Annotated in this window: 38 protein-coding genes and 17 pseudogenes (1 of these 55 running past the window's edge); 18 read left to right on the forward strand and 37 right to left on the reverse strand. The window is 57.8% G+C overall.

Annotated features, from left to right (window positions below):
- Positions 1-120: 120 nt before the first annotated feature.
- The 14 genes and pseudogenes from AABE10_RS29395 to AABE10_RS29460 all read right to left on the reverse strand — a co-directional run.
- Positions 121-702, reverse strand: a pseudogene (locus AABE10_RS29395) (helix-turn-helix domain-containing protein); the annotation flags it as partial.
- Between the two features lie 66 nt (positions 703-768).
- The gene (locus AABE10_RS29400; RefSeq protein ID WP_342936708.1) at positions 769-2190 is read right to left on the reverse strand and encodes an NAD(P)/FAD-dependent oxidoreductase; all 1422 of its coding nucleotides are present in this window, start codon (positions 2188-2190) and stop codon (positions 769-771) included.
- Positions 2190-2546, reverse strand: coding sequence for a (2Fe-2S)-binding protein (locus AABE10_RS29405; RefSeq protein ID WP_342936709.1), 357 nt, complete (start codon positions 2544-2546; stop codon positions 2190-2192). The genes AABE10_RS29400 and AABE10_RS29405 overlap by 1 nt, the downstream gene beginning before the upstream one ends.
- On the reverse strand, positions 2527-3669 hold the full coding sequence (locus AABE10_RS29410; protein ID WP_342936710.1) for an FAD-dependent oxidoreductase: 1143 nt from the start codon (positions 3667-3669) through the stop codon (positions 2527-2529). The genes AABE10_RS29405 and AABE10_RS29410 overlap by 20 nt, the downstream gene beginning before the upstream one ends.
- Before the next feature lie 255 nt (positions 3670-3924).
- Positions 3925-4127 (reverse strand): annotated as a pseudogene (locus AABE10_RS29415) (IS3 family transposase); the annotation flags it as partial.
- 74 nt (positions 4128-4201) lie between these two features.
- On the reverse strand, positions 4202-5134 hold the full coding sequence (locus AABE10_RS29420) for a LysR substrate-binding domain-containing protein (RefSeq protein WP_342936711.1): 933 nt from the start codon (positions 5132-5134) through the stop codon (positions 4202-4204).
- A gap of 579 nt (positions 5135-5713) precedes the next feature.
- Complete coding sequence (locus tag AABE10_RS29425; RefSeq protein ID WP_342936712.1) at positions 5714-7084, reverse strand: MmgE/PrpD family protein; 1371 nt, start codon at positions 7082-7084, stop codon at positions 5714-5716.
- 233 nt (positions 7085-7317) lie between these two features.
- A complete protein-coding gene (locus AABE10_RS29430) occupies positions 7318-8040 on the reverse strand; it encodes an ABC transporter permease (protein ID WP_342936713.1) in 723 nt (240 codons plus the stop codon).
- Positions 8040-8750, reverse strand: coding sequence for an ABC transporter permease subunit (locus AABE10_RS29435; RefSeq protein WP_342936714.1), 711 nt, complete (start codon positions 8748-8750; stop codon positions 8040-8042). Before AABE10_RS29435 ends, AABE10_RS29430 begins: the two co-directional genes overlap by 1 nt.
- A gap of 55 nt (positions 8751-8805) precedes the next feature.
- Positions 8806-9657, reverse strand: a complete 852-nt coding sequence (locus AABE10_RS29440) for a transporter substrate-binding domain-containing protein (RefSeq protein ID WP_342936715.1) — start codon at positions 9655-9657, stop codon at positions 8806-8808.
- Between the two features lie 74 nt (positions 9658-9731).
- The gene (locus tag AABE10_RS29445; protein ID WP_342936716.1) at positions 9732-10598 is read right to left on the reverse strand and encodes an ABC transporter ATP-binding protein; all 867 of its coding nucleotides are present in this window, start codon (positions 10596-10598) and stop codon (positions 9732-9734) included.
- 327 nt (positions 10599-10925) lie between these two features.
- A complete protein-coding gene (locus AABE10_RS29450) occupies positions 10926-11987 on the reverse strand; it encodes an IS630 family transposase (protein WP_342936717.1) in 1062 nt (353 codons plus the stop codon).
- A gap of 106 nt (positions 11988-12093) precedes the next feature.
- A pseudogene (locus tag AABE10_RS29455) lies at positions 12094-12368 on the reverse strand (IS21 family transposase); the annotation flags it as partial.
- A gap of 235 nt (positions 12369-12603) precedes the next feature.
- The gene (locus AABE10_RS29460) at positions 12604-14004 is read right to left on the reverse strand and encodes an MmgE/PrpD family protein (RefSeq protein WP_342936718.1); all 1401 of its coding nucleotides are present in this window, start codon (positions 14002-14004) and stop codon (positions 12604-12606) included.
- 2625 nt (positions 14005-16629) lie between these two features.
- Between AABE10_RS29460 and AABE10_RS29465 the strand changes: the two are divergent.
- The 5 genes and pseudogenes from AABE10_RS29465 (at position 16630) to AABE10_RS29485 (ending at position 22400) form a co-directional block, all read left to right on the forward strand.
- A pseudogene (locus AABE10_RS29465) lies at positions 16630-17443 on the forward strand (IS5 family transposase).
- A 66-nt stretch (positions 17444-17509) separates the two neighbouring features.
- Positions 17510-18574, forward strand: a pseudogene (locus tag AABE10_RS29470) (IS701 family transposase); the annotation flags it as partial.
- Between the two features lie 301 nt (positions 18575-18875).
- Positions 18876-19376: pseudogene (locus tag AABE10_RS29475) on the forward strand (transposase); the annotation flags it as partial.
- Between the two features lie 183 nt (positions 19377-19559).
- Positions 19560-20633 (forward strand): NAD/NADP octopine/nopaline dehydrogenase family protein, encoded by a 1074-nt coding sequence (locus tag AABE10_RS29480; protein ID WP_342936719.1) that lies wholly within the window; start codon positions 19560-19562, stop codon positions 20631-20633.
- A 615-nt stretch (positions 20634-21248) separates the two neighbouring features.
- The gene (locus tag AABE10_RS29485) at positions 21249-22400 is read left to right on the forward strand and encodes a porin (RefSeq protein WP_342936720.1); all 1152 of its coding nucleotides are present in this window, start codon (positions 21249-21251) and stop codon (positions 22398-22400) included.
- 110 nt (positions 22401-22510) lie between these two features.
- Here AABE10_RS29485 and AABE10_RS29490 read toward each other — a convergent pair.
- A pseudogene (locus AABE10_RS29490) lies at positions 22511-22820 on the reverse strand (transposase); the annotation flags it as partial.
- 109 nt (positions 22821-22929) lie between these two features.
- Positions 22930-23106, reverse strand: a complete 177-nt coding sequence (locus AABE10_RS29495; RefSeq protein WP_342936721.1) for a hypothetical protein — start codon at positions 23104-23106, stop codon at positions 22930-22932.
- A gap of 368 nt (positions 23107-23474) precedes the next feature.
- On the opposite strand from AABE10_RS29495, the pseudogene AABE10_RS29500 reads away from it, so the two are divergent.
- Positions 23475-24404 (forward strand): annotated as a pseudogene (locus AABE10_RS29500) (IS5 family transposase); the annotation flags it as partial.
- Positions 24405-24443: 39 nt separating this feature from the next.
- Here the strand turns inward: AABE10_RS29500 and AABE10_RS29505 are convergent.
- A pseudogene (locus AABE10_RS29505) lies at positions 24444-24674 on the reverse strand (transposase domain-containing protein); the annotation flags it as partial.
- A 136-nt stretch (positions 24675-24810) separates the two neighbouring features.
- Here AABE10_RS29505 and AABE10_RS29510 point away from each other — a divergent pair.
- From AABE10_RS29510 to AABE10_RS29525, 4 genes and pseudogenes are all read left to right on the forward strand, one after another.
- Positions 24811-26028: a site-specific integrase gene (locus AABE10_RS29510; protein WP_342936722.1), complete on the forward strand. Its 1218-nt coding sequence runs from the start codon at positions 24811-24813 to the stop codon at positions 26026-26028.
- Between the two features lie 458 nt (positions 26029-26486).
- Positions 26487-28054 (forward strand): annotated as a pseudogene (locus tag AABE10_RS29515) (IS3 family transposase).
- Positions 28055-28150: 96 nt separating this feature from the next.
- On the forward strand, positions 28151-28819 hold the full coding sequence (locus tag AABE10_RS29520; protein ID WP_342936723.1) for a tyrosine-type recombinase/integrase: 669 nt from the start codon (positions 28151-28153) through the stop codon (positions 28817-28819).
- Positions 28803-29450 (forward strand): annotated as a pseudogene (locus AABE10_RS29525) (tyrosine-type recombinase/integrase); the annotation flags it as partial. The gene AABE10_RS29520 and the pseudogene AABE10_RS29525, both read left to right, overlap by 17 nt.
- A 168-nt stretch (positions 29451-29618) precedes the next feature.
- Here the strand turns inward: AABE10_RS29525 and AABE10_RS29530 are convergent.
- The 3 genes from AABE10_RS29530 to AABE10_RS29540 are packed head-to-tail and all read right to left on the reverse strand — an operon-like array spanning position 29619 to position 32793.
- Positions 29619-30617, reverse strand: a complete 999-nt coding sequence (locus AABE10_RS29530) for a site-specific integrase (RefSeq protein ID WP_342936724.1) — start codon at positions 30615-30617, stop codon at positions 29619-29621.
- Positions 30614-31558 carry a tyrosine-type recombinase/integrase gene (locus tag AABE10_RS29535; RefSeq protein ID WP_342936725.1) on the reverse strand — a complete coding sequence of 315 codons (945 nt, stop codon included), beginning with the start codon at positions 31556-31558 and terminating at the stop codon, positions 30614-30616. The genes AABE10_RS29530 and AABE10_RS29535 overlap by 4 nt, the downstream gene beginning before the upstream one ends.
- Entirely contained in the window at positions 31555-32793 is a 1239-nt protein-coding gene (locus AABE10_RS29540) for a site-specific integrase (RefSeq protein WP_342936726.1), read from the reverse strand. Before AABE10_RS29540 ends, AABE10_RS29535 begins: the two co-directional genes overlap by 4 nt.
- Before the next feature lie 168 nt (positions 32794-32961).
- Between AABE10_RS29540 and AABE10_RS29545 the strand changes: the two are divergent.
- Positions 32962-33168: pseudogene (locus AABE10_RS29545) on the forward strand (integrase); the annotation flags it as partial.
- Between the two features lie 450 nt (positions 33169-33618).
- Here AABE10_RS29545 and AABE10_RS29550 read toward each other — a convergent pair.
- From AABE10_RS29550 to AABE10_RS29590, 9 genes and pseudogenes are all read right to left on the reverse strand, one after another.
- Positions 33619-34839, reverse strand: coding sequence for an IS91 family transposase (locus tag AABE10_RS29550; RefSeq protein ID WP_342936727.1), 1221 nt, complete (start codon positions 34837-34839; stop codon positions 33619-33621).
- Between the two features lie 8 nt (positions 34840-34847).
- On the reverse strand, positions 34848-35336 hold the full coding sequence (locus AABE10_RS29555; RefSeq protein WP_342936791.1) for a tyrosine-type recombinase/integrase: 489 nt from the start codon (positions 35334-35336) through the stop codon (positions 34848-34850).
- A 19-nt stretch (positions 35337-35355) separates the two neighbouring features.
- Positions 35356-36348, reverse strand: coding sequence for a tyrosine-type recombinase/integrase (locus tag AABE10_RS29560; protein ID WP_342936728.1), 993 nt, complete (start codon positions 36346-36348; stop codon positions 35356-35358).
- 1 nt (position 36349) lies between these two features.
- Positions 36350-37285 (reverse strand): tyrosine-type recombinase/integrase, encoded by a 936-nt coding sequence (locus AABE10_RS29565; RefSeq protein ID WP_342936729.1) that lies wholly within the window; start codon positions 37283-37285, stop codon positions 36350-36352.
- On the reverse strand, positions 37282-38526 hold the full coding sequence (locus AABE10_RS29570; protein WP_342936730.1) for a tyrosine-type recombinase/integrase: 1245 nt from the start codon (positions 38524-38526) through the stop codon (positions 37282-37284). The genes AABE10_RS29565 and AABE10_RS29570 overlap by 4 nt, the downstream gene beginning before the upstream one ends.
- A gap of 105 nt (positions 38527-38631) precedes the next feature.
- On the reverse strand, positions 38632-39165 hold the full coding sequence (locus AABE10_RS29575; protein ID WP_342936731.1) for a tyrosine-type recombinase/integrase: 534 nt from the start codon (positions 39163-39165) through the stop codon (positions 38632-38634).
- A 201-nt stretch (positions 39166-39366) separates the two neighbouring features.
- Positions 39367-40360 (reverse strand): annotated as a pseudogene (locus AABE10_RS29580) (IS66 family transposase); the annotation flags it as partial.
- A 32-nt stretch (positions 40361-40392) separates the two neighbouring features.
- The gene (gene tnpB / locus AABE10_RS29585) at positions 40393-40695 is read right to left on the reverse strand and encodes an IS66 family insertion sequence element accessory protein TnpB (protein WP_342936732.1); all 303 of its coding nucleotides are present in this window, start codon (positions 40693-40695) and stop codon (positions 40393-40395) included.
- A complete protein-coding gene (locus tag AABE10_RS29590) occupies positions 40671-41186 on the reverse strand; it encodes a transposase (protein ID WP_342936733.1) in 516 nt (171 codons plus the stop codon). The genes tnpB and AABE10_RS29590 overlap by 25 nt, the downstream gene beginning before the upstream one ends.
- A 93-nt stretch (positions 41187-41279) precedes the next feature.
- Between AABE10_RS29590 and AABE10_RS29595 the strand changes: the two are divergent.
- Positions 41280-41692 (forward strand): annotated as a pseudogene (locus AABE10_RS29595) (IS5/IS1182 family transposase); the annotation flags it as partial.
- A gap of 257 nt (positions 41693-41949) precedes the next feature.
- On the opposite strand, the gene AABE10_RS29600 reads toward AABE10_RS29595, so the two are convergent.
- The 3 genes and pseudogenes from AABE10_RS29600 to AABE10_RS29610 all read right to left on the reverse strand — a co-directional run.
- A complete protein-coding gene (locus AABE10_RS29600; protein ID WP_342936734.1) occupies positions 41950-43083 on the reverse strand; it encodes an NAD/NADP-dependent octopine/nopaline dehydrogenase family protein in 1134 nt (377 codons plus the stop codon).
- A gap of 372 nt (positions 43084-43455) precedes the next feature.
- Positions 43456-44003, reverse strand: a pseudogene (locus AABE10_RS29605) (IS256 family transposase); the annotation flags it as partial.
- A 111-nt stretch (positions 44004-44114) separates the two neighbouring features.
- Positions 44115-44414: pseudogene (locus AABE10_RS29610) on the reverse strand (transposase); the annotation flags it as partial.
- Here AABE10_RS29610 and AABE10_RS36490 point away from each other — a divergent pair.
- From AABE10_RS36490 to AABE10_RS29640, 6 genes and pseudogenes are all read left to right on the forward strand, one after another.
- A pseudogene (locus AABE10_RS36490) lies at positions 44408-44792 on the forward strand (hypothetical protein); the annotation flags it as partial. The pseudogenes AABE10_RS29610 and AABE10_RS36490 sit on opposite strands and share 7 nt — an antisense overlap.
- A gap of 931 nt (positions 44793-45723) precedes the next feature.
- A complete protein-coding gene (locus tag AABE10_RS29620; RefSeq protein WP_342936736.1) occupies positions 45724-46608 on the forward strand; it encodes a DMT family transporter in 885 nt (294 codons plus the stop codon).
- 1860 nt (positions 46609-48468) lie between these two features.
- Entirely contained in the window at positions 48469-49194 is a 726-nt protein-coding gene (locus AABE10_RS29625; protein ID WP_342936737.1) for a hypothetical protein, read from the forward strand.
- A complete protein-coding gene (locus AABE10_RS29630) occupies positions 49194-49502 on the forward strand; it encodes a hypothetical protein (RefSeq protein WP_342936738.1) in 309 nt (102 codons plus the stop codon). Before AABE10_RS29625 ends, AABE10_RS29630 begins: the two co-directional genes overlap by 1 nt.
- Positions 49495-50253, forward strand: coding sequence for an IS21-like element helper ATPase IstB (istB, locus tag AABE10_RS29635; RefSeq protein WP_428983409.1), 759 nt, complete (start codon positions 49495-49497; stop codon positions 50251-50253). Before AABE10_RS29630 ends, istB begins: the two co-directional genes overlap by 8 nt.
- Positions 50254-50338: 85 nt before the next feature.
- A complete protein-coding gene (locus AABE10_RS29640) occupies positions 50339-50473 on the forward strand; it encodes a hypothetical protein (protein WP_342936740.1) in 135 nt (44 codons plus the stop codon).
- A 504-nt stretch (positions 50474-50977) separates the two neighbouring features.
- Here the strand turns inward: AABE10_RS29640 and AABE10_RS29645 are convergent.
- From AABE10_RS29645 to AABE10_RS29665, 5 genes are all read right to left on the reverse strand, one after another.
- Positions 50978-52030: an ABC transporter ATP-binding protein gene (locus AABE10_RS29645; protein ID WP_428983410.1), complete on the reverse strand. Its 1053-nt coding sequence runs from the start codon at positions 52028-52030 to the stop codon at positions 50978-50980.
- A complete protein-coding gene (locus AABE10_RS29650) occupies positions 52024-53946 on the reverse strand; it encodes a dipeptide/oligopeptide/nickel ABC transporter permease/ATP-binding protein (protein ID WP_342936742.1) in 1923 nt (640 codons plus the stop codon). Before AABE10_RS29650 ends, AABE10_RS29645 begins: the two co-directional genes overlap by 7 nt.
- On the reverse strand, positions 53943-54896 hold the full coding sequence (locus AABE10_RS29655; protein WP_342936743.1) for an ABC transporter permease: 954 nt from the start codon (positions 54894-54896) through the stop codon (positions 53943-53945). The genes AABE10_RS29650 and AABE10_RS29655 overlap by 4 nt, the downstream gene beginning before the upstream one ends.
- Before the next feature lie 32 nt (positions 54897-54928).
- On the reverse strand, positions 54929-56500 hold the full coding sequence (locus AABE10_RS29660; RefSeq protein ID WP_342936744.1) for an ABC transporter substrate-binding protein: 1572 nt from the start codon (positions 56498-56500) through the stop codon (positions 54929-54931).
- Between the two features lie 74 nt (positions 56501-56574).
- Positions 56575-57671, reverse strand: the 3' portion of a protein-coding gene (locus tag AABE10_RS29665; protein WP_342936745.1) for a hydantoinase B/oxoprolinase family protein. 673 nt of this gene lie beyond the right edge of the window; only the last 1097 of its 1770 coding nucleotides appear in the window; its start codon lies beyond the right edge, outside the window; it ends in the stop codon at positions 56575-56577.

Genomic DNA, 57671 nt, shown 5'->3' on the forward strand with positions numbered 1-57671 from the left:
GCCCGCCTTCGTTCTGACTCCAGGTCAGCATCAACAGGAAGGGGCCCGCGTGGGCCCCTTAATTGTTGACGGATTCGCTCAAGCTCCTGTCGTCATTTATGCGCGCTTTTAGACCGCCAACAACAGCAGCATCCGGTCTTTACGATCCAGGGCCTGAATTGCCGTCTTCTCGTCTACGCAGAACACCACCGCGTGTGCAGGCGGATTCAGATACAGACCGATCACGTCTGCCGCCTTGGTCTCGAAGTCAGGATCATTTGAGACCATGTGCGTACCGAGCCGGTGGGGCCGCACGCCGTGCTTGCGCCAGATGCGCTGGATTGTCGAGGCGCCCACATCGCCCAGAGCCGCGGCAAGCTTATAGCTGCTCCAATGCGTCGAGCCGTCCGGGGGCCGCTGCTTGAGCGTGAGATTCAGAACCCGCGCCTCCAGCTTTTCAGGCGGATGCACCGGAGCTCGCCCCGGATGGCGTGCGTACAGGCCTGCCAGCCGCTCGGCCAGAAACCGGCTCGACCAACGGCTGATGAAGCGGGAGTCACAGCGCAGCCGCTGCATGATCGCCTCACGTGTTTCGCCGTCGTCAAGCATCAGGATCAACCGCGCACGCCGCGTGTCCGCTGCGCGCACCGTTTGGCTACAAGCCGCCGAAAGCAACTGTTTGCGCTCAAGCGCCGTCAAGTTCATCTTTTCCATGCGTTTCATTGAATACCAAATTAGGTGCTTTTTCAATGACGCAATGGACTAGTGCCGGGGCACGCCTACGTGCCGTCATGATGATTCGTCAAGTGCACCGAGCTCCGCGAGCGTTATCGGCTTCAGTGGGGGCCGCACGCCTTGGAAACCAACCGCAGCGACGGAGCGACGTTGCGCAGATGCAAGCAAGTTAGCAACGGTGTAGCCGCATTGACGGCCCTGACACGGGCCCATTCCCGCGCGCGTGAATGCCTTCAGCTGGTTCGGCCCCGGCTGGCCAAGCCGCGCGGCCAACCGGATATCGGCAGCCGTTACCTCTTCGCAGCGGCAGACAATCGTCTCATCGGGCGGTGTGAAAATCTCCGTACGCGGCCGATAGACCGAATCAAGCAGAGGCCGCATCGCCAGCTCCCGTCCCAGCCGCCGACGCAGCGGCGCGGCAAGCCCGCTTGCGCGCTCTGCCGACAGAGCGCCCGAGGAAAGCGCGACGCCGATGGCAGCAAGTTCCCCGCGCGTGCATGCAGCTTTCGCGCCGCCGATGCCAGCCCCGTCGCCTGCGACATAGAGACCAGTCATACTGGTTTCACCCCACGTATCAACTTCGGGCTCGAAACAAACTTGGGCTTCGTTCCATCGATGGCTGCATCCCATCGCCTGAGTGAAGTGGATAGACGGAACGACGCCCTCATGAACCAGAAGAATGTCGGCGGCCATCTCGCCCGACAGCCCATGGTCGGTGCGATAAACGATCTGTTCAAGACGGCCGATACCGAAAGCGCGGACGCTAGTGACGTTTCGGACAATTGGGAACCCCTTCCCGCGCAGCCTTGCTGACCACAATAGTCCCTTAAGGAGATCATGCCAGCCGTCAACTGCGCCACGTATATTCGGAATGCCCCGACGGAGGCCGCCACGGGGAGTCGTGTCAAGCCAACCTGCAATCCTACCGCCGGCGTCGAGCAGTTGCGTCATGTAGAGCAGTGGCAATGGACCACTGCCGGCCATCCAGACGGGTTGATCGGGTATCTGGTGAGCGGTTTTATGCAGAATCTGCGCGGCGCCAACTGTCATTACACCCGGAAGCGTCCAACCTGGAAAAGGCATGGGCCGTTCCTGTGCGCCCGTCGCTAGCAATACATGGCGAGCGCGAATACTTTCAGCGCCATCCGCGCGGCTCAAGAAGACAATCCACTCGCCAGGACCGGCGGGTTTTCCTGGGCCAGACGCTGGCTCGATCTGCCATACACGCGTCTCCGGCAGATAGTGCGCGCCGCATTCGCGAAAGTTCTGCACCACCCTCGCGCCTGCGCTGTACGCAGTGCCTAACCCTTGATGAACACCTCGCTGGACGTTTGCCTCGACGGCGCGCCATATCTGACCGCCCGGTGCAGACTGTTCGTCCACGAGGATCGTGGTCATTCCGAGACGAGTGCCACGTATTGCGGCACTCATGCCGGCAGGTCCCGCACCCACAATCAGAATATCGAACGTTCGCATCACAAATGCACCTCGCCACCTGGAAGATCGCCACTAACGTCGTTTGAATCAGCAACCGCCTCACTGAGTTTGCGGCGACCGTGTTGACGTTCGATGCGCATCCCGTCGCGCACCATTGTCAGACAGGTCTGCGTAGACGCTACACCATCGACGACAGCAAGGCATTCGAAGCACACGCCCATCATGCAAAAAGGTCCGCGTGGACTACCGCTTCGCGGCGTGGTGCGAGCGACGGGGTTGTCCTCACGCACTAGGACTGCCGCCACGGATTCACCTCGCTCGGCTTTCACGTGCTTGCCGTCGATCGACACCGTGACCACTGCGTCCTCGGCGGGACTAGATAACTTGCGAAACATCGAAGCGCCTATGGTGGAAGAACTCGAAATTTTCTGGCAGTACGTTGCGCGCGAGAGCATCCCCAACTGGTCCCGCATGAACGGCCGCAAGGGTGATGCCGGAATGACAGAGCGCGATCCACGCACCAGGATACGTTGAAGACTGCGCGTATACCGGATGCTCGTCCGGGGTGATGATGCGCAGGCATGCCCAATGCCTGATGAGGCGAGCCATCGCAAGATCCGGCAAAATTCGCAAAGCGCGCCTTGTCATCCTGGCAGCCGTGAAGGTAGTAGTACCGAGATCCATACCCACTTCCTCATGACTTACGCCTATCATGACTGTACCGTCGCGCGTCTGCCGAATGCCACTAGCGGGCAGGCGTAGAATCGGGTCGAGCCGTTCAGTTACCAGTAACTGGCCACGCTGGGGGCGCAACGGCACGTCGAGCGCCACCATACTCCCTAGGGCTGTGGAACCAAGCCCGGCCGCAATGATCAATTGTTCCGTTTCGAAACAACGCGGACCTGTCGGGGTTTGTGCATGAACACGAAAACTGGAGTCAGGACATGGCTCGATCTTCGACACCGCGTGATTGCCAGCCAGAGCACCGCCGCGTAACCCAATGGCTTGTTGCAGCGCCTGCAACAGCTTAAGCGGATTGCAATGGCCATCAGCAACGCCAATTCCCGCCCCCACCACTTCGCGCCCGAGCCGTGTTCCAGGCAACAGCTGTTCCAATACCGACCGATCGATCATGCGCGCACATGGGTCGATCTTCGGGCTTTGGGCATTCCAGCCCGCAAGGAATTCGGCCTCCTCCTGAAAGTCCGCTTCGTTTAGGCAAAAGCGCAAGCAGCCATCGTTTTCATACTCGACATCAATGCCCGTTTCATCCTGCAACGCTGTTGCAAAGACGGGCCAAAGTGCGACGCTCTCGCGTGAGAGTTGCTGGTAGCGAGGCGCACCATATCCCTTCCCGTATGCGCCGACAAGACCGAAATTTGCTTTGGACGCGCGCGGGTCGCGGTCGCCCCCGTCGAGCACAAGCACGCGCTTTCCTCGACCCAGCATCCCATACGCCAATGCGCAGCCGACAACACCGCCGCCAACTATGACGACATCATGGTTCTCGCGTATCAAGCCCGCCTCTTTTCCTGAATGATTTGAGTTAACTGTATGATCGCCCCAGCAACGCGTCAAAGTCGAATTTAACGTGCGAGGTATTCTCAGTGGTTATAGGAAAAAGCGCGCAGCCTGGTAGGTCACAGATCTTTGTCAAAAAAATACGCGCGATTTACAGAGCTGCAGTAGCTCATCGGATCTTTCAACGAGGGGGTCGCAATCGCCGAAGGTACGGGCCGACTCCCGGACGACCAAACCAGCGTGGACGACACGCTAATCTACCTTTGTCCGCCCGGCAGCAAGCCAGTCCTCCATGAACTGGGTTGGCGACGTGAAGCCAAGCGATGAATGACGACGACTGCGGTTATGAAACACGTCCATGTATTCGAACAAGTCCGCCACGGCTTCGTGATGCGTGCTATACCTCGTACTCGCCCGTTCTTCAAGCTGTTGAAGATGGTTTCCGTCGACACGTTCAATGCAAAAAAGTATCGAGCGTAAATAAACGGCGAACGGCAGCTCCGTTAAGATGACCCACCTCAGCGTTCCGCTAGGATTGCTTTGCGATGGACTCACCGAATATCTCGACCCACGCCTCTTCAGCAATCTTTTTTGCGCATCGTTCATACTCCTGCACAAGTTCGATATTTTTCGCCGACCTCGCATGGCAGAAATGAAAGTACTCTGGAATATCTGGCTTGAATCGCCTGATATCTAAACGACCTTGCATGTCGATGACAGATAGCGGGTGTACCAATGAGATCCCGAGTCCGGCCGTAACAAATTCACACAGCGTAGGCGTGGTCTCGCTTTCTAACACGACATTGAGATCGACCCCGTAAGCGCGGATGGCGTCATTGAAAGCATTCGTCGTACGGTTATCCGCCGCATATCCGATGAACGGGATTCCCTCTACGTGCTCCGGGGTGACGAACTCGCGTCCGCTCAGGGGGTGCCCCTTCGGCATGATGCAAACCAGCGGGCTCTCCATAATAGGTGTCACCACCGAATTTGGACTACTCATCAAGCTCGTTGTGAATCCAACGTCCATCTGACGCGTGGCGACGCGATCCGACACAATGTTGGACGCTCGCATATGGATCGTCGGACGAACATCTGGACACCGGGCGAGGAACATCATCGTCACTCGCCTGATGAATGCCCCCGATAATTCTGGAAGCACTCCTATTGCAAAGTGACTCATGTCCTTTCGCTGGATGATGCCGATCGCCTCTTCAATTTGTCTCAGGCCTGCGAACACTCTATCGACCTCGCCGTACAGGCGCATGCCTTGCGCCGTCGCAGTAAGCCGGCCCTTGATTCGTTCGAACAATAGAAGACCTGTCTCCTCCTCAAGGTGGACTAGCAGTTTGCTCACGGCAGGTTGGGTCACGTGAAGAACCTCAGCTGCTCGACTCACCGTGCCCTGCTCGATGAGAGCTTTAAATGCCTCTATCTGCCGTAACTGAAGTTGTCTTTTCATGTGCCGCCGCTTTTAGAACCCCACGTCTTTAGGTCACCGGCGAGACAGCGTACTGACACCCGGCGTCGCTCCCATATCGTAACAGTACAGGACGTTTAAATTGACCAAATGCACAAATCTGGCCCTTTTAATCCATGGAGACGGCCGTCCTGCTAACGGTCAGGTCGGTCCCTGGCACCGTTGAACGCTCGCGCTAGCAGCTACTTCCGTGTGCGACCCATTGCCAGATCGTTAGACGCAGGGATAAAAGCGGCCCAGTACATCAAAGAGGCTCCGAGAAAGTAGTTCCGGACATTGGCAGCCGAAGGCGTCGCCGTCGACCGGGAGCCCAAGGTCTCGCAGTCGAACGCAGAGATCCGGCATCCGGTCGAGCACAGTCATCAGAGACGCGTGGCGCCGAATTACCCGGCCGTTTGCGCAGACCATCCGTACGCAGACAAGCCTCAGCGGAAGAGTTGGACAATGCAGATCATTCGATGAATGCAACGGTAGCCACTGCTTGCGCGGCGATGCTCCCGCAAGCCGAGACTGTCGATGACCGTAATGTTCCGAACTACGCGAGCTACATCAACACCGTTCTTAATCGAGCCGGACCTCTGACAAGCTTTCCATCAAACCGCGAATATCGCCTCGTCTAGCCTCCGAAATGGCCCTGATCACCATGTCCTGCTGCTTCGGAGTGGCAGCGAAACGCGTGGCCTGTCGAAACTTGTCCTCAAGCTTATCCCACGGAAGACCGTTATCTTTCGGGAATGTTATAGGTGAAACGAAGCACTGGTCCCCGCATGTGACTGTGACGCGCGCCGGCAGCATGCCGCTTTCGGCGTAGATCTGATCCAGCTCACGACTTAGCGAAAGTTCAACCTTGTGCGAAAGCGCAGTGACCGCGGGATCGTTTAGTACATCGCCAGTCAATGGCAGCAAGGCCTCGTGGCCGTAGTGCGCGACCAGCGCGAGGCAGTAGGGATGGCTATACTGAACGTCCATTATATCTCGGGGTTCTTGCCAGTTCGAGATGCGCAGGGCGGGCCCGTATGTTTCGACCTCGATGCTGTCGATATTTCCGGCGACTAACCGATGCTCTTTGATCAGCTCAATTAATGCGTCAAGCGCACCATGTAGATGCCTACAACAGCAATATGGTTTAAATCCCGTCGTGCGAATGTACTGGTAGGAACCGAGGCTTAGGTCGCCCGGAAAATTGTAGTAGCGCGTTGCGTCCAGGATATTGCGGGCACCATGAAAACCGTTCTGTGCCGATGCAAGCGACTCCAAGCCTGTCGCGACGGCCCACGTAATGCCTTCCTTGACATGGTTTGGCGCGGGATGCGGATTCCGGGGAGCGGGAGCGCTCGCCAACGACTGATTGGGTGCACTTTCCCCCGCAATCGCCAAAGCGTGTTCAATCACCTCGCGAGAGGACCGACGAAGCGCCGCAGCCGCTGCGACGACCGCATAAGGCGCCCACGTACCGGTACTTCCGTAGGCGCGCGCAGCGCTAATCGCTGTGCCCACTTCATAACCAATGACGATCGCATTCAATAGCTCTCCAAAAGTAGCGTTCGTCTCCCGGGCAACGGCAATGGCTGTTGGAATGACCGCAGCTCCAGGATGGCCCCGAGATGCTGGCGTGTCGTCGTCCAGGTCTAGCGCAGAGGCGGCGGCACTGTTTGCCCAAGCAGCGCCAATGACGGAACTGGTCTCTCCCGTGAACCAAATGGGAATGTCACCAGGAGGCCGGGTTTCGTGAGCCGTCTTTCGGATCGCAAGCGCCCCCGGCTGCCCAACTCCAGCGCCGACAGCACTGAGCAGATCAAGGATACATTTGAGCGCAAACTCCAGCGACTCTGCTGGGGCCTGGTTTTCCCTCGCTTGAACGATATAAGCGGAAAATTTTTGAACAATCCCGCCTTGGGGATAACGCTCAGCGTCGACTACATGATTCGTCATGGTGCCTCGATAACATCAATTGAACTTTCGAACTTGAACATTGCGACGCAGCCGGACGACCTTCAAGATCAAGCAGCGGCAATGAGAAAAAAGCTTTATAAAACGATTAATTACTCTCGCGGGGCCGGACGAAGCCGCTCGCCACGGGAGAATGTCGCCTCGTACCGTCAGGCCACTTCCACGTCGTCGAACGGCTGACGCGTTCATGGGCGGCGGACGCCGTGCCGGGATACTCAATGCATGGCCACTGCAGCGAACGATCCGACCGTGCGGTCGCGTTTTTTCGGACCAATCCGTCTTTCGATCATGAATATCACTCTGCTGATGAGAAAATTCAAGCTGAGATAGATGCAACCGGCAATTAGAAACACTTCTACCGGGCGGTAGCTGTTAGAGATAATTTGCTTGGCCACCCCTGTCACTTCGACTATGGTAATTGTCGATGCAAGTGACGTTGACTTGACCATAATCATAAGCTCGCTCCCATAAGCTGGGAGAGCTTGCCGCATTGCAATAGGGAAGACAATACGGCGGAACAAAAGGACGCTCGACATGCCAATTGACCGCGCCGCTTCAATTTGCCCCCATGGCACTGACTGGACACCACCACGAATGATTTCGCTGGTGTATGCGGCAGTGTTCAGCGACAGAGCTAAAATCGCACAAAACCACGCATCGCGAAACAGCCCCCACAGACCGAGATATTCCAAGGTGATTCTAAACTGGCCAGACCCATAATAAATCAGAAACATTTGCACTAGAAGCGGTGTGGACCGCACCACATACACATAACCAGAACCGAGAGAAGCCAAAAATCTACTAGGTGAAAGCCGAGCCAATGCAATTGGGACCGCGAGCAGAAAACCAATAAAAAGCGACACGGAAGCCAATGCCACGGTCGCGGGTACCGCCGCAATAAGCTTGGGAAACGACTCGAAAATCAACTGAAAATCCATCACCGGCTCCTTACGCCGCGGTTAGCCCACTTCTCTGCTCTCAGAAATCCTTGATTCGAGATCGAAGAAAGAAAAAGAAAAATCACGAAGGCGGCCAGATAAAAGGTGAATGGCTCTTTGAAAGAGCCAGCTCCGATGGCAGCCGTGCGCATGATCTCAATGAGCCCAACGACGGAAATGAGCGACGTATCCTTTAATGCGAGTTGCCAGACATTTCCCAGACCGGGCAACGCGAACCTGGCCGCCTGTGGGATAAGGATCCGACGAAGTAGCACCACCCGCCCCATTCCCATTGCCACTGCCGCCTCGATCTGTCCTGTCGGAATGGCTATGACCGCCGCCCGAATGACCTCTGTCGCATAGGCTCCGGCACTGATACCAATGCAGAGCACACCGACTGCGAAAACAGGCAATTCAATATAGCCTTCGAATCCGAAAACGGCATTCGCGACATACCGGAGCAACGTGCCGCCACCAAAAAATACCAGAAAAATTATTAGCAGCTCGGGAATTCCGCGTATGACCGTCGTATAGACGTCAGCTAGAAGGCGCAGCGACCTCAAGTGGGAAAGTTTCGCTGCGGCGAAAATCGAGCCAAGCAAAATTCCGACGAGAAATGAACACACCGCAACGGCAACGGTCATGAGCGTGCCACGCGCAAATTCATCAACCCACGCTGTGCTTCCCCATGCGAGCACTGAAATATCCACTTTTATTCCCCATCAAATTGAGTTCGACTATCGATAAACGACCGTATTCACTTACCTATTCCTTCGGCGAATTGTCGAAGCCGAACCACTTGATGGCAAGTCTGCGCAGGCTGCCATCCGAAATTGCTTTCCCGATCGCCTTGTCAAACATCGCACGCAGTTGATCTTCATCTTTGCGAAGTCCAACGGCCACTCGGCTGCCGAACGGCCCATTTGTCAAGCTCGGGCCAAATGTCCGCAGATTCTTACCGTCAGGCTTGTCCATCAACGGCTTGAGAAAATTGAAGGAAACCATCCCCGCATCAATTCTCCCGGCCGTCAAGTCGAGCATCATGTTATCTGTCGTGTCATATGTCGACACTCTTACGGTCGGCATGAACTTTTTCATGAATGTCTCGAAGTTACTGCCCACCTGCACCCCAACGGTTTTTCCCTTCAGAGCAGAGGTGATCTTATTGATCGCCGACTGTTCACCAGCATCAAACTTGTCCAGGTCCAGACTGGCCGGCGATATTTTGAGAGAGGCTAGATCACTCGACGATGTGGTGACGAAAACCATCGGAGTGGTGACGTACGGCCTGGAAAATGCAATAACCTTTTCTCGGGCGGGTGTGATCCCTATTGCAGCCATAATTGCATCAAACCGACCGGACGAGAGAGAAGGGATCAGGCTGTCATAGGCCTGATCGACGATTTCGCACTGCAATCCCATCCGTCGGCACAAGTCGTTAGCCACATCGATCTCAAAGCCAACCATCTTGCCGCTCGTGTCCTTGAAGGCATAAGGAGCATACGAAGCCTCGGTACCAATTGTGATTGTCCTGTACTCCTTGGACATAACAGGGTCGCAGAGCATCAATGCCGCAGACAGCATTCCAATGAACGCGCCGATTTTTAGGAACTTCATGAACATCTCCTGGACCATGTCCTATCTTCTTCGTTTTGCGAATTACCGGATTTCAACATCGCGTTTGAAGTCAGTTAAAGTACACGCGATAGAAATTCGCGACATCTCGGCGATGCTGGATTTTTGAAAACCTCTTCTGGCGTCCCTTCTTCCTCAATGCGTCCCCTTTCAAGAAAGATCATCTTGTTGGAAACATCACGAGCGAAGCCCATCTCATGAGTAACGACAACCATAGTGCGGCCCTCTTCCGCCAACTTCCTGATGACTTTCAGTACTTCTCCCACTAGCTCGGGATCGAGTGCGGAGGTCGGCTCGTCGAAAAGGAGCGCAGCCGGTTGCATCGCGAGCGCACGCGCGATGCTCACTCGCTGCTGCTGCCCGCCAGACAACTCAGATGGGTAACACGTGTGCTTGTCCGCAACGCCAACTTTCCCCAGAAAATCCATTGCCCTATCCCGCACTTCGTTTTTTGGCAGCTTCAGCACATGAACCGGCCCTTCCATCACATTTTGCAGTACGGTCATATGGGACCACAAATTGAAGCCCTGGAAGACCATACCAAGTTGCATGCGCATCTGATCAATCTTCTTATGGTCCATCCCGATGACGCGACCCGTTGCGTCGGTTCCGACGATAATCTCATGCTCCGCCACCGCAATGCGACCCTTGGTCGGGATCTCGAGGAGATTCATGCATCGCAAAAACGTGCTTTTCCCCGACCCGGAACTGCCAATCAATGAGATCACGTCGCCGCGCTCCGCCTGAAGGGACACTCCTTTCAGCACTTCGTGAACGCCGTAATTTTTGTATATGCCATCGGCTACGAGTGTCGGTGTTTTATATCGCGTCGTCCTGAACGCAGTTCCGTCCGCCTCTGCGGTTGACACTTCGTAACTACGAGCCGGCGGGAACGCCGATCGAAGTGCATTAGTCTCCTTCATTTCAACTCCTCGTGACTGAACATCGCGTGCTTGACATGTAAGATTATCGTTGTCGATATTCATTGAATGCTGTAATACCTTTCGTTATCGTGCCAACAATGCAGAGGCGAAGGCAGCGCACAAGGCGCATCCAATGGATAGAACAGGCAACCGGCCGGTCGTCCGTTCATCATGGCTTCTCTCTGTACCCAGCGATCGAAGGTAATTTTAAGAATACGGTCGGCCAAATCGAGTGTCAAAGTCGAGTTGCGGCGAGATGGTATTCCCGGGGGTTATAGCTACTTGGCGTCGCGCCGGTGCAGTTGTGGCGCGCACTAGTCCACTGCGTCATTGAAATGGCACCGGACGAATTCGCCGCGATGGATCGTCGTACTTCCATTTAATCGGCGTGGGATTCTTGTTGTGCTTGCGGATATAGCGCATCAGCTTGCGCTCCAGATCCTTTACCGTAGTGAAGATGCCTCGCGCAATCACGTCGCGCTGGATGCGCGAGAACCAGTTCTCCACCTGATTGAGCCAGGAGGTATAGGTCGGCGTGTAATGCAACCGCACGTTTTTGTGTTGCCGCAGGAACTCTTGCACGCGCGGGGTCTTGTGGCTGCTGACGTTGTCGCAGATCACATGGATCTCTTGTTTGGGCCGCTGGCTGGTAATAACGTCGTTGAGGAAGGCCACGAACTGCTCGCTGGTATGGCGCGGCGCCGTCTTGCCGATGACTTCCCCGGTTGCCGTATTGAGCGCCGCGAACAGGCTCAGCGTGCCGTTGCGCTTGTATTCGAAGCCGTGGCTCTCGGCGCGCCCGGGCGACAGCGGCAGCATCCGGTCTTTACGATCCAGGGCCTGAATTGCCGTCTTCTCGTCTACGCAGAACACCACCGCGTGTGCAGGCGGATTCAGATACAGACCGATCACGTCTGCCGCCTTGGTCTCGAAGTCAGGATCATTTGAGACCATGTGCGTACCGAGCCGGTGGGGCCGCACGCCGTGCTTGCGCCAGATGCGCTGGATTGTCGAGGCGCCCACATCGCCCAGAGCCGCGGCAAGCTTATAGCTGCTCCAATGCGTCGAGCCGTCCGGGGGCCGCTGCTTGAGCGTGAGATTCAGAACCCGCGCCTCCAGCTTTTCAGGCGGATGCACCGGAGCTCGCCCCGGATGGCGTGCGTACAGGCCTGCCAGCCGCTCGGCCAGAAACCGGCTCGACCAACGGCTGATGAAGCGGGAGTCACAGCGCAGCCGCTGCATGATCGCCTCACGTGTTTCGCCGTCGTCAAGCATCAGGATCAACCGCGCACGCCGCGTGTCCGCTGCGCGCACCGTTTGGCTACAAGCCGCCGAAAGCAACTGTTTGCGCTCAAGCGCCGTCAAGTTCATCTTTTCCATGCGTTTCATTGAATACCAAATTAGGTGCTTTTTCAATGACGCAATGGACTAGTCGGGCCGATTTGGCTCCCCAAATCCAAAAGCGCGATAGTTGGGGAACCCACAGTTCCGAATCGATCGATTTCAACACGTCATACGCTGCCAGCCGGCGTTGCAGGCTCTGGTGCGGTAACACGCGACGCAGTGGCGAGCCGACAGAATTGGCACAGACATCGAGGTCGGCAACGGCAGCAGTGCAGCCCACTCTAAGGCCAACCTTGCGCTCGGCCGCTCAGGCGTGGTGGCGTGCACGCGTGCGTTGGCGACTTCCGCAAGCCGCTGGCCGATACGCGTGTTGGCGGCATCAGCATCCGGTTTCAGCCCAGACCGATTCGGCGTGGCAGCCAGCGGTTACCTGTGAAAACACCGACGGATCGTTGCGTCAGCGCCTACCGAAAGACCCCATCTCTCCGTCTACTGTCAGGATAAACTCGACGCCGTCGCCGGCAGCCTGAACGGCAGGCCACGTGCTATCACGCCTTTCATTTGCCTCTGGAGATGGTCGCGCGCATGCCCGAAGCCTCGACACAACCATTGTCAACCGCTCAATATCCCATTGCGCTTCGGTTTTTGAAACAGCCGCTCTTTAAGCATCGGCGCGCGCTATACCATTTTCAAACGAAGCAGTCATACAGGCCTTTAACGGCTCCAAGTCAGCTTTTGAGCGCAGCTCTTCAACCGCGGCGAGCAGTTTCTCTTGCTGCGCACCAGTGGCGTAGAGCCGTGTAGCCGCAATGTACTTTGCCTTGAGTTCTTCCCAGGAGAGGGCGTCACCAGCTTCGCCGCGTGGCTCGGTAACCTGAGACACATACCGACGTCCCCCGCACACGATTGTGACGCGGGCGAGTGTTTTGGCAGGGAACTGTTTCTCAAATTCGGCGTCGACCGTTAGCGAAACTTTGTTGGCAAGCGCGCTCACTCCCTCGTAGCTTAAGCAGTCCATGGTGAGGGGCAAAAGCGACTCTCGCCCCGCGAGGGCGGCGAGGGCCACGCAATAAGGGATGCTGTACTGAACGTCTACAAGGCTGGCTGGCTCGGTCTGATTCGCGATGCGCAGCGCCCCGCTGTACGTCTCAATGTCGATCGCCTCAATCGCTTTCGCGTCGAGTTGATATTGCTCGATCAGCCTCAAGGTGGCTTCCAGGGGCGGATGAACGTGCCGGCAGCAGCAATAGAGCTTGTAGTAGGCGTTGCAGATATGCAGAGACTCCCCGAGGGGCGACATGTCGGCAAACCCATAGAATAGACCGCTGTCAAGTATATTCCGAGGACCGGTGAAGCCCCCTTCTGCGAGATCGAGCGCCAGCATCCCCGTCACTACCGACCATGGTATCCCCTCTTTGATGTCGCTGCTTTCTGGCGTTGGGAGGGACAGCGGCGGTGCACTCATGAACAACGAATTAGGCGCGCTTTCGCCTGCTATAGCCAACGCATGCTCAATGACACTACACGGAGTGCGTCGCAAGGCCGCGGCTGTTGCGACAACTGCGTAGGATGACCACGTCCCTGTCGTGCCGTACGTTGTACGGGCAGCTGCGATAGTTACACCAACCTCATAACCAATGACGATCGACGCAATCAGCTCTTCCAGTCCGGCGCCTATTTCAGCTGCAACCGCAAAGGCTACTGGAATGATCGCCGCGCCCGGGTGCCCGCGCGCGCGTCGATGCCCGTCGTCGAGATCTAGCGTCGACGCAGCCGCGCTATTCGCCCACGCGGCACCAACGACCGAACTGCCCGTTCCCGTAAACCACATCGGTATATCGCCCGATCCCAGATATTTACATGCTGTTGCGCGGATTGCGACAACGCTTGGCTCGCCAGCCCCCGCCCCCACTGCGCATAAGAGGTCGAGGATGCGCTTTAGCGCAGATTCCCTGACAAACCCGGACACCCGCTTACCGCGAGCTTCGACGACATAAGATGCAACACGATGAACCGTGCTTTGCTGCAGAGAACGCTCGTCAGCATGTGGAGGATGATTCATGACGTTCGAGAATTATGTGACCAACCAGACGTGCGGAACGCAAAGATCTATGTTCGAAATGATTACAACGCATACGACGGCCCAAGGATCCGATGGAATCCCCGTCGGCGGCACGGGTACAATGGACGGGTCGTAACTTCTTCAAGGGGACCCGAAGCTTCAAGGAGCATGCGACTACTTGCATGTCAAGATCGGGATGCCGCTTCTCGCATGTAACCCGAACACGCATCTCTGGCAACACCTACGCCAATCTGCGACACCCCTCTTCAATAACAATTGTCGCGCGGACGCTGCTGCCCACCCACCCGAAGCACACTCGCGTGACGACACATGTTAGGCGCGTCTCGTGGAAAAATCAAAGTCCATTTTTCAAAGGTCAAGATTCCAGAAGGTTATAGCCCTGCATTACCTTATCCCGAGCGCTAAACCAAATGCACGCTCTGCGCTGGTCAGCAGCATCGGCCCAGCACGAACGCCAGCGCCAGACGTTCACATGTCGTTACACGATGGCCGGGTGTAGGCGCAAAAGGAAGCCAGGCGGTCCACACGCAGAGCATCGCACTCTACGAACGGAACCCGTGTTTGCGCAGGACCGAAGCGCCTATCCACGCCCGAATGATGCACCGAGCTCGAGGTCCAGCGCGGGTGATCGCGGCGCTACAGACGCTGCTGAAACGATGAAGACAAACGGCATGGAGCAATGGGTAAGTTGAACTGCGTGAGTTGCTCGTTTGCCTAAGAACCCTTAACAAGCGCGACGCGTGTCGCCGTCCGCCGAACGTATATCGGCAACGTAGTGGATGGCAAAGCTCTTCTCTGCCTTGTCACATTCAACTACCTGAACATCGGAGAGTGAAGCCGTGACCTGCTGTACGACCAGCAGTTGCCTACCTGAACGTGCGCGACCGGTAACGGTCGGGTTCGAAGCTTCGGGGACAACGTACCCTCCTTATGGGCAACTCATCCGGGAGATCGGAAAGGAGTCGACATTGCCAGCAGCCGCGCGGTTTGGGGGCCAGGCAAGTTCCGCATGGTGCGACACGTGCTGCTGCCCGCGGCGTGTCGAACGTCAAGTAGTAAACGGCAGCAAAGCTCGTTTTTGTCTTGTCGCATTTTCACCGCTGACGTATCGCGATGGACGCTGTGACCTGTTGTGCGACCAACAGTTGCCTACCTGGACACGCGTGATTGGTAACGATCGGGTGTGAAGCTCCAGGAACAATGCACTTCGCGAAAGCCGGCCCGCTCGGCGACGGGATCAGGGGCGACGCTGCTAGCCGTGATGCGGCGTGAAGGCTAGGCAAGTTCCGTACGTGCAACATATGTGAACCGTCGAAACCCTCGTCACTTGCAACGGGCCAAAGCGGCTGGCAGGCCCAAACCAAAATGGTGTGCAGCCGGTTGTCCTCTTCATGCGTGGGGGCACGTCGTCAAAAGAGCTGCCGGGGGAGAGTCGGGCACTAACCGGACAGGCTCGGGAACATTCGGGTCGGCAAAAACGGGAACGTGGTAAGTCCAATTGTCCGTCCACGCCAGTGGTTTGGCTGCGGCAGGTGACCCGCAAGGGGATCTGTTGGACAAGTGGATACGAGAACGCGGAAAAAGCGAATGGCGGGCGATAATAGTCCGCATAGGGGTTCGAGATTTGCCCTGACCTGAAAGGGTGCAGACTTCCGCGAAGTGTGGCTGTCGCAGGCTCATATTTGAGGTTCGATGTAGGGAAGCTTGGAAGACACTGCGGTGTTGCAGTTCAGCGCCCTCGTCTCAGCCATGGGATGGACCAACGAAATGATATCTGCGAAGGTCTTGTGCAGTCTGGTGAGACCGGTATCAGCTGATGATGCTTTAGCCGTGCTTGAGCCGTTTGCGGTGAAAGTCGCTTGGGCGGTTCTTTGGGGAGGGGGCGGCAGCGATGTCGTCTCCTTACCCGCTCACAACGCAAGTGAACTGTTGCAAACCTCGTTAGCTTCAAAGAGCCAAAGCTGCTGAGAGGCTCTGACCAAAATGGTGAACGGCCGGTTACATCTCTTTGTTATGGATGCACGTCGTCGGAGTGCCGTCGTGGGATAGGCAGGTGCTAAACGGATAGGCCCGGGAGTATTCGGGTCGGTAGGGATGGGAACGCGGGAACCCCGATTCTTCGCCAACGCCCGATTCAATGGGATGCTGGCAGGTGAACCGCAAGGGACACTGCTGAGGAAGCGAGATTGAGAATGCGCAAGAAGCGAATGGTTGCCTGTAATGGGCGACATAGGGGTTCAAAATTTGCCCCAGCCTGAAAGGGTGCTGACGTGCGCGCGGTGCGGCGGTCGCTGGCCTGCATCAAAGGTTCGCGAAAGGGAAGCTTGAGAAAGACCGGTGGCACTACGGTTCAGCGCCCTTGTCCCGCGTCAGCGGGATGAATCGGCGATGCGACGTCAGCGAAGGTTGTGTTGCTGCAGGCACAACCGGCATCAGTGAGATCCTTCTTGCCGTGCTTGAGCCGTATGCGGGGAAACTCGCACGTACGGTTCTTCGGGGGCCGCGTTTCCGGAAGGGAACGTGGCTACCCTCTAATGAACGAAGGGGCTGTTAACCCTCGAAGAATGCTGTTAACCTTTTCATTGTTTCGACGACGAAAAGGACATGGCCAAGCCGATACTCGACGACGAACTTTGGGCACTCATCGAACCGTTGCTGCCCCTCCCAAACTACGGCGAATCCGTTATCCGGGGCGCAAGCCGCTCGACAATCGTGCGGTGCTCACCGGCATTCTCTTCATCTTGCAGACGGGCCTGCGTTGGGACCTGCTACCTCGCGAGATGGGTTGCGGCAGCGGCATGAGTTGCTGGCTTCGCCTACGTGACTGGCAGGCCGCTGGCGTCTGGGAGCAGTTGCACGAGGTGTGCTGCTTGCGCGATTGCGCGCAGCCGACCAAATCGACTGGTCTCGTGTCATCGTCGATTCCTCTTTAATCACGCGCTGTGGGCTCAGGTCAAAAACAGGACCGAATCCCACAGACCGCGCGCGACCCGGTTCAAAGCACCATCTCGTCACCGAAGCGCAGGGCATCCCGCTCGCGGTGATTCTGACCGGCGCCAACCGCAACGACGTCACTCAACTTCAGGCGCTGGTCGAGGCCATTCCGCCAATCCGCGGCAAGCGTGGCAAACCACTGTCAAAGCCTCGGGTCGTTCAGGGTGACAGAGGCTACGACCATGACAAATATCGCCGTCCACTCCATGCCGCCGGCATTGCAACTCAAATTGCTCGACGTGGTCAGCCTCATGGTAGCGGGCTAGGCAAAACACGCTGGGTTGTGGAGCGGACCATCTCGTGGCTTCACAACTTCCGCCGACTGCGCATCCGCTTCGAACAACTCGCTTGCATCCACGAGGCTTTTCTCAGAATCGCCTGCTGCATCATATGCTGGCGACACCTGCAAAAGTCATTCTGTTAACGCCTAACACTACAGCCGTAGTTATTTTTTCCTATCGTAAGTTAGTACTACTACTTTGTATAGAATATGAAAGAAATCGCGAAGGCGTGGGAACATGAATTGGATGTCTTGCATGAGAGACTGGCTAGCCTGTTCAGGCGCGCTGAACCGCGGCAGCGTTCGCTAGCCTATCTAAAGGGCCTGCTGGGTACAGTCGAGCGCAAGAACGGCTGGAGCTCGCAGAATGGATTGGCGAAGCTACACCCGATGGTGTGCAACACCTTCTCGAGAGAGCGCAGTGGGATGCCGGAGCGGCGCGCGACGTATTGCGCGAATACGTCGTAGAGCAGATCGGTGAGCGTGAGGCGGTACTTATTGTGGATGAGACGGGTCGCATCGAGAACAGCCAGATCGGTGTATTCCTGTGCTACGCAGGAAACGGGGGCAGCGCATTTATCGACCGGGAGTTGTACGTCCCGCAGGGCTGGATCGATGATCGCAGTCGCTGCCGGGCGGCGGGCGTGCCCGATGACGTGGAATTTGCAACCAAGCCCCAACTCGCGCGCGTGATGCTGGAACGGGCGCTGGATGCCGGAGTGCCCTGCGGCTGGGTTACAGGTGATGAGGTGTATGGGCGGTGACCGGCTCTTGCGGCTATGGCTCGAATCGCGCGGGCAAGCGTTCGTGCTGGCGGTCGCAAAGAATGAACCGCTGTGGTGGCAGGGCCCGACCTCGGTGCGTGCCGACAGGATCGCACAAGCGTTGCCTCCACGTGCCTGGCGCCGCCTCTCGGCCGGAATCGGCGCAAAAGGCGAGCGTCTGTATGACTGGGCACTCACACCGTTATGGCGCCTGCAGCTGAGCGCCGAGGAGCGTCGCTTTGGCCATTACCTGCTGGTGCGGCGCAGTCTCGACGAGAGCCACGAACACGCGTATTACGTCGTCTACGCACCCCGCACCAAGGTTACCCGTCAGACGCCGGTCAACGTCGCCGGCAGGCGATGGGAAATCGAGGTCGGATTTGAGGCCGCCAAGGGCGAGTGCGGCCTCGATCAATATGAGGTGCGTCGCTGGCAGGGCTGGTACCGTCACATCACGCTGGCATTGCTGGCGCACGCGGTGCTTGCTGCCCTGAGGGCACAGGCCAAAAAAACAGCTGAAGGTTCACTGCCATTCAGCGTTCAGGAAATCCGGCGGTTGCTGTGTCGACTGATATGGCGAACGCTCCACTCCATTGAGCATGTCGTGTCGTGGTCAATGTGGCGGCGCCGACATCAGTACCGTGCCCAGCAGTGCCATTACCGACGACGCGGTGGTGTGCCTCCGCCATATCTACGACTGTAGTACTAAAGGCGCCTGCGCAACCATAACCTCTCAGAATAGGTCGATGTTCAAACCGGACTTTGACACGAGATTTTGGCTTCTCTATTGTGAAGCGCAACAGACGTAAGGTACGGGCGCGATGCTTTGCTATATGGGGCACGTGCTGACGGATAGCCGGCATGGCCTCGTGGTGAACGCACAGGTAACGCAGGCCAACGGCACAGCCGAGCGAGACACAGCGGGCGGGATGCTTGCGGATGCCGCGCAGTTTGCCGTTACATCGATTACGATCGGCGCTGACAAAAACTACGACACGGCTGGCTTCGTGGCAACGTGTCGCGCAAATGGCGTGACGCTGCATGTCGCGCAAAACGATGGCCGTGCGGGCGGCTCGGCCATTGACGGACGTACAACGCGCTGGCCCGGCTACGCCATCAGTCAGCGCAAGCGCAAATGCATCGAGCAGGTTTTTGGCTGGAGCAAGACGGTCGGCAGGATTCGGCAGGTGATGTATCGAGGGCTGCAGCGAGTTGACCAACTCTTCCTGTTGACTCAGGCGGCCTACAACTTGACTCGCATGCGCACGCTCGCCACTAAAGCGGCGAAGGAGCGAACTTCGGCGAGAAGATGACATTGGTTTGACCTGAGTTAAGCAAATCCGGCATCAAATCGACATAAACCAACCTCGCGCGGCGGCTCGTTGGAATGATGGGCCGCGTATCAGCGAGGTGTATTTCAACAGCATGCTAGTCCAGTAGTACGTAACCGCCTTGGTCGTGCACGGCCAGCAGGCTATTTCAAGACAGAAACCAAAATGCAAGTGACGATCGTAGGAGCCGGCGCCATCGCTTTAGGTTACGCGGCCTATCTTATACAGAACGGACATAAACCAAAGGTTTGGTCTCCATCCGGAGCCCGGACTGCAGATTTCGTTACTGGCACTCCCCTTCGCGCAAAAGGAGCAATCGAGGGGGAGTTTTACTTGGAAGTTTGTGGCAGACCGGAAGATGTTGGCAACGCCGATATCATTATTTTGGCATTACCGGCCTACGGATACCGATTCGTCCTCGACAGAATCATCCCGCATATTCGCAGACACCAAAGCGTCATCATCAGCGCTCATCTTTCATTTGCCGCTCTCTACCTTTCCCGGGGCCTCGCGAAGCGGGGGATCGCCATCCCCATAGCGGCGTGGAGCACCACAGCGCTAACGTGCAAGGCTCAGTCTGCGACAGCTATAACCGTAGGCACGATCCGCGCCAGGGTCGACATGGCCGCAATTCCAGCTCGGCACAGCCACGGGATTTATACCACCTGTATTTCACTTTTCGGTGACCGGTTCGCACTGAAGGACGACATGCTGACGCTCACGCTCAGCAACATCAATCCGCAAGATCACATGGGGATTGCCCTAGCCAACTTGACCCGTATTGAGAGGGGCGAAAGCTGGGGCCAAAACTCAAATCTAACGCCAACGGTCGGTAGACTCCTGGAGGCGCTAGACACAGAAAGGCTAGCGATCGCAGCAGCGTTTGGAAAAACAGTGAGAACAACCTTCGATCATTCCAGGTTGTCTTTTGGGGTGGTGGATGACTCACTTTCGGCAATTTCGGAGCAACTTGTTCGGCAAGGCAATGATCCGCCCGGGCCGAGAGACATCGCTACGCGCTACGTGATCGAAGACGTGCCGTTCGGATTGGTACCGACGCTTCGACTCGCCGAGCTTGCTGAGGTGGGAGCACCCTTACACGAGGCCGGCGTGGCAATCCTCGGTGCTTGTTACGGCAGGAACTTTGCGGCGGACAACGACATTCTTCCCGAAATTGAACCGTTTGAAATCGACGCCCTCAAGCGGCTTGTCGTCGACGGTTATGCGGTTCCAGCCTAGTCGTCATTGAGTCTCATGCTGTGCCAGAAGCGTGCGAGCCCAACGTCACCGGCGCAATAAAAGCAGCAGTACGGTGTTTGCAAGGAGCGGCTCGGCTCTGATGGCAATGCTCGAAGCGCTCAAAGGCAAACGTATCGGAGTATTGCAGGGAAGCCGGCGGAAAGCCTACGCACGGAAGCATTGGATGAATGGCGTTGACATTGCGCCCCACCCTTCGCAGGACCAGATGCGAAATGGCCTCTAGACCGGGCAGCTCGATGCGGCATTGGCGTGGGGCCGACACTAATTTCGGATTCTTGAATCCTGCCCTGCCCCTGATTTCAGTTTCGTTAGGCTTCCAAATTAGCACAACACCGTCACCTTCGGTTCCCAGCGTCGGGATCGGCGTGATAAAGCGTCGAGGAAGCCCGTCCGAAGCAAGCAACGGTTCGATCGGTAATCCTCCGCAAACGACAGCACGTATGACCGGAGTGAGAAAAGCACTTCACTTTCGACATTTACAGGAGGTAATCGACGTCGACTTTCCTGAATGAAGAGAAGCGAAAAGCCCGCCTTCCCGATCATGGTTGGCAAAATGAAGCACTCAGATCCATAATATAAGGTTTGGAGACCTTAATGAAAACAAAACTTCTTGCAGCTTTTGTGATGACGGCGAGCGCGGCTCCCGCAATGGCCCAAAGTACCGTGACACTCTACGGTCTGATCGATGAAGGCATTAACTACACAAACAACGTCGGTGGCAAAAAGCTATTTGAGCTCCAGAGCGGGACCGCTCAAGGGAGTCGTTGGGGATTAAAAGGAGCGGAAGATCTCGGCGGCGGTCTCAAGGCAGTTTTCCAGCTGGAGAACGGCTTCAATGTCAATAATGGCAAGCTCGGTCAAGGTGGTTTGATGTTTGGGCGACTGGCATGGGTCGGCGTCGCATCGGACCGTTACGGGACGGTTACTCTCGGTCGACAGTACGACTCCATCGTCGGCTACCTTGCTCAAACCACCGCAAATGGTGCGTGGGCTGGCGCCGTGTTCGCCCATCCATACGATAACGACAATACGGACCTTACGTTCCGCGTTAACAACACCATCAAGTATACGAGTCCAAAGATCGGCGGACTTACATTTGGAGGCACTTATAGTTTCAGTAACGATACCAACTTCGCCAATAATCGTGCTTACAGCATGGGCGTCGAGTACAGTGCCGGTGGGCTGCTTCTCGAAGCAGCTTATCTACAAGCAAACAACCAGTCGTCCACCGCAGGTGGTGCAATCGGCAACAATCCGGTTGCAGACGAAAACTTCCTCGGTAGCAAGCTGCGCATTTTCGGCGCGGGCGCAACCTACACGTTCGGTTCAGCCAACGTCGGTTTCTCGTATTCGAATACCTTCGTCGCGAATCCAGTGTCTTCGGGTTACGTCGGCACGATTACGCCACCTTCAGGTACGCTTTCTAACCTACGTTACCAGAATTTTGAAATCAACGGTAAGTACCAATTCACCCCGACCTTCTTCGTCGGTGCGATGTATACGTATACCAAGAGTGAGTTTAACGCTACGAGCGGACAGCAAAAGCCAAACTACCAGACGGTCGGCCTCATGGCCGATTACTTGCTGTCAAAGCGCACTGATGTATATGTCCAGAGTGGGTATCAGCATGTTGGTGGCGACCGCACTGGAACTGTACTCGACTATGCCTTTGTGCCGGCAGCAGATGACGTATCGTCGAATCGCAATCAGATAGTTGCACGCGTCGGGTTGCGTCATAAATTCTAAACTGGACAGCTATCGCGTTAATGGGGTTCGTGCGGATCGCGCGAGCGAACCTGTCGGGCTGGCGCTCCAAAGCCAGCCCCTGTTTTTTTACTAACATTCCGAAAGAAACGTCACATGGAGGCATATTCGCATTCGGGCTGGCGAAAGAAGGACTTCATCAATTCGGGCAGCTTTTGAATACGTCATAGACTGCCGATGGCAAGTCCACTTCATCTCGTCCTTGGTCTGTAGATGGCGCTCGGAGACGCTGCGCTTCACATGCGCCCAGGCCTGCTCATCGGGGTACAAATGCGGCGAATGCGTAGGCAGGTAGAACAGTTTGAGCGGGCCGTTCTGGGCTTTCACGAAGTCCTGGATAAGCGTGGCCTTGTGAATCGGACGACCGTCGACCACAAGGAAGATATGTGGACCAGCAGCGCCCGTACCATCGGCGTTGACGTTGATATCCAGTTTGTTGAGGTAGTCTCGCAGCCCCGCCACTGCCCCTGCACTCAAGCTCAGGCGGACCACTGCTACGTATCGCTGACGCCTAAGCCGAGGCAAGGGGCGTCATGTGGAGCATGTTCGACTCCACCGTACAATTAAACGGCGGCTCAATCAGGAAGTTCAGAATCGGCTGCCCGCTCTTGACCCTCGCCGTGATGGCATCGATGTTTGCCACTTCCGCCTCGCTCAGCTTGGGCTTGTTGCCCTGGTCGTCAGTCATACTGCCTCCAATATTCGCTACTCACTCTGCGTAAAAAATTTCCCGTCAAAAGAGCTATTTTCCCTTGGCTAGACTGCCGCAGCAAAGCGGCGGCGTAAGTAGGCACGCAGCGCGTCGGCCGTCGACGCATCGGCATCCTTACCGGCGTCAAACCAAACATCGGCGTATGCCTCCGCCCGTACGTCGTTGACACCCTCGGTATTGGCGAACACGCGGGCAATACGTCTCGCGTCATCGATGCTCTGTAGTCGGCCCTGAGAAACTCGAAGCGCCTTGCGCAGCAAGGGTGTGAAGCTGATAGTTGTTGATGCATTTGCAGGAACCTGGCAGATTATGGGTTGTGTCCTGCAAATTCCGTCGAGGTCTGGATGGGTCCGAAGACAGCGGTGAGCGAAGGCGATTTGTTCCAGCATCCTCTGCGCGAGCAGATCAACCTGAAGCATCCGCTGGTGCGTCTGGCCGATCTGATCAACTGGGGTGGATTGAATGCGTCGATGAGCGCGAGCTTCGTCTCACGCAAGGGTCGACCGGCCACCTCACCGAGGCTGATTGCTGGCTTGTTGTATCTCCAGCATGCGTTCGAGCTGTCGGATGAGGAGGTGGTCTGGCAATGGGTGGAAAACCCGTACTGGCAGGTCTTCACCGGCGAAATATTTTTACAGACCGAGCCGCCGATCGATCCGTCGAGCCTGACGCGCTGGCGCAAGCGCCTGGGTGAAGCCGGAGTTGAGGAGTTGCTGGCCGAGACGATCGAAGCGGCAAAGCGCGCGGGCGTGATCAAGGCGTCAAGCGCAAAGTGTGTAATTGTCGACACGACGGTCATGCAAAAGGCGATCGCCCATCCAACCGATTTGCGCCTGCTCGAGCGGTGTCGCGAACATCTGGTGAAGGCTGCGGCACGACTCGGATTGAAGCTGCGGCAGAACTACAATCGCGAGGCGCCACACCTAGCGCGTCAGATTGGCCGCTACGCTCACGCGAAGCAGTACAAGCGTATGAGGAAGGCATTGCGTTCGCTACGCTCGCGCGCTGGACGCGTGATGCGCGATGTAGAGCGGCAGATCGACCAGGTCGTGGACTCGAACCGCGCGACCCTGCAGGAGCTGATTGAGCGCACGAAGCGGATTCTGTCGCAGAAGCCGAAGGACAAAAACAAGCTACGCCCTACATGCACCAGAGGTTGAATGTCTGGCGAAGGGCAAGGTGCGCACACCCTACGAGTTCGGCGCACGACGACCCACAAGGAAAGACTAGTGGTTGATAGTAAGCGATCCATTATCGCCGTCCCTCTGAGTGGTGGACAGGCGCGTTGATTCGTGGAGTGGATATGCTGCGAATCAGTTCCGGGGGGCCGGCATCCGCCAAGGCACGAGCGCCTCGTAGTCGTCCGCGGTCTTTGCCAGAGGCAGGCGCTCGAACAGCCAGGTCAGGTAACGGTATGGATCGATACCGTTGGCCTTGCATGTTTCAACGAGACTAAATAGATTTGCGCTGGCATGTGCGCCGGCAACCGTATCTGCGAACAGGAAGCCCTTGCGTGCAACGACAAACGGGCGAATGGAATTTTCAAAGAAATTATGCCGACTGCCCGATTATGCCGCGTCGTGCATGCGCGTGGCGGTGGGGATGGCCTTTCATGATCGCTGTATCGGCATAAACGTATGATTTCTCAGGCTGGCTATCGCGCTGGCCAGGAGAGATCAGATGAAGGCGATACGTACGGTCAGCGAATCCGGCGGGCTGCCGGCCCATTACATCGATGCATTTCTTGATCGTCTACGGGTGGCACACAATTCCGAGGTAACGCTTCGCAAGAAACGAAGGGTCCTGTATGCGTTCTCTGGGTGGATGAAGAACAGGAACATCGACCTGTCTGTCACGGCTCGTTTTATGAAGCGCATGATCGACGCATCACGAGACCGCGTCCAGCGTGCGAGACCCACATTACGGCAGTTTCTCGCCTATCTGCGCGCCGAAACCATTGTGTGTCCGCCGACGTTGGGCAGCCAGCCCGCGATCGCGCACATTTATGGCCGATACTTGGACTATCTGAAGCAGGATCGTGGACTCGCGAAGAACTCTCTGCTCGTCTACGGCCCGTTCATTCGCGACTTTCTCAACAGCCACGCGGCCGGCGACGGAAGTTTATTGCCAGATGCATTTGACGCGGTAACGATCCGGAATCATCTTCTTGCCCGCAGCAAAGGTCGATCGGCGGAGTACACGCGGCTGATGGCAGTTGCGCTTCGCTCGTTCTGCCATTTCCTCTTTCTGCGCGGCGATACGGCCCGAGATCTGTATGAGTCAGTGCCCTCGGTTCGTAAGTGGCGACAGTCGACTATGCCGACGTTCCTCACGCCTGAGCAGCAAGAAGCTCTCATTGCATCTGCAGACCGGTCGACTCGGACTGGGCGCCGTGACTATGCAATCCTGCTGTTGTTGGCGCGGCTCGGCTTACGTGCCGGAGAAATCGTCGCAATCGAGCTCGACGACATTCACTGGGGTTCGGGGGAACTCGTCGTTCATGGCAAGGGGCAGATGGTCGAGCACGTCCCGCTGCCATCGGAGGTCGGAGAAGCGATCGCAACATATCTCCGCGATGGTCGCGGAGCGAGTGCATCGCGGCGCGTCTTCCTTCGCAGATTGGCACCTCGGGTTGGTTTGGCGGGGCCGGCGGCGATTGGCAAGATTGTTTGTCAGGCCTTCGCACGTGCCGGTTTCCGCCCCGCGTGCCGGGGCGCCGCACATCTGTTCCGTCACGGTCTGGCGACGACGATGATTCGCCACGGGGCCTCGATGGCAGAAATAGCCGGGGTCTTGCGACACCGCTCACAAGACAGTACCGCGATCTGCGCAAAGGTCGCGTTTGAGGACCTGCGTGGGATCGCCCGCTCGTGGCCCACGGCGGGAGGTGCGATATGACTGCGATCCGCGAATCTCTCGCTCGGTACGTAGCGGTCCGCCGTGCTCTCGGGGCGTCGTTCTATGAACCTGCATTGGCACTCGGCCATTTCGTTGATCTTCTGGAACATGAAGGTGCTGAGTTCATTACCACCGATCTGGCTCTGCGCTGGGCGACGACTCCCGTACTCGTCGAACGTGCCACGTGGGGGCGTCGCCTCTCCCAAGTCAGAAGATTCGCCAGATGGATGAACGTCATTGACAGTCGAAACCAGATTCATCCAGTAGGACTCCTGACTGCTTGAAGACGGCGCAATGCCCCGCATATTTCCCCCCGAGGCAAAATAGTTGTCGCCCGAATAGAACTTGAATCTTTCCTGATTTCAAGTCTTGTAGATGGTGGTGGTAGGCTGGCGCCGAAGGCGCCGGCCCCCGCGCCGCCAGTTTTCAAAGCAAGGGGGCGATGATGAGAGAACAAGTTGGCTCGATACGGACAAGTCTTTAAGAACAGAGCGGTGGCGCGGTTGCTGCCGCCGGAGAGTGCCCCGCTGGAATTGGTGGCCAGGGAGATTGGCGTGGGCGTAGATACGCTGGAGCGCTGGCGCAGTGAAGAGCTGGCCAAGCCTGCACGCGAGTGCGACTGGACGGCTGCGGCACGCCTGGAGGCTGTGATCATCACGGCAGCGATGGACGAGTCAGCCCGCAGCGCCTAGTGCCGCGAACACGGCGTGTACCCACAGCAACTCCAGCAATGGCGCGACAGCGCAACGCAGGCGCTTGCCGAGCCCACGCACAAGCGCGCCAGTGCGCAGCAGACCAAGGAAGACCGCCGGCGCATCAAGGAGCTCGAGCGAGAACTGCGGCGAAAGGACAAGGCCCTGGCTGAGACAGCAGCGTTGCTGGTGCTGTCAAAAAAAGTCTCGGCGATCTTCAACAAGGACAAAGGCGAGGACGAATGATCGGGCTCGAAGATCGCCAGACGCTGGCCCGGGACATCGAAGCGGCGCGGCAGGACGGCGCGCGGCTGCAACAGGCCTGTGAGGTCGCTGGCATCGACCAGCGCAGCCTGCAGCGCTGGAAGGCCAGCGATGGGCTCGTATCGGGTGATGGCAGGCCCGCTGCAGTGCGGCCGACGCCGGCCCATGCACTGACGCCAGCGGAGCGCGAGCGAATCCTGCAAGTGGCCAACGAACCTCGCTTTGCCGACATGCCCCCGGCGCGCATCGTCCCCATGCTGGCCGACGAAGGCGTGTACCTGGCCAGCGAATTGAGCTTCCAGCGTGTGTTGCGCGCGCATGGACAGAACCAGCACCGGGGCCGCGCCAGGGCACCGCGCAAGAGCCGTCCACCGACGACGCATATCGCCACGGCCCCGCGCCAGTTGTGGTGCTGGGACATGACGTATTTGCCCGCCGAAATCGTTGGCCGCTGGTTCAACCTGTACCTGATTATGGACGTGTACAGTCGCAAGATCGTGGGCTTTGAAGTGCACGACAGTGACGATTCGGACCATGCGGCGCACCTGGTCAAGCGCACTGCGCTGGCCGAGGGCATCCACGCCATGGCGACCAGGCCAGTGCTGCACGGCGATAACGGCTCGACCCTGAAAGCCACGACCGTCCTGGCGATGTTGAACTGGCTTGGCGTCAAGCCGTCGTACTCGCGTCCGCGCGTGAGCGATGACAACGCGTATGTCGAAAGCCTGTTCCGGACGGCCAAGTACAGGCCAGAATTCCCTGACACGGGCTTTGCGAACCTGGAGGAGGCTCGCGCCTGGGCTTCGCGCTTCGTGCAATGGTATAACCATGATCACCGACACAGTGGCATCCGTTACGTGAGCCCCGCACAGCGTCACGCAGGTGAAGACGCTGCGATCCTCGCCGCTCGTCACGAGGTATATCTCCAGGCTCGCGCGCGCAATCCGCAGCGCTGGTCGGGTGCCACGCGCGACTGGACTCCTATCGGTGCAGTGACTCTAAACCCCGAACGCGATGCCATCGTCAAGACGCATTCTGGCAGCATCGATATACAGCAATTGGCTGCATGACCGAGGCGACAACTAGCTTGACTCGCGCCGATTTACACTGAGCAGGAAATTGACCTGCTCATGACGCAGGCCGCTCAACTGCGCTCGCGAACCGGCATGCGAGCACTGACCTATTCGACGCTCATAGGGCTTCTTGTAGCGACGAGCCTCAGGCCAGGCGAAGCGCTTCGACTCGACCGGTCCGATGTTGACCTCGTGAGCGGGATACTCTCCATCCGGGAGTCGAAGTTCGGCAAGTCTCGCTTTGTTCCTGTGCAAGAGTCGACCCGGTTGGCACTCGAACACTATGCCCAGAAGCGCGATAAAGTCTATCCTTTACGATCGAGCGAGGCGTTCCTGGTTAGTGAGCGCGGCAACCGCCTGAAGGCCTGCACTGTGCGAAGCATGTTCGTCAGAATGTCGCGCGCGATCGGTCTGCGATCGGCGACAGAGGATGGGCGCGATGGTTACGGCCCGCGCCTCCAGGACTTCCGGCATAGCTTCGCGACTGGACGGCTGGTCGAGTGGTATCGCGCCGGTCTGGACGTAAGTCGGGAATTGCCGAAACTTGCCGCCTACCTCGGGCATGTCAACATCGGTCTTACGTACTGGTACATCGAAGCGGTTCCGAGCTGCTTGAACTCGCGGCAGCCTATCTCGACAAGACCTGTCCCGGGGAACGGCCGTGAGCGCCGCCCGCCTCCCATCCCTCGTTCAGCGGTTTTTTACCCAGCGCCTGCTCGAACAGCAAGGTCTGAGTTCGCATACGGTGGCAAGTTACCGTGACACGTTCCGGCTGCTGCTAGCGTTCGCCACGAAGCATATAGGGCGCGCGCCGTCAAAGCTGCGAATCGAGGACTTCGACGTGTCGTTGATCGAGGAATTCCTACAGCACCTCGAACGCGGCAGAGGCAATTCGGTGCGAACACGCAACACGCGGCTTGCTGCCGTGCATGCCTTCTTCCGGTTCGTCGCGGTCAGCGAGCCTGCGTTGTTTCTGCAGTGTCAGCGCATTCTTGCAATTCCATCTAAGCGCTGCGAGCACGGCCCTGTTGAGTTTCTGACCGAGAGCGAGGCCGCCGCTCTGGTAGGGGCGCCTGACGTACGAACGTGGATCGGCAACCGCGACCGGACGCTGCTTCTTGTAGCGGTTCGAACGGGTCTGCGCAACAGCGAATTGACCACTCTTCGGCGCCAGGATGTGATGCTCGGCACAGGCGCCCACGTCCGTTGCCTTGGCAAAGGCAGAAAGATGAGATGCACTCCGCTGCGACCGGATGTCGTTGCCGTCCTGAAATCATGGCTGTTGTATCAACCAGGCGAACCAGGTGATCCGGTCTTCCCCAGTTCGCGCGGTGGTCATCTCAGTGCCGATGCTCTTCAGCGACTCGTGTCGCGCAACGCCGAAATCGCGCGTCTCTCGTGCCCCTCGCTGAAGAAAAAATCAATAACACCTCACACGCTTCGGCACTATCTACCCTCCCTGATTATGTCGGGTGACGTGATTGAAGGTCCGCGATCGTTCGAAAATGGCTGCTGGCAGAGCAGACAGGCTCAGTTGGTCGCCCGACATAATTTTGTGACCCTACAGACTGTTCAGGAAGCTCAGGAGCTGGTCTGCCGGCCGGTAGCGTCCTGGCTTGCCGCGTGGCGGCGATGTCTTCTCAAGGGCTTGCTCCTTCATCGCAAGCGTCGCTTCGAGATAGATCTGCGTGGTTTCTACAGATTCATGTCCGAGCCACAACGCGATCACAGATCGATCAATGCCTGCTTGCAGAAGATCCATGGCCATCGTGTGCCTCAAACGGTGGACAGTGACCCGCTTCTGCTTCAATGAGGGGCAAACTTTGCACGCCGTCTCGCGATGTTTGTTTAGCAGGTATTGCACGCCATGAACGCTGAGTCGTTCGCCCCGCTCGCTGGGAAACAGTACTTTTCCATTACCGCGTTGCGGTTCTCGCAGCCACGCTTTCAATACGGCGAGTGTGGATCTGGCGATGGGTGTACAGCGCTCTTTTCGACCTTTTCCGATTACACGAACGTGAGCGCCGGCACCGAGGATCAGGTCCTCGCGATTGAGCCCGGTCATCTCGGACAGGCGCAGGCCAGTTTGTACTGCAACCAATAGAAAGGCGTGGTCACGCCGGCCAGACCAAGTACGTTGATCGGGGGCGGCAAGCAAAGCGTCGACTTCGGGACGGGTAAGGAATTGGACCAGCGCACGGGTGAAGCGTTTGTTGGGAATGGCAAGCACCCGTTGGATCTCGGCAGAATGAGCCGGTGCTTCCAGAGCGGCGTAGTGAAAGAAGGAATGGATTGCCGCGAGGCGCAGATTGCGAGTGCGAACGCTAACGCCCTGGCACTTCTCAAGCTCGTCAAGGAACGCGACAATCAGGGGAGCATCGATTTCCTCGAAGTTCAGCCGAGACGGTGGCTTATGCAGGCGCGCCTGCACGAACTTCAGAAATTGACGAAAGGTATCGCGATAGGAACTAATGGTGTGAGGGCTCGCCTGGCGTTCCTGCATCAGACGCTGCGTGAAGAATCGCTCGAGTAGCGGAGCAAAGGTGGCGGAAGTAGTCATGGCCGGTCCCCCCAGCGCTGTTCGAGGCGGCGCATCGCCTCACGCATCAGTTCGGGCGAGCCGCTCAAATACCACTGCGTATCCTCGATGTGGACATGGCCGAGGTAGGCCGACAGGATTGGCAAACGGCGCTCGGAATCCTGGCCCGACTGGTACCAGTGTACAAGTGTGTTCGTCGCAAATACGTGCCTCATGTCATGCAGACGCGGGCCGTGACTGTCGGATGCACTGCGCAAGCCAATCTGCCGCGACAACGCATAGAAAGCGCGGTGAATCTGTCCGCAGTCCATCCGGTTTCCCCAGCTCGAAACGAACAGGTAGGAAGACACTGGCCGCCCCACCCAATGATGCTCGCGTCGTGCGATATAGTCCGCGAGCACCTTGCAGGTCGAGGCATGCAAAGGAACGAACCTCGACTTGCCCAGCTTCGCTCCACGGATCGTCAGTATCCCCGCCGTCAGATCCACGTCCTGTATCTCAAGATTGCGCGCCTCACCCAGACGCATGCCCGATACGCTCAGTAATCCGAACAGGCAATGATAAGTCAACGGCAGCAGTGCTCCTCGTTCATAGCGGTATGGCATCCGAAGCGCAGCCCGCAATAGTGCGCGGATCTCGTTGGCCGAGTAAAGGTATGGTCGGGCCCGCTTCGGTTGAAACGGTAACAAGCCCGGCGCTGGTATCTCGGTGCGGAGATCGGTGGCACTGCGATGGCGCGCAAACTGGCGTACATAGCCCAGTCGTCGCGCCCATTGCGCGGGTTGAACATTCGATGGCTGTCGAGCCCAGGCGAGAGCCAACGCTTGGGTAACGTATGAAGCACGATGCCGCTCCATGAACGCGACGAAATCCGGCAATACCTTGCCTGCTTCCTTCAGCTTGAATCCTAAGCTGCGCCTCAGATTGAGGTAATCCTGAACGGCCTGCCGAAGCGTATTCATCGTACACCTCCCGGCCAGGGCAAAGCGAGTGTGCGCAATGCCTTGATGTCGACCTTGGAATATATCTTCGTGGTCTGTGGATGACGATGACCCAACACCTCGCCGATCTCGCTGAGGGAAGCTCCATGGCTCAACATCTGGGTGGCCAGGCCGTGGCGGAACTGATGGGCACCCATGGTGGGCGCGTCGATGCCAGCGCGCTGAAGCGAATGCCGGACGAGAGAGCCAACGCCACTTTGTCCACGAAAGCCTGTGATGGGCGCCTTCGCACGTAAAAAGACGCGACGACTAGCGCCATGAGGACGTCCATGCTGCAAATACGCTGCGATCGCCTTGCCGACGTCCGCGGGTAACGGTAGCTCGCTGCGTTGGCCACTCTTGCCGCGTACGCTCACCTGGCCCGCGCCCCAGTCGATATCATCAAGCTCAAGAAAGGCGACCTCACCAGAGCGCAATCCCAGTCGCGCCAGGAGAAGCAAGATGGCGTAGTCGCGACGACCGACTGCAGTTCGTCGATCGATGCTAGCCAGCAACTGGCGCGTCTGGTCAGCAGAAATCGCGCGAGGAATTGACGGCATCGACCAGTTGGCGACGACTGGAACGGCAGCCGCCAGGTCGAGCGCAACGTCGCCGCGATAGCGCACGTAGCGCAGAAAAGATCGCAGGGCGGTGGTCATGAGCTTCGCGCGCCGCAAATGCAAACGTGGTGCGTTAAGCTGCACAAAACCCACGACATCTGCGGCACGTAATCGCGAAAGCGTGACCTTCCCATCACCGAAGCAATAGCGGAGAAAATCTCGTACGAATGGCACGTAGTTAATGACCGTTGCCACGGCGAGAGCCTGTGCGTCGCGCAAGTACTCCGCGTATGCCTGTGCACAGATCTCAACCGGCGGCACCCGACGTGTGGCTGTCTTCTCGACAGGAATCACACTCTCGCTCCGCATAAAATCGATGAGATGCCTGAGTGCCGCTCGATCCCCAAGGTAAGGTCGGACATGCCGGGCTCGATAGCGCAAATACCGTCTCGCATGGTCGAAGCAAATGTCCTGCACGCTGACACCTGTCTGCTTAAGCCATCGACTAAAGCATGCGGCGATTCGTACCTGCTGCTTCATGGACTTCGCGCTGTATCCTTGAGCGCTGATCGCATTCGCAAAGGATATCAAATGGTCAGCCAGCGGGCCTTCTGGCGCTCGCGACAGAGTGACCTGATCATGAATGGCGTACTTCACGATGGACTCCTTCCCCAACGCGGGGACCGGATGGAAGGAGTCAAAGATTATCTCTCTCCCGCGTCATGCATTTACCCGGAAAAACAGGTCATAACGCGACTACAAGACATAATCAGGCACGGCATATAGTGCCGGTTATATCGTTGGGTAGATTAGAGACACACGGCCGCGATGAGCCTGATGCATCACGGCGTCGACCTAACCGTGATCGCGCTCTGGCTCGATCACGAGTCCTCCGAGACTACTCCTCAGATCTACTTGCACGCCGACATGCAACTCAAGGAACGCGCGCTGGCGCACGCCACGGCGAGCGGCGTCGCGCCGACACGCTACAAACCTCCAGATCCGTTGCTCGCCTTCCTGGAGGCTCTCTGATAATGCCGACAATCCGAGCGACCGGGAACAGAGATCCGCCCAACCGTTGTGTGCGTGGATTCATGACGCGGCATAATCGGGCAGTCGGCATAAGGCAGAGGATTTTTTGTTTAGCGGTCGCGGCCTCAGATGCATGAGTCGGGCCGGCGAAATCGGTCCGCGAGCGGTAAATAAAAAATCGTTTGTGCTAAACCGCTCCGCAGGCGTTCGCTTCTATGGGCATTGAATGAACGGCGCGGTGATTTGGAATATCCGACGCGTGGCCATCGCACGCCGGAAGCAGGCGGTCTGACGCAACCGGTCGGGCGAACACAGTGAGAATGGGCGGTCAGCGGGCAGATAGTGCAGAGTTTCGGGACATTGGGATGGTGCGAAGACGGCAAGGCACGAGTCGCTTCGCGTTGGCCGCATGGGGAAGACCAACGTGGTCGGGGATGGCGCGGGCTCTGCTCAGTGCACATGGCTCAAATCCGGTGGCGCCCGCGGCAGGATGCCAGGCGTGTCGTCAGGCAGCGCGCCTTCGATGCGGACCATGTGGCCCTTGCCGCACATCGGGCAGTCACGCAGTGACCTGCCGGTGAGCCGCTGGTAACGGTCACGGTAGTCTTCCCCGATGGCGGGTGACCCAGTGGCGGGCGGCCCCGCACCGAGCAGCCGCCGGCAGGTGGCGAGCCGCGCCGCCCGGTGGCAGTTGGCGAGCCACCCGTAGCTGCGGATGCGCTTGAAACCGACGGGCAGCACGTGCAGCAGGAAGCGGCGGATGAACTCGTTGGCCGTGAGCGTCATGGTGCTGTGACGGGCTTCGTGCCGGTAGTCCTTCCACCGGAACAGCACGGAATCGCCATCAAGGCGCAGCAGCCGGTCGTTCGAGATGGCGACTCGATGGGTGTAGCGGCCCAGGTAGTCAAGCACCTGGGCGGCGCCACCAAACGGTGGCTTCGCGTAGACGACCCACTCCGCGTGAGCGGCGGGCGCGAGCCAGGCGGCGAAGGCTCGCGGATCGCGCAATGGCTCGAGCTGGCCATGGAAGCGTAGCCCGCCGGTGTCGAACGCGCGGCGCAGCTGCTCGAGGAACACGCGGCGAAACAGGCGCGAGAGGACTCGAACGGGCAGGAAGAAGCCGGGCCGGCAGGCGATCCAGCGCTCGCCATGCGGGGCAATGCCGCCGCCCGGTACGACACAATGCACGTGTGGATGGTGCAGCAGATTCTGCCCCCAAGTGTGCAGGACCGATAGGAAGCCGATCTCCGCGCCGAGATGTTTCGGATCGGCGGCGATCGTGCGCAGTGTTTCGGCGCTGGTGCGAAACAGCATGTCGTAGAGCACGCGTTTGTTCTGGTACGCGAGTGCCGCAACGGGTTCTGGCAGCGTGAAGACCACATGAAAGTACTCCACCTCGGGAAGCAGTTCGGCGCGCCGGCGTTCGAGCCATTGCACACGGGCGAGTGACTGGCACTTCGGGCAGGCGCGATGCCGGCACGAGTTGTAGGTGATGCGCTGATGTCCACATGTATCGCACTGCTCAACATGTCCGCCGAGTGCGGCGGTGCGGCACAGTTCGATGGCGCTCATCGCGCGCCGCTGGGCACGACTGAGGGCGTCGGCATGCGTCTGCCGGTACTGCGGGCCGCAGCGGCGGAAGATGTCCGCCACCTCGAGCGCCGGTCTCATCGCCAAGTTCAGAAGTACTCGGGCGCAGCGGGTGCAGACGGAATGGGTTCAGGGCGCGGAAGAAGGTCGAGGGGACTGGTGGTGGCGCACACAGTGCTCGTGGCCACTTTAAGGTAACGCGAAGTTGTGGACAGGGACCTATGGCCCATGAGCAGCTGGATCCTGCGCACGTCGGTACCGGCTTCCAGCAGATGCGTGGCGAACGCGTGTCTCAAAGAATGCGGTGTTATTGGCTTCTGGATCCCGCTGCGCTTACGTGCAAGCTGGCATGCCTGGCCTACGGCATCGCGGCTGATGGGTTGTCCGGGAATGTTGCCCGGAAACAGCCACTCGCGCGGGTGGGCGTCGTGCCAGTACGTTCGCAGGATCTCGAGCAGCCGCGGCGAGAGCATCACGTACCGGTCCTTGCGATTAAATGTTTTGCCGAAACTTATGTTGCCGCGAAGATTGGAATGCCATTCTGGCGGTACCCGCTTTCGATACGCGGCAACATTAATTTCGTCTGCTTATCGATCGTCAGAGGGCTTTCAGGAAACTCATGAGGCCAGCATCAGTATGCCAAGGCCTGGTCCTCGTCTCCTTCGGTAGATCGCACAGGGCAAGCGCTTTAGCCTTCATTTTCAGGTCGACCTCCGCATAGATATGGGTGGTATCCAAGGAGACATGCCCTAACCATGCCCGAATGGTGTTGATGTCCACGCCCGAACGAAGCAAATGGACGGCACAGGTGTGTCTCAGGCAATGGGGGCTGATGGTCTTTGACATCAGCGACGGCAAAGTCTGACTAGCTTGGGCAACCGTTCGACGCACGACGGCATAGATACCAAACCGTGTCAGCGGTTGATTGAGCCGGTTAAGAAACACGAATTCTCCGCACGCGCGTCCGGCAACAAGCGGCTTTAGAACGTCCGCGGTTCGAGGCCAGATGGGGCACCAGCGCATCTTACCCTTGCCGACCAGGCGTACCGCAGGAGAGGTTCCCCATTTGATATCGTTCAATGACAGATGAGCAGCCTCGTCAGCTCTCGCTCCAGTGTTATAGAGGAACAGCAACAAGGCGTGGTCCCGCATTCCCAATGCCGTTTGCAAGTCAGGCGTGTGCAGTAATGCCTCCATTTCCGGCTTGTCGAGGTACGTCAGAGTTGATGACGCGGTCTTCTTGAAAGGAACGCCACGTAATGCTGCACACCACGCCACATGCTCCGGGCTATGCATACCGATGAACTTCGCAAGCGAATGGATCGTCGCCAGACGCAGATTGCGCGTGGCGCCGCTGCAGCGACGTTCCTTCTCCAGATACCGCAAAAACGAGCGCACACTGGCTGGCGAGAGATCATCGATCGAAAGGCGATCGACTGGCTTCCCCAGTGCCTTGCTCAGGAACGGAAGCAGAAGGACCAGCGTATCGCGATAACTGAGTTGGGTATTGCGCGCGAGATTGCGCTCTGTGGCGACGTGTTCCAGGAGGAACCTGCGTATCCATGGTCCAATCGAGTTATTGTCACGCATCTCACACCTCCGATTGCGCGTAGCGATCAAAGCGCAAACTGGCTTCCCGCAGCAGTTCTGGCGTCATGCTGAGGTACTGCTGCGTGGACCTCAAGTCAACATGCCCCAGGTAAGTGGCCAATTGCGGCAACAGGCGTTGTACCTCGGCGCCGACGCGATACCACGCGATGACCCGATGAACCGCGCTGGCGTGTCGGATGTCGTGAATACGAGGCTGATAACGCGCCGTAGACTCGCGCTGAATCTGTGCAGCTCGGCGAAGCCGGCAAAACAGCTTATTCACACGCTTGTAATTCAGGTGAAGGCCAGTACGCGTAGCAAGAAACGCTGAGTTGTCACCATCTGGCATGGGGAGCTGACGACAACGTGACAGATATTCGCTCAAAACGGTTGCCAACCGTGGGCCGATGGGAATCACACGTGTCTTAAAGAACTTAGCATCTCGAACCGTTATCGTGTTGCTCGTCAAGTCGACATCCCGCAGGGTGATCGATAGCGCCTCGCCAATGCGCATTCCCGTCCCATAAAGAAGCAGGAGCAAGCTACGCATGGTTTGAGCCAACATTGGAGACAACTGTGTTTGCAGTATTTCAGTTGCAGCCACTAACCGCTTTAGCTCATCAACTGTATATATGTATGGGACAAACGACGGTGGATGCCTCGGGGTATCCGCAGGAAGCGGAGACCTCTTCGCAAAACCGCGTCCAATTGCATAACGGTAGAGGCCATCCACGACCCTGTAGCATTCCAACCAGCGATTGGTTACCGGTCCAGTGCCGGTGATAAATGCCAGGACTGCGCCTGGCCTGACGTCCTCGATGTCTATATCACCCATGGCGCGGCAATAGGCACGGAGTACGGCGGATTGTGATCGATAGCGCATACCCAATGAAGCCTTGAACGCGATGTAGGTCTCGACGAGTTCTTGAAGTCTCATGCCAGCTCTCCCAAATCGAAGGCCGCCACTTCACGCAAACCGGGCAGATTAACCTTCGCGTACGTGCGGGTCGACGCGGTGCGGCGATGTCCAAGATGATCGCCAATCTCCTTGAGGGTCAACCCTTCTGTAACCAACCGGGTTCCGCATGCATGCCTCAAACAGTGTGGGCCGTAGTGGGAGGACTGGATATTCAACGACTTCAGTCTGTAGGAGACTATATCGTAGAGACCGCTCAGCGAAAGCGGACGAAACGGCGACACGAGAGTCAGGAATACCTCTCGATGTTTGTCATTCCGGCGGACTGATCGCAGATAGCGAACAATGGCGTTGCCGACTGAAGGCAGAAGCGGGTATACCTGCGCCTTACCCCTTTTTGCGCGATGGATATTCAGTTGATCATGCTGCCAATCGATATCCTCGAGGCGAAGATTCGCCACTTCGCTCTCACGCAATGCATAAATCGCAAACAGCATCAGGATCGCTCTGTCACGTACGTCGGCGGGACGAAGTGTATTCAAAGTGGCGAGAAGCCGTTGTACATCTGGCCACGATGGTCCCGTTGGCAATCCCTCCAATGCATAAATCCGGGGCCTCGGAATGGCGTTTGCCAGATGCGCCTCGCACCACCCTTGCTGGCCACCGAAGCGAAAGAACGCCCGCAGGGCGTCCACCGTATTGCTCACGGTAACGCGCGACCACCCGCGGTCCCTCCCGAAAGCAAGGTAGCCATCGATATCCGTGGCCTGAACGCGCGATAGTGGTCGACCGAGGGGACCGTACCACTTCAAGAACTGCCTGACGTTTCGGCCGAATCGGTCAATCGTGGCGTCGCTGAGTCCGCGCTCCTGCCTTGCCCAGTCGGCATATTCGTCCAGCCGCGAGCCGAACGGTATGTGTTCGATAGGTTCACGCAGGCTGCCGAGGAATCGAAGCCATGTGCAGGCGTTGGCGATCAACCTCCTTCGTGTAGTGGGTAAGTCGAGCCGAGGACCACTTGCGCGCTCGCGATCGATGCGACCGACAACGAGTGATCGTACTTGATCGACAGTGACACGCAGGTTATTACGGTGCTGGAGCCTTTGTGCGATCCAAAGCAGGTCATGGGCTTTACGTCGTACTGACCAATAAGAGTCACCCCGATGCACGCAGTAATTCAGATAGCGAATCCGTTCTTCGGCAAAAGGCGCCGTCGAGTGACGGGCTACCGCTGACGCACGCTTGAAAAGTTGGTCAAACATGGTCGAACCTCCGTCGGAACATGAGATGCTCCTCCAGTCAACGACCAAAAGTTATGTGTTGTCAATGCAAGGCAAAAGCAGCGTTCACGGCACACTTCGGCGGATTCACAACATGAGTTTCGGCAAAACATTTGGCCGCAAATGTCCTCGCGAACATTTGTGGCCCTTGCCCTGGTTCACACGGATGACCATGCGCTTGCTGTCGATGTCGGTGACCTTCAGGTGGACGACTTCCGACACCCGCAGGCCGGCTGCGTAGGCAAGCATCAGAATGGCCCGGTGCTTCAGGCTGGGAATGGAGTCGAAGAAGGTGGTGATCTCCTCGAGGCTCAGGACGACCGGTAGTCTGAACGGCTTCTTCGGCAGCGGGAAATCCTCGTCGCTCCAGTCACGTTTGAGCGTCACCCGGTAGAGGAAACGCAGTGCGCCGATCGTTGCGCCGAGACTGGCGGGCGCCAGCTTGCGTTCTTCGCGGAGGTAGACGAGCCAGGCGCGGATCTCCTCGGGTCCTAGCAGTTCGGGCGAGCGGCGGAAGTGCCGGGCGAAACTGGATACCTGAATCAGATAGGACTTCTGTGTATTATCCGCAAGGTTGCGGATCTGCATGTCATGCAGCATGCGTTGGCGGAGCAGTGTCATGGCGGACCTCCAGGAGACAGGGGATGGCATGCCCGGTCGGGCACCTCAATGCTGCTCCTGGCCGCCTGCTCGTCCTTTCCTCGTGGCCCGGCATCCGATAACCGTCCTGGCCGAACGCTAGGCACTGACCTCCGCTTCCCTCCCACTACCGCGTCAGCGGTTTAGTACATAGCTTGTCATGCCGCTAGCGGCATGAAGCCAATTGTTCGATGCCGGCCAGTCGCCGTTCTCGAGGTAACGCACAAGCTTCGGCCACTGCTCACGTAGATAGGTCAGTGCCCTGCCGAGCAGGCTCTGGGGCAGCACTCCCGGAGACTGCTCGATCATGAGATCCTTGATGGCCTGGAGTACGCGGACGCTATAGCGTTGCCGCAGGCGCTGACGCCGCCCTGCATTCCACGTTTTACTGCATGCCTCGGCGGCAAACAACTTGCCAAACAGTTTGATGAAGCGTGTTGCGAGCAGATCTGGCGTACGTGCTGCCTTGGGAACATTTTCCTCTGCCTTGACGAAGTAACGTCTCGCGCGACGAGTTATCGCCTCCGAAGCGGCGAAGCAGACCAGCCTGGCGATACAACGGCATGCCAAACTGGAATTTTCCCGCCGCGATCCAGGCAAGCGCTGATTCGGTCAGTAGTCCTCGTGGGATGATGCGCGACGGCGCCGGCGTGACCTTGATGCCCAGATCACAGCACGGGCAGGCATACTTGACGCGCTGGTGCTGGATCACGCGCAACTGCTCGGGAATCACGTCGAGTTGTTCGCTGATTTCCACGCCGAACTCGACCAGCGCATGGCCGTCGTTGCTGCAGAAACGCTCGGCTTCCGGAAGCTCGTGCCGCCGGATCTCGCGGGGCAGACTGGGGTCAAGCGGCTTGCGGTGGCCGCGCTTTTTGCGTGTATGCGCACCGACCTTCGTTTCGGGTGTATCTTCCTAGGCGGGTGCCGCATTCGCGCCAAGCGCCTCAGCTTCGTTGAACAACCCGAACTGTTCCGAGTCCCGTACTTCGCTCTTTGCGCCAAACAGCTCACGCCGGTAGGCACGAAGCCGTTCCTCGGCCAGGTCGCGCTCCGCGCTCACCAGACGCAGCATGCTGCGGGTTTCTTCGTGCTCGCGTTCAAGGGTGGCATACGCCTCGCGCATGGCGAGTAATGCACTGAGTTCCTCGGCGGAGATCGTGATCTGGGCGGGCATGCCGGATTAGACCACGCATGCCGGCCCCATGTTCAGCTTACGCGTAAATATTCCTGCCGCGGGTGTGGAGTCAATGCCACGACTTCGGTCTTCCTGTCGGGCCAGATAAAACGGCTTGTTTCAAGGCGTTTTGTCATCAACCAGAAACCGCATCCATCCAAGCCGATAATCTTGACCCTGTCACGACGGCGGTTTCCGAAGATATAAAGAGAGGAATCCATCGGGTTCAGATGCATGACCTGCTCGACGAGAATCGAGAGGCTGTTCATGCCGTAGCGGAAATCGACAGGATCGCGATGCAAGTACACCTTCAGGTTTTCGTCGAACCGGAACACGGCATCCTCCCCAGAATCTGGACCAGGGTGGTCAGTTCGTCGATGGTCGCGATGGCTTTGCCCATCTCGAGCTCGACACCGTTGGCCAGTCGCACATGCAGCGCGAGCGCCATGGACGAAGGCGGCGGTGTCGGCACCGGCGCAGTCGGTATCGAAACGACCGGCACGAACGCGGCAAGTGCAGCAGCGGTGGCGACGAGCTCACGCGAATCCGACTGGTTGATGGCCACGCCATCAACCTCATCCGGCGCGGCGGTGTCATCACCGGCGTGCTGTATTGGCAAGATGCCTTGCTCGCGCTCCATCAAGAACTTCGTGATCCACTTGCGCAACAGGTTGGCATTGACTCCGTGCTCCTGCGCCAACCGGGCCACGGATACGCCCGGCTGCAACGCCGCCTCGATCAGTACCCGCTTGCTCTTCTCGTCGTAGCGCCGACGGCCGTCGGCACTCTTGCGAACTACTTTTAACTCTGAGTCTTTGTCGGCCATAGGTGTCCACCTTCAACGGTAGGTGGACACTTATGCTCCCCGCTCAGAGCACTGTTGGAGACGTCGATAATGGATCGCTTACGATTGATATATCGCTCGATGCCAGGCAATCCGTACGATGGGCACACGCTGGCTGAAGCGCTAGAGCAGGCGGCAATCCTGTGCGACGCTACGCCGGAGGTCGCCATCGTCGACCGTGGCTACAAGGGTGTCGCCGTCGATGGTGTGAAGATCTACCACCGGGGCCTGCGGCGGGGCATCACGCGAGGATTACGCGCGATGATCAGACGGGGCGCAGCGCGATCGAGCCAGCCATTGGCCACATGAAGACAGATGGAAAACTCGACCGCAACTGGCTCAAAGGTGCGCTCGGCGACGCGATGCATGCGGTGCTGTGCGGCGCCGGCCACAACCTGCGCATGATCCTCAGAAAACTCCGGCTTTTTTACGCCCTCATTCTGATCGCCTTGCGCAACCGCTCGCCCACTGTCGTCTTCACGGCATGATGGCCGCGCCGCGCAAAATGAATTATTCAGATCCGACTCTTTGTTCGGTGTGCTGAAATCACAGCTTACGATCAATATGAGGTACGTCGCTGGCAGGGCTGGCGCCTTCGCTTTGAACGCGCTGATTGAGTACGCCAGGTTCGTTTGGTCATCGTCTGGTTTCTGTTGTCGGCATTATGCCTGGTCTCAGAGACCAGTCGCGCCACTTATGCCACTGCCCGAATTTCCAACGCAAACCTCTCTTGGCGTTGATGGATTTAATCGACGATACCGGAGCGATCTATGAATTCAGTCGCTTCTAATGGAAATCGGAAGGTCGCGTTATCGACAAACTGCAAAAGCTCCGCCTTCGTCATGTGAGCTACGCCGAGGCGATTCAGATTACGGCCACTTTGAAAATAGTTGACTCCGTTGATGGACGAGGCTATTTCCACCACAGCTTTAATTGTCGGAGACTCTATTCCCAACCTGGTACCGAGTTCGTGCCACGGGACCAAGATATATGGCACATCTTCGCATATATACCTATTTTTCATATGGGTAGGTGTTTTAACTTTCGCCGAGTTATGAACTTTAGATTGAAAAGCGAACTCCGAGAAACTGGCACAATCTCCACCGTAAAAGCCAATCATTTCTTCTAGGACTGTCTGTAGCCGAAAGCCGAGGGCTTCCCCGATTCTCAGGCGTTCATGGTCCAAATCCTCGACCACTCTTCCGACGGAAGGTGAGATCCCGTCACGGTAAAAGAAAAAATCTCCTTTCGTGCTTTCTATCCATCCTGTATTTAAAATACCCCCAACAGGATGGATGACGCCATTATTCGACTGCATTCCAATTGCGAAAATGTTATCCCACCACACGAGTTTTTTTGGAAATATTTCAGTAATTTGCAACAACTGTTTTTCCTCCATAGAATTTGAAAACGCAGCAATTGGCAAATTATTCTTGATGCCTGTGATCCGAATTTCCCCGTCTCTAACTGATGACGCATAGGGAGAAGCGTTGGTCTCCAAAATTGCTTGCGGGTTCAACTCTTTCGAACCCATCGGCGCAAAGAAATTGGCATTGTTGACTATAATGACATGACGACTCAAATCGAATCGTTTAAGATTTTGAATGAGGCCCTCCTGCGCATACGCCGGAATAGCAACCACAAGAAAGCGCGAAAACTCAACAGCCTCGGCAATATTAGTGGTTACGGTTGGATAAAACTCCCCTGTGATCGCCATGCTAGCGATCAAGCTACCTTTCGCTCGGATCGAGTCAATATTATGGCGATGATCGGGATGTCCGTAAAGGAGGACTTCGAATCCACGACTAGCCAAATCGGCCGCGAACGCGCATCCACAATTACCGGCGCCGATGATTGAAACTGGAAATCTTAATGACATAGCTTCTCCGCTCAAAGAAACAATACTTTTCTGTGACGCCGCCATATGGCGGTGTAATGCACAGTTGAACGCCGTTCGGTAGTCTGCGTCGGCAAATGGCCGTATGCAACAAACGCGCCAATCGCGCAAGAAAGAAGAAGGCGCGATACATCGCCAAAACGGAGCATGTCGCAAATATGAAAGACCACCATCTTCAATCGGTTTCGAGTTCGCAAGGTGCTCGTGCGGCAAATGCGTTCAACCGCCGCCGACAAGTCATCTATGCGGAAAGGCTAGACCAAACTTTGAGCAACTGAAACATTGCTGAGCAAGAAGTGGCGCGACTTCGCGCCATTTCTTCGACGTCTCTCCACCTGGCGCAGCCTGCAGCGTTGCCCGTACGGACTTTGCCAGGAGATTGCATAACGCCAGCCAGAGCAGCTCCGAGGCGGTATCGTCGTTGGGGAAGTGCCCGCGAGTCTTGATGATCTTGCGCAGCTGCATGTTCAGACTCGATGGTATTCGTGGCGTAGACTGTAGACGACGCGGCGTATCTCTGGCGGGAACACGAAGAACGGCGTGACGTTCTCCCACGCACGCTGCCAGGACTGCACGATAGTTGGATGCTTCGTTTCCCATGGCCCTTCAGCGAAGACCTGCAGCGCTTGCCTGGCAGCCTGTTCGCTCACTGCGGCGTAGATCCGACGCAGCGCCGCGGCGACGACCTTGCGGTCCTTGTAGCTCGCGTACTCCAGGCTATTGCGGATCAGGTGCACGATGCATGTCTGCACGGCCGTTTGGGGATAGGCCGCACCAATCGCCCCGGCCAGTCACTTCAGCCCGTCGACCACGGCAATCAGGATGTCCTGGCAATCACGCGTCTTCAGTTCATTGCAGTAGCCCAGATGCATGTTCATCTCGGCGCCCATGGCGCGCTCGATGACGGCCTTGTTGAAAGCCAGCATCAGGTCCCGGACCTCAGCAGGCGACATCGGCCCCTTGACCAGTTGAGCCTGTCCGCATTTTCGTGTGCGAGGCGTTTAAAAAAGATTTCATCCACGCGCGAGCGTAAAGCGCTCGCCAAACAGGATAGCAAACTGGTTCATCGCGGACTTCCAGTCAAACGTTGCCCGTACGGACTTTGCCAGCACATTGCGTAGCGCCAGCCAGAGCAGTTTGATGGCGGCCTCATCGTTGGGGAAGTGCCCGCGAGTCTTGATGATCTTGCGCAACTGCATGTTCAAACTCTCGATGGCATTTGTGGTGTAGACGACGCCGCGTATCTCCGGCGGGAACACGAAGAACGGCGTGACGTTCTCCCACGCACGCTGCCAGGACTGCACGCATGCTGGCGTACAACGTCGAACTGCAACTGCGCGAGGCACTCAAGCCGCTCCTGCGTGACAATCAAGAACTGCAGGGGCGACGTGATCAGCCCGCTGACCTGGTGATGCCAACGCCGCGCTCGGAGACCGCCAATGCTATAGCCGCGCGCCATCGTACCGATAATCACCTGCCGGTGCACAGCTTGCATTCGTTGCCATAAGATCTCGCCACGTTGCCTATCACATCACGTCCACACCCTTCAATCCGCAGGTCAGGATCACCACCACCACCCCGTCCCACGCCCGTTACAGGCCAAAACCGTTGCGCCACTCGGCATCGATCCCAGCTGTTCCCAGAAGCGAACCCCTCTCTCTAGAAAATCTCCCAAGGCTTCAGATGGTTAATTCGGTGACCGGATCAGAGTGCTGTTTGCGACAAGCCACGCACCGTTTGTCGGGAATTCGACGTCGCGGATGTCCGCCGACGCGATTCCGCGAAACCGTCAAAAGCTCCGATTTACCCGGGATTTCGGGTGCTCAGGCCTACATGGTGCGAAATATGCATACGGATGATCCACGCATATCCGCTTCGGCTGCGCACGATTCGACGAATCGAAACAGTATGGAATCCGAAAGATGATGATTTTGTAGCTCGATATGCCACTGTTATTCGATCTGCCATATTTTGTTGACCTCCAACTTCTCGTGATGCTATTCAACGATCTCCTTTCTTATTCGCCCGATGCCGTGTCCATCGCCATTAAAGAGCCGGATCCTACAGCTAGGACCTCGTCCGGTAGAGGGAGCGCTGCACGAAGCTCTCATGCGAAGCCGAGCCGAGAACTGCCCTCCGTTCCCCTAAAATTGCTAACCCAGTATTGTAGCTGGGTATGCGCCGCTTAACCTTTGTCACTACACGCATCGAGTATGCGCTCAATCTTAATGTCTATTTCGGAATAAAAGTGAACTTTTCTTAATTTTGTGCCCAACTAAACTCTGTTTTTTGCAGTTTCATGCTCTAACTATCGTACGTCATGGAAGTTCCATCTAACAGGCGTTTAATTAGTTCTTCAGTTTTCGCCAACAGATGACGCAGCAGGCGATCTTCCATGCATGCTTCATGGAAAAATGCAGCGGACGATCCTCGAGTGGTTTGCGCCCTTGATAACGGCTTCGCCTAGATTTTGGAGTGGGCAGCAACGGTTCGTTGAGCGCCCAAGTTCGTCTGCAAAACAATGGAAAGGTTAGAAGGATTCGACGATAGTAAACAGCCCCCTTTGTTCATTTTGTGAATGGCTCTGGGTCACCTCTTAAGATGCCAGGATAGTCTTCTAATATGTTGACGACCACGGATCGGTGTTACAGCGCACGGACTAGAAAGCTGCGCGGGATTGCGCTCATGTTCTATTCGATTCTTCTTCTAACAGTGAGCTATGTGATTGCAAGGCTCACTTCGACTAAATATCCGGCAAACGAGATGATGTTCTTCCGGATGTTTTTTGGATTAATTCCTGCTGCTTTCGTGTTCCGGACGCGCCGCAATCCACGGAACGAACTCACGATTCATCGCTTAGCTGGTCATTTTCTTAGATCAGTCACAGGGCTTGGCGGGGTTGGACTGTTCATTGCCGGCTTACCATATCTACCTTTGTCAACTGCTGTGACGCTGAAGGAGACAGAAGCAATCTTCGTCTGTTTCTTTGGAATCGTGTTCTTGGCCGAGCGCTTTCGTCTACCGACGGCGATAGCATCGTTGTGCGGATTCGTGGGAGTAGCTGTGGTTTGCTCACCGTTCGCCGGCGACAACTCGTCGCCGCTCGGTATACTCCTAATTTTGCTGAGTGCTATGTTCAGCGCCGGTTCGGTCATCCAAGTCAAGAGACTCTCTCGAACCGAGGAGCCGGCGGCAATTGTTCTGTATTATTCAATAATAGCAACGATTGTTTGCGGGATATCACTTGTTGTCGCTTGGGTAAAGCCAGACCTAATAGATCTTGGGTACATGTTTCTGTTTGGGCTGACTGCTGGTGTAGCGCAACTTATGCTAACCATGGCAATCGCAAGTCTCACCACCCCAATCATCGCCTCATTTGGTTACCTCAGCATTGTATGGGCAGCCATTTTCGATTATTGGATTTGGGGGGAGGTGATTTCTCTTCAGGCAGTACTCGGATCGCTCGTAATCGTCGCGAGTGCGCTCTATCTGTCTTTTCGAGCCTAATTGATTCTTTCTGATAGAACGGTCTGTCTTTCGCTACGGCCAGTAAGACATCCGTAAATAGCTTTAGTAATTATCGAAGGGCGAGCGCACGCTGACAGAACTGACGCAGCAGTTCGATGTGCATCCGAACCAGATTACGGAATGGAAACGGCACGGAGTGGCTGTACATCAACTTCTTCCAGCCGTCATTCAAGCTGAAATCGAAGTCACGTCACGGTGCGAAGGTGACGAAGCGCTATGAAGCGCCCTTGACGCCGCTCGAGCGCGTGCTGCTTCGGTGTCAGAGGCAACCAAACGCAGACTGCGTGCCCAGTTCAGGGCGCTCGACCCTCTGGATATCTTACGTCGAATGCGCGAAGGCCAGCATTCTGACGGGTAGCAAGTTACATGAGGCAACAGCGACCGCTCGGTAGCAAAAATCCTGAGTCAATGCGGCTCTCATCTTGTTTGACGCGCGGCACCGGCCGACGCATCATCGAAAAGCGCGCCCCCATGACTGGCGTACCCGGGAAGATCCGTTCGCCGAAGATACAGCAGTGGGCCGAAGCAAAGCTCGGCATTACCGCGTAAAAGCTGCATGAGCGTCTCACTTCGATGGCTCCCACCATGTATTCCGGCGCGCAGCTGCGCACCTTGCACCGCCGCGTGAAGGTCTGGCGATCGAATCGAGCGAGGGAGTCAGCGATCGGCATACTCGGCGACGCGGACGAGGTGACGGCTGGCGCCGCTACGCAGCGCCAGCCGTCATCGCAAAACACTTGGACAGTGACATTTACCCGGGAGTAACATCATCCCATGAGGCAACACGCATAATAGTCGCCGCCAACTTGATGGCTTTCGCCTCCTGTCAGTGGCGGTGGAAAACCGACAAAAAAATGGCGGCGTCGCATTTTTAGAGAAAGGAATGACTCTCGTTTAAAGCGGGGAATCGGGGCGATGCAAGCAGGCGATCGGTGTCGTGCGTGTATGCGGGAGCCCGTAGGGCGAGCGCATACACGCACAACTTGCGTGAAGGCCAACCCGGGATGAGGTAGAAAGAGCGGCGTTGGAAATTCAGCGCCGAAAAAACAGGCCCGACACCGCAAACTGCCGGGTTCGACCGGTGCCGGGCCTCCACGCCACACTGTCCGGGGACGGTGCCGCGCCAGTATGGCACTGCCTGCCGCCACGGTCGATAGTGTGTGCATTCGGCGCCTACGGGGCGCCGATGGCGGACTCAGGCCGTCTGTTTCTGTGCGCGCGGTGCCGGGCACAGGTGATCGTGTGCAGAGGATGCGATAGCGTCCGGACTTACTGCAGCTCGGAGTGCCCCGATGACGCGCGTCGGGCGAGCCTGCGCATGGCCGCCGTGCGCTACCAGCGCAGCATGCGCGGGCGCATGAGGCACGCCGCCAGGCAGCGCCGCTATCGCCAGCGCCAGAAGGAAAAAGCGCATCGGCGCTGTGCTGCCGACGCCGCTGATACGCCACTGGCGGCTTCGGTTTCGACAACATCGGCCAGTGCGCCGCCCATCCCGAGCGCCGGTGCGCACCCGTGTGAGCAATGCAACTGCTGCGGGCACGCGGGCAGGGTTGCACGCGCGGCGGCTCTCCCGTTACAGCGCGCCGCCAGGCCACACCGCTGTCGTCACTGCCAGAAGAAAGTGACGCATCACCCCTGTTCCCCGCCCGCCGCTGATGCTCTACTGGGCCCGACTTCGGCGACGGCGGCCAACCCGACCGGCACCATCGCGGGTGCCTCGCGCGCGTCCAGACAATGCCACTTCTGCCATCGCACGTGCGAATTTGTACGTCACGGGTCGTTACGACACCGGGTCATCCATCCGCTTCGGACTACTACTGGAACAAGGGAATTTGATCCATGACAATCAGCACGGAACTGGAGGCGAAGATATTGCGCTTCTATCACGTGGAAAAGTGGCGATGCGGCACCATCGCCCGTCAGCTGCATGTGCATCGGGGCACCGTGCAGCGGGTGCTCGCCCAGGCGGGCCTGCCAAGGGTGGGAGGGGTTCAGCGGCCTTCGCAGATTGAACCGTTCCTGCCGTTCATCCACGACACGCTAAAGAAGTTCCCCTCGCTCACGGCAAGCCGGCTGTACGCGATGGTACGCGAGCGTGGCTACAAGGGGGCGCCAGACCACTTCAGACATCTGATATCCCTGCACCGGCCACGGCCTCCAGCGGAGGCCTATCTGCGTCTGCGCACCTTGCCCGGGGAGCAAAGTCAAGTCGACGGGGCCCACTTCGGATACCTACATATTGGTCGTGCGAGTCGACCCCTGATGGCCTTCGTGATGGTGCTGTCATGGTCCAGGCAGATCTGGCTGAAGTTCTTCCTTGATGCGCGCATGGACAGCTTCCTGCTCGGCCACGTCGGCGCGTTCGAGGCCTGGGGCGGGTCGGCCCGCGTCCTCCTCCTCGATAACCTTAAAAGTGCCGTGCTCGAACGCCAGGGTGATGCAATCGCGGCCAGCAGGTCGAAAACCGTGCCCATATCGATGAACTGGTCCAGCGCAAGCGCGCCGCACGCCAGCATCGCGGCCTTGACCACCTGGCCCATGCCGCGCCGGCCTCGCGTGCGCTGATGCTGCGCGCAGCCGAGGTGGGCGGCAACATCGGCAATATCACCACGCAGCTGCTGCGACTGCTCGACTGCTACGGCGCGCTCGAGCTGCAGGCCGCCATCGAGGAGACACTCGCCAGCGACGCGGCTCCCCATCCGAACCCGGTGCGCGAAGCACTCGAGCGTCGACGGATTGCGCGCCAGGCGCCACCACCGGTATCGCTGAACCTGCCCGAGCACATCCGCAGCAAGGACGCAGTGGTCACGCCGCACCGCCTGGAAATCTACGATCAGCTCACCGGAGGACACGATGACGACAAGCATGACTGACATCCTGCGCGAACGCGCCAGCGAGTTAAGGTTGCACGGGTTGCTTGCTCACTGGTCCGAGGTGCTGGGCGAACCGTGGCTCGGACCGCTGCTGCAGTGGGAAGGGGAGGAGCGCACGCGCCGCTCGCTGGAGCGGCGCATCCGTGCCGCGCGCCTTGGCAGCTTCAAGCCGCTGGTCGACTTCGAGTGGAACTGGCCCACGCGTTGCGACCGCGCTGCCGTCGAGGAACTGATGGCGCTGGAGTTCGTGAAGGAGAAATCCAACGCCGTGTTCATCGGCCCGAACGGCGTGGGCAAATCGACACTCGCACTGAACGTGGCGTACCAGGCGCTCATCCATGGCTACACGGCGCTCTTTACGACGGCTGGCAAGATGCTGGGCGATCTGGCCGCCGCCGACAGCGATGCAGCGCTGCGCCGGCACCTCGGATACTACGCATCACCTGCGCTGCTCGTCATTGACGAGGTCGGATACCTGGCCTACTCGAATCGTTACGCTGACCTGCTGTTCGAGCTGGTGAGCCGCAGATATGGTGCCGCAAGTACGGTGGTCACAACCAACAAAGCATTCTCTGACTGGTCAGAGGTGTTCCCCAATGCTGCATGCGTGGTCTCCCTGGTCGATCGCCTCGTGCATCGTGCTGAGGTCATCGCCATCGAGGGAGAGTCGTATCGCGTCAAGGAGGCAAAGGAGCGCGCCGAGAGCCGCGCCCGCAAACGTAGCGCTTCACGCCCGGAGAAAAAGCCATGAGCAGGCGCACCCCGTTACCTCTGGGCTGTCCTGCGGGCTGGACTTCCTGATCGACACGAACTGGTCTCCGGAGCAGGCACTCGCCGTGTACGAGTTGCTCAACGATCTGCGCACGCGCATCTGGCTACGTTACGGCGAAGACGTGATCGAGTTGATCCGCCGGCAGCGATGGCCTGCACCGAACCTCGGCGACATCAACGATCTCTCGGAACCGATCTGAATCGACTCGTACCGGCGGCCGGCATCGGCTGCCGTTCCATTGTTGAGCGAATTACTCGACCTTGCGCCGCCGTTTAGTGTCGGATTTACAAAGCCGCCAACACCTCCTGCCACCGATTCTTACGTCGCGCAAAATGAGGAGCGATATCGCACGCTATTCGAGGTGAGACAGTGAGTGCTATCGCGCCGCAAGGAGAGGGGATTCCCAGACGAATGCACGACGCAGGTCAGGATCGTGATTCATCATCGCGCGATCGATGCATTGGCCATCATGCAAACGCCCTGGTCGCCGGCGCTGTCGCTCAGAATGGGGCATCGATGCGATGACTCGGCGGTGGTCCTCGCGACGGGCGCGGATGACGGCTCGTAGTAGCGCCTGATCGGTTTGCGGTATGCCGCGCTGAACCCGGGGGAACACAGGAACTACTATCCGGGGAGCAGGTGCAGCCGCCGACCGTGGTCGTGCAGACGCTCGATGAAGGGGTTGCCATGCTTTATCTCGGGGCTAATGGGACACGGCTATCTTGTCGACAAGACCATGCTCAATTCCTCTCGATCCTCGCAAAGCCGCTTGATCCGAATCCATAATCCTTTCCGCGAAAAAGCAGGCGGCGCTGTGACCTTCGCGCACTGCGCGTAGCGGGGGTACATCTCGCGTGCATTCTTCAGTCGCGTAAGGGCATCGTCGGCGGAAAGCGCAGCCGGGCGATAGTGACATCGGGGTTGGCAATTCTCCCTTCAGCAAGGCTTCGCCAACTGTTTTACGAGTGGGATCCGGTATTGGTACCGACGCGAGCAAGGCACGCGTGTAGGGGTGGGCAGGCCTTCCGTAGACCTGCGCCACCGCTCCGCTCTCAACAATCTTTCCCATATACATGACGATGACGCGATCGCAGATGTATTCGACCAGACTCAGGTCGTGCGTGATGAAAAGGATCGTGAGGCCGAGGTCCCGTTGCAGATCAAGCAGGAGGTTGACGACCTGCGCCTGTACAGAGACGTCGAGGGCTGACACTGCTTCATCCGCGACAATGAAGGACGGTTCCAGTGCGAGCGCACGTGCGATTCCTATCCGCTGACGTTGCCCTCCCGAAAACTCGTGAGGGAAGCGGTCAAACTGGCTCCTGTTTAGACCCACCCGTTCGAGCAGCTTGACCGCCCGCTCAGCACGCTCGCGTTTATCAAACAGGTTGTGAATGGCGTACGCCTCACATATCTGACTGCCGACGCACTGGCGCGGATTCAGACTTGCATAAGGATCCTGAAAAATGATTTGCATGCGCTGCCTGATGGCGCGCATCGCCCGACCAGGTGCATCAGTTATGTCCTTGCCTTCGAATGTAATTTTCCCACTCGTCGGTTCGACCAGCCGCAATAGGGTCCGACCGAGGGTTGTTTTTCCTGATCCCGATTCACCGACAAGTCCCACGATCTCGCCACGGAAGATCTCGAAACTGACGGCGTCGACGGCATGGACCCTTCTCCCGTGTCCGAACCAGCGGGATCCCACTGCGTAGTGCTTGGACAGTCCTTCGACTTTCAGAATCTCGTTCAACATTCTCTCCATCGAATGCAGCGGCTGGCATGTCCTTCTCCTACCGCTTCCAGAGCTGGCTCTTCGACCAGGCAGGTTTTGGTAGCCATATCGCAACGCGGCGCGAACATGCATCCGCTCATTGGGCTCGTGGGGACCGAGCCGGGTATCGCTTTCAGTCTCTGTCGTTCGGTCGCCGAAGTAGATTGCTTGGCGGGACCATTTGGTACGCAAGCGAGCAACCCCTTCGTGTACGGATGCTTTGGCTTGGAGAAAATGTCTGCCGTCAGTCCTTCCTCGACCACCCGGCCCGCATAAAGGACGACGACCCTGTCCGCGATTTGTGCGACGACACCTAGGTTGTGGGTGATGAACAACACGCTCATAGCGCCATGACGGTCGTTCTGCTGCTCTTTCAGCAGCTTCAGTATCTCAGCCTGCAACGTCACATCGAGAGCCGTCGTTGGTTCATCTGCGATCAGCAGCGCGGGATCGCAGCAAAGCGCCAGTGCAATCATGACTCGCTGACGCATACCCCCCGAAAGTTCGTGTGGAAACTGGTTCATCCGTCGCTTCGGATCGGTGATGCCGACCTTCGTCAACATCGCCAGCGCGATTTCCTGCGATTCCCGGCGCGAGACTTTTCGATGCGTCAGTATCGCCTCAGTCAGCTGGTCGCCGATCCGATAGACCGGGTTCAGGCTGGTCATCGGTTCCTGGAATATCATTGCCAGATCCTTTCCACGCAGTTGCCGGACTGTCGAGTCGCTTGCTGTCAGCAGATCGATTTCGAAAACGCCTTCTATGCGCGGCATCGGAAACATGATCCGGCCGTCGGTCGCGGTGACACCGGACTTGAGCAGGCGCATCACCGCAAGACTAGTCAACGATTTGCCAGATCCGGATTCCCCCACGAGGGCTACCGTCTCGCCCTTCGCGATTGCAATGCTGACATCCTGAACGGCCACTCGATCACCGCCACTCGCTGGCACCGAAATGTGCAGGTTTTCAATCCGGAAGGACTCACTCCCTACGGGTAAGGATTGAATGGGAGCCACTTTCTTGCGCTTCGGCAGCGTCGCCCGCTTCCTTCCCGATGACCGCGCAAGTCCGCGCTCGCGTGGGTCGTATATCTCCTGAATCACATCGCACAGATGGTTGACGGCAAACACAGTCAGAGAAAGCGCAAGACACGGCCAGAGAAGTCCGATGGGATGGCTCGTCATCGTGTTTCTCGCGCTTTGCACCATCAAACCCCATGACGGCGTAGGTGGTGTCACACCCAACCCGAGAAAGCTGAGGCCTGATTCGAGCAGAATCACCGTTGATACCGTGAGCGAAAATTGTACAAGCAGTGGAGGAAAGATATTAGGCAGCACCGTTCGCGCAATAATGCGAGAACTGCCGGCACCAAGCGCGATCATGGCCTCCACGTACTCTAGCCGTCGCACAGACAAAACCTCGCCGTAGGTAATGCGGACATAGTTCGGCACGCTGAGCACGGCCAGTACAACTGACAACGTCGCCGCGCCGGGCCCTACAAAAGTCACAACAAGAAGTGCGAGCAGGATTGGCGGGAACGATAGGACAATATCGGTGAACCGCAGCGCGACCGATTCGGCAAGACCGCCAAAATACCCGCCGACCACACCGACCAGGATGCCCACAATCGCCGACATGATTGCGCTGCTGAATGCCACCGCCAGCGACGTTCGCGCTCCGTAGAGGATTTGCGCAAATACGTCGTGGCCCAACGCGTCCATGCCAAGTGGGTGAGCCCAAGATGGATCGGCAAACCGGTCCGCGATATGCATCACGGTCGGGTTGTCCGATGTAACAAGAGGCGCCGCGACCGCAAGAATGATGATGATTGCGATGCCGAGCCCCGCTCTTGCAATACGCCGGAACTCCCGGCTTGACTGAAGATTCAGCGTGCTCATTTACTCCGTGCCCTCGGATCAAGAATCGGGTAGATCAGGTCCGCAACCAGATTGATCAGAATGAATAACGCCGCCACGACAAGAACCACACCCTGTACTTCCGGGTAGTCGCGATAGTCGACTGCAGTGACGAGCATTCCACTCAGTCCCGGCCAGTTGAACACGTATTCGACAAGTACGGTCCCGCCGAGAAGTGAACCGATCTGCAGCCCCGTTAGCGTCACGACGGGTCCCAGTGAGTTCCGAACGATGTGCCTGCGCCATACCCTTCTTTCGGCTAACCCTTTGGCTCGGGCAGTGCGTACCCAGTCCCGGTCAATGACGCCCAGCACCGTCGATCGGGTCATGCGCAGCACCATCGCCGAGAATCCAATCGCGATCGTCACGGTCGGCAAAATAAGCGCCTCAAAATGGCGCAATGGGGAGTCACTGAACGTAGAGAATCCGCCCGCCGGCAGCCAGCCGAGTACCTGCGAGAAAAGAAGCAGCAACAGCGTCCCGACTACGAACACGGGCACGGAAAGCGCGAATGACGTAAAGCTTCGGAGCATCCTGTCGGCCCATGAGCCGGCCCGGCGCGCAGCGATTACGCCTAGCGGGATTCCCGTCACGACCGACAACAGTGCGGCTGCGCCGACGAGTTCCAGTGTGCGAGGAAGACGCTCCGCGATAACCTGCGACACCGGCGTCTGATCCTGGAAAGAATTGCCGAGGTTTCCGTGCGCGATATGCTCCAGATAAGCGAGATATTGGGTGACGATCGGTTTGTCGAGGCCCATCTGGCCGCGCAACTGTGTCACTGCTTCAGGCGGCGGCGCTACGCCCCCGCTGGAAAGCAGCATCACTGCCGGGTCACCAGGCACGAGGAAGAGCAGAAAAAACACCACAGTGGCTACGACGTAGAGCAAGACTGCTGCCGTGAGTAACCGCTTTACTATGTAACCAGCCATCTCAATGCGTCCTGGAAGTGATGCTGCGTCAATCAGAGCGACGTGTTTTGCAGTGTTACGGAAGTGTAGATATCCAAGTCGCCCGGGAGACTCTTGAAACCCTTGACGGCAGGCGTGTGCGCGAAGGCTTCCACGCGATAAGCGAGCGTCGAGATTGGCACGTCTTTCGCAGCCTGGCGCTGCACGGCGTTATAGATTGACTTGCGCCTTGCCGGGTCGACTTCCTGCCGGCCCTGCGCAAGCAGGTCGTCCAGGGCATCGCTCTTGAAGCCGAACGAACGTCGGTACGATGCAGGCCCAGAGCCGATCAGCGAGGTAAGGCCGTCCGGATCCAGACCATCCAGGCCGCCGCCATTCACAGCCAGCTGATAACGCCCTTGGTTGCCAAGACTGACGCGCGTACCCCAATCAGGCAATGACAGTCGTACGTCCAGACCAACCGCCGTGAGATACTGCTGGACGATCTGCGCAATGTCGCGGTGCATTGCGTATGTCGAGGTTGCGAGCAGGTTGATCTTCTGCCCGGCCACCTTCGCCTCCTGCAGCAGCTTTGCAGCCTGGTCGGGGTCGTACGGCCACAGGTGCTGCAGGGATGGATCATAGAACGGGGAAGACTTCTGGATCGGCAACCCATCGAAAGGGCTGCCTTGCCCAAAGAACGCACCCTTCACCACATCTTCCCGCTTCACCGCGTGCGCGATCGCCGCCCGGACGCGAGGATCGTTGAATGGCGCTGCCGAACAGTTGAAGCAGAGATACATGAACGCGCCTTCGTTGGCTTCCAACCGCACGCTCGGGTTGCTCTTGAGACGTTGCAGGTCTTGCCAAGGAACGTATTCAATAATGTCGACATCGCCCGACTGAACCGCCGCCACGCGCAGGTTCTCATCGGCATAGACAACGAACCGCATCGCGTCGACCTTGGGCAGCCCCGGCCGGTAGAAGTAGGGATTCTTCTTGAACGTGAGCGATGCACCGCGGTCCATCGCTTCAAGAATGAACGGACCTGCGCCGAGCGCCTGGCCAAGCACCGGATCCTTGAACTTCGACGACACGATTGGTGCATCGGGGCGAGCCAGGATATCCGGGAACGCTGGCGTCGGCTTTCTCAGCGTGATCTTGACGACCATCGAATCGCTGGCATCGATAGATTCAATTCCGCGCATTTCGTTAAGAAGATATGCAGTGGAGCCAGGGGCGGCAATCTGCTCGAACGAGAACTTCACATCTGCCGAGGTCAGTTGTGCGCCATTCGAGAATTTCACCCCGTTACGCAGCTTGAACACATAGATGCGATCGCCTTGCAGCGAGTAACTTTCCGCGATTTCAGGGACAATCTTTCCTTCGTCGGAGTAACTGAGCAGACCGCGATAAATCTGCAGTTTGACCGTCGCAGCAGCCTGGCCCGAGTACTGAAAAGGCTGGACACTCGGCGGGTAGGCTGAAAGGCCGTACCGCAGCGTCTTCGTGCCCGCCTGTGCAAAAGCTACCGTCGGGTTCAGGGCAACAGCTGCCGCCGCGCCCAGGCCAGTTATCAGAAACCGTCGCCGATCATTCGTCGCCGGGGAGATTTCAAGAGCTGAATCCTGCGTTTTATCGTTCATAGTGTGCGTGCTATCCGGAGGAATTTATCAACGCGCTCGACGGACTCTTCCCTGCCGCCTGCTCGAATCCGTCGCTACCCGATGTTCGGGTCGTGTTTGGCCGGCAAACTCAACAGCTTCAGGGCCTCTGCGACTCGGGCGGCGCCGTATTGGGTCTCAGCGACTTCGCGGCTCATAATTCCATCGCGCAGATCAGCAGCAAGCTCTGCCACCGACCGCTCGTCCGCAGCACCGAAGCCACCGCCACCCGGGGTTTCAAATCGGATGGTTTCCCCCGCTTTCAGAACAATGCCGCCCATTTTTGAAGCGAGATACTCGGCCTCAGGCGTACCGAAGTTGCGTGTGATGCGCCCCATCCCGCCGTCCCCCCCCCCATCCACGCCTTCTGCGCCCCGCTTGTGGCCGTCCGAACGAAAGGACACCTCCGTGTTATCGAGCAGGACTCGCACCTCACGCACGATTCCAAGGCCGCCCCGATGTTTGCCGGGACCACCGGAGTTTTCGGCGAAACCGTATGCTTCAACAAGCAGCGGAAACTCGTGCTCCAATGCTTCGGTCGGCATGTTCAGTGTGTTGGTCACATGAACATGAATAGCGTCCATGCCATCCATGTCTGCACGCGCGCCAGATCCGCCACCGATGGCTTCGCCCCAGACGAACATGCGGCCGCCACTGTTTGACCCGGAGAAGGAAATCGACGGAAGAATGTCGTTGCTGGACGCCATCGCCCGTTTTTCATCAAGTACCGGACGCAGTGCTCCGAAGATGGCACGTGCAACCTTCTGGCAGGTGATGCTTCGCGCGCTGACAGCAGCGGGGAAAATCGGGTTTACAATGGTCCCAGCGGGCGCCGTGACCACTACGCTCTCGATCAGACCGCTATTCGCCATCAGATCCGGGTCGAGCAAAGCCTTGACGCAGTAGTACACCGTTGCATTCAAGGCGTTCTCAGCGACGTTCATACCACCCCGTGCCTGAGGACCGGAGCCGCTCATATCGACCGAAAGTTTGTCGCCAGCGATGGTTACGGTGGCGCTGATCGGGATCATGTCTCCGCCAAAACCGTCATCATCCAGATAGGTTGTGAAGGAATACTTGCCGTCGGCCAGTGCGAGGATGCGCTGGCGAAGTCGTTCTTTCGTGTAGGCGAGCACTGCATCGATCGCCGCCT

Origin of the sequence: Paraburkholderia diazotrophica, from assembly GCF_038900755.1 — a bacterium.
Classification (GTDB): Bacteria; Pseudomonadota; Gammaproteobacteria; order Burkholderiales; family Burkholderiaceae; genus Paraburkholderia; species Paraburkholderia diazotrophica_A.

Bases quoted from the DNA above. Each gene is read 5' to 3' on its own strand.
- istB (WP_428983409.1), top strand. From the start codon at position 49,495: ATGACTGACATCCTGCGCGAACGCGCCAGCGAGTTAAGGTTGCACGGG.
- AABE10_RS29565 (WP_342936729.1), bottom strand. From the start codon at position 37,285: ATGAGACTTCAAGAACTCGTCGAGACCTACATCGCGTTCAAGGCTTCA.
- AABE10_RS29660 (WP_342936744.1), bottom strand. From the start codon at position 56,500: ATGAACGATAAAACGCAGGATTCAGCTCTTGAAATCTCCCCGGCGACG.
- AABE10_RS29510 (WP_342936722.1), top strand. From the start codon at position 24,811: ATGAAGGCGATACGTACGGTCAGCGAATCCGGCGGGCTGCCGGCCCAT.
- AABE10_RS29560 (WP_342936728.1), bottom strand. From the start codon at position 36,348: ATGCGTGACAATAACTCGATTGGACCATGGATACGCAGGTTCCTCCTG.
- AABE10_RS29480 (WP_342936719.1), top strand. From the start codon at position 19,560: ATGCAAGTGACGATCGTAGGAGCCGGCGCCATCGCTTTAGGTTACGCG.
- AABE10_RS29630 (WP_342936738.1), top strand. From the start codon at position 49,194: ATGCTGCGCGCAGCCGAGGTGGGCGGCAACATCGGCAATATCACCACG.
- AABE10_RS29405 (WP_342936709.1), bottom strand. From the start codon at position 2,546: ATGTTTCGCAAGTTATCTAGTCCCGCCGAGGACGCAGTGGTCACGGTG.
- AABE10_RS29535 (WP_342936725.1), bottom strand. From the start codon at position 31,558: ATGAATACGCTTCGGCAGGCCGTTCAGGATTACCTCAATCTGAGGCGC.
- AABE10_RS29650 (WP_342936742.1), bottom strand. From the start codon at position 53,946: ATGAGCACGCTGAATCTTCAGTCAAGCCGGGAGTTCCGGCGTATTGCA.
- AABE10_RS29570 (WP_342936730.1), bottom strand. From the start codon at position 38,526: ATGTTTGACCAACTTTTCAAGCGTGCGTCAGCGGTAGCCCGTCACTCG.
- AABE10_RS29400 (WP_342936708.1), bottom strand. From the start codon at position 2,190: ATGCGAACGTTCGATATTCTGATTGTGGGTGCGGGACCTGCCGGCATG.
- AABE10_RS29575 (WP_342936731.1), bottom strand. From the start codon at position 39,165: ATGACACTGCTCCGCCAACGCATGCTGCATGACATGCAGATCCGCAAC.
- AABE10_RS29550 (WP_342936727.1), bottom strand. From the start codon at position 34,839: ATGAGACCGGCGCTCGAGGTGGCGGACATCTTCCGCCGCTGCGGCCCG.
- AABE10_RS29450 (WP_342936717.1), bottom strand. From the start codon at position 11,987: ATGAAACGCATGGAAAAGATGAACTTGACGGCGCTTGAGCGCAAACAG.
- AABE10_RS29420 (WP_342936711.1), bottom strand. From the start codon at position 5,134: ATGAAAAGACAACTTCAGTTACGGCAGATAGAGGCATTTAAAGCTCTC.
- AABE10_RS29590 (WP_342936733.1), bottom strand. From the start codon at position 41,186: ATGGCCGACAAAGACTCAGAGTTAAAAGTAGTTCGCAAGAGTGCCGAC.
- AABE10_RS29620 (WP_342936736.1), top strand. From the start codon at position 45,724: ATGTTGACGACCACGGATCGGTGTTACAGCGCACGGACTAGAAAGCTG.
- AABE10_RS29485 (WP_342936720.1), top strand. From the start codon at position 21,249: ATGAAAACAAAACTTCTTGCAGCTTTTGTGATGACGGCGAGCGCGGCT.
- AABE10_RS29425 (WP_342936712.1), bottom strand. From the start codon at position 7,084: ATGACGAATCATGTAGTCGACGCTGAGCGTTATCCCCAAGGCGGGATT.
- AABE10_RS29440 (WP_342936715.1), bottom strand. From the start codon at position 9,657: ATGAAGTTCCTAAAAATCGGCGCGTTCATTGGAATGCTGTCTGCGGCA.
- AABE10_RS29445 (WP_342936716.1), bottom strand. From the start codon at position 10,598: ATGAAGGAGACTAATGCACTTCGATCGGCGTTCCCGCCGGCTCGTAGT.
- AABE10_RS29520 (WP_342936723.1), top strand. From the start codon at position 28,151: ATGCGAGCACTGACCTATTCGACGCTCATAGGGCTTCTTGTAGCGACG.
- AABE10_RS29625 (WP_342936737.1), top strand. From the start codon at position 48,469: ATGACAATCAGCACGGAACTGGAGGCGAAGATATTGCGCTTCTATCAC.
- AABE10_RS29655 (WP_342936743.1), bottom strand. From the start codon at position 54,896: ATGGCTGGTTACATAGTAAAGCGGTTACTCACGGCAGCAGTCTTGCTC.
- AABE10_RS29600 (WP_342936734.1), bottom strand. From the start codon at position 43,083: ATGTCATTAAGATTTCCAGTTTCAATCATCGGCGCCGGTAATTGTGGA.
- AABE10_RS29645 (WP_428983410.1), bottom strand. From the start codon at position 52,030: ATGTTGAACGAGATTCTGAAAGTCGAAGGACTGTCCAAGCACTACGCA.
- AABE10_RS29460 (WP_342936718.1), bottom strand. From the start codon at position 14,004: ATGAATCATCCTCCACATGCTGACGAGCGTTCTCTGCAGCAAAGCACG.
- AABE10_RS29430 (WP_342936713.1), bottom strand. From the start codon at position 8,040: ATGGATTTTCAGTTGATTTTCGAGTCGTTTCCCAAGCTTATTGCGGCG.
- AABE10_RS29495 (WP_342936721.1), bottom strand. From the start codon at position 23,106: ATGACTGACGACCAGGGCAACAAGCCCAAGCTGAGCGAGGCGGAAGTG.
- AABE10_RS29530 (WP_342936724.1), bottom strand. From the start codon at position 30,617: ATGACTACTTCCGCCACCTTTGCTCCGCTACTCGAGCGATTCTTCACG.